Here is a 57082-nt window from a genome sequence, read left to right as displayed (position 1 = left end):
CTCCCCCTGACATCCCCTCTTATCGGACTCTCGACACTGACAATTTGTCGCAGGCCCGGGTTTTTGTTAAAGTTATAAAACTAACCGTTTAGTACATAACTGTTTCGGACGTTTCCCGGTCTGTCGACCTGGCCTGTTCAAGGCCTCGACGACGTGCAGAAACGCCGACACGTCTGCGCCTGCCTTGCAAGCCGCTACAGTTAAACGCTATGCCCTCCTCCCAACCGTTCATGCATCAATAGGGTCATGCACAATGAATAACGCTCAACCTTCGGCAGCCGCAAGCCGTTGGCCCATCTGGGTCGCCGCTTTAGGCGTGCTGGTTTTCGGTTTGCTCTATGTCGCCGGTGGCGGCTACCTTGCCACGCTCGGTGGCAGTCTGTACTTCCTGCTTGCAGGCCTGGGCATGGTCGCTTCGTCCGTGTTGCTGTTCAAGCGACGCCTGGCTGGTGCCTGGCTGTTTGCTGGCGTCATGCTCGCCAGTGTGATCTGGGCCCTGGCGGATGCCGGGCTGGTGTTCTGGCCGCTGGTATCACGTCTGTTTGCCCTGGCTGTGCTCAGCCTTGTCGTGGCGCTGGCTTACCCTTCGCTGCGCAAGGCCAATGGCCTGAGCGGCAACGCCGGTTATGCGCTGGGGGCAGTGCTGGCCGTGGCCATCGCCGCCGGCTTCTGGGGGATGTTCCAACCTCACGCCTCGATCGCACCGACCGGTGACGGCCCGGGCCTGACCAAGGTTGACCCGGCCAAAGCCCAGAAAGACTGGGCACACTACGGCAATGACGAAGGTGGCAGCCGCTTTGCTGCTCTGGATCAGATCAACCGTAGCAACGTGTCCAAGCTGGTACCGGCCTGGACCTACCAGACCGGCGATGTGGCCATCAGTGATGGCAATGGCGCAGAAGACCAGATGACCCCGCTGCAAGTTGGCGACAAAGTGTTTATCTGTACGCCACACAACAACCTGATCGCGCTGGACGCCGATACCGGTAAAGAGTTGTGGAAGAACAACATCAATGCCAAGGCCGCCGTCTGGCAGCGTTGCCGTGGCCTGGCGTACTTTGATGCCAGCGCCCCAGTCGCAGCACCCACCGATGGCAGCACCCCGGCCGCAGCCGTCACCGTTGCCCCGGGCGCGGCGTGCCAGCGTCGCCTGCTGACCAACACCATCGATGCCCGCTTGATTGCCGTCGATGCGGACACCGGCAAGTTCTGCCAGGACTTCGGCAGTAATGGCCAGGTCGATCTCAAGGCCGGCCTGGGCAATGTGCCCGATTCCTACTACCAGTTGTCGTCGGCACCGTTGATGGCAGGTACCACGGTGGTGGTTGGCGGTCGCGTGGCTGACAACGTCCAGACCGATATGCCAGGTGGCGTGATCCGTGGTTTCGACGTAGTGACCGGCGTCATGCGCTGGGCCTTCGACCCGGGCAACCCGCAGGACAAGCAAGCACCGGCAGAAGGCAAGACCTACGTTCGCAGCACGCCGAACAGTTGGGCACCGATGTCCTATGACCCGCTGATGAACACCGTATTCTTGCCGATGGGCAGCTCGTCCACCGACATCTATGGTGTCGAACGTACCGAGCTGAACCACAAGTACGGTGCATCGGTACTGGCACTGAACGCCACCACTGGTGAAGAAAAATGGGTGTATCAGACCGTCCACAATGACTTGTGGGACTTCGATCTGCCGATGCAGCCAAGCCTGATCGACTTCGCCAAAGCGGACGGCAGCAAGGTCCCGGCGGTAGTGATCGGCACCAAGGCCGGGCAGATTTTTGTCCTCGATCGCCACACCGGCCAGCCGCTGACCAAGGTTGAAGAAGTACCGGTCAAGGCCTCGAACATTCCGGACGAGCCCTACTCGCTGACCCAGCCAAAATCCGTGGGCATGCCACAGATTGGTGCGCAGACCCTGACTGAATCGGACATGTGGGGTGCAACCCCGTTTGATCAGATGCTGTGCCGTATTTCCTTCAAGAAGATGCGTTACGAAGGTCTGTACACCGCGCCGGGCACTGATGTGTCGTTGAGCTTCCCAGGTTCGCTGGGTGGCATGAACTGGGGCAGCCTGTCGACTGACCCGGTTCACGGCTTTATTTTCGTCAACGACATGCGCCTGGGCTTGTGGGTGCAGATGGTTCCGCAGCAAAAAGACGCCAAGGCCTCTTCTGGCGGTGAAGCGCTGAACACCGGCATGGGTGCCGTACCGCTCAAGGGCACGCCTTATGCGGTGAACAAAAACCGCTTCCTGTCGGTAGCCGGTATTCCGTGCCAGGCCCCGCCTTTCGGTACGCTGACCGCCATTGACATGAAGACTCAGAAGGTCGCCTGGCAAGTACCGGTCGGTACCGTGCAGGACACCGGCCCGATGGGGATCAAGATGGGTCTGCAACTGCCGATCGGCATGCCGACATTGGGCGGTACCCTGTCGACACAAGGTGGCCTGGTGTTCATCGCTGGCACTCAAGACTTCTACCTGCGCGCTTTTAACTCGGCCAACGGTGAAGAAGCCTGGAAAGCCCGTTTGCCTGTTGGCAGCCAGGGCGGTCCGATGACCTTTGTTTCGCCTAAAACCGGCAAGCAATACATCGTGATCACCGCTGGTGGTGCCCGTCAGTCGCCGGATCGCGGTGACTACGTGATCGCTTACGCACTGCCTGACAGCAACTAAGCACTGCCCTCCCCTGTGGGATCGGGCTTGCTCGCGATAGCAGCGCCTCGATCCTTCAGACAGACCGGGTTGCCTGCATCGCGGGCAAGCCCGACTCCCACACTGACCGCGCAAACCTTTTACTGTGGGAGCGGACTTGCTCGCGATGGCAGCGCCTATGTCCTTCAGACAGACCGGTTTACCTGCATCGCGGGCAAGCCCGGCTCCCACACTGACCGCGCTAACCTTTTACTATGGGAGCGGGCTTGCTCGCGATAGCAGCGCCTATGTCCTTCAGACAAACCGGGTTGCCTGCATCGCGGGCAAGCCCGACTCCCACACTGACCGCGCAAACCTTTTACTGTGGGAGCGGGCTTGCTCGCGATGGCAGCGCCTCGATCCTTCAGACAGACCGGGTTGTCTGCATCGCGGGCAAGCCCGACTCCCACACTGACCGCGCTAACTTTTTACTGTGGGAGCGGACTTGCTCGCGATGGCAGCGCCTATGTCCTTCAGACAGACCGGGTCGGCTGCATCGCGGGCAAGCCCGGCTCCCACACTGACCGCGCTAACTTTTTACTATGGGAGCGGGCTTGCTCGCGATAGCAGCGCCTCGACCCTTCAGACAGACCGGGTTGCCTGCATCGCGGGCAAGCCCGGCTCCCACAATGACCGCGCTAACCTTTTACTGTGGGAGCGGGCTTGCTCGCGATAGCAGCGCCTATGTCCTTCAGACAAACCGGGTTGCCTGCATCGCGGGCAAGCCCGACTCCCACACTGACCGCGCTAACTTTTTACTGTGGGAGCGGACTTGCTCGCGATAGCAGCGCCTCGGTTCTTCAGACAAACCGGGTTGCCTGCATCGCGGGCAAGCCCGGCTCCCACACTGACCGCGCTAACTTTTTACTGTGGGAGCGAGCTTGCTCGCGATAGCAGCGCCTCGGTCCTTCAGACAGACCGGGTTGCTTGCATCGCGGGCAAGCCCGGCTCCCACAATGACCGCGCTAACTTTTTACTGTGGGAGCGGATTTGCTCAGCAACACCCGCGTCACCCTCCGCTCTTCTACCTCGACTACGGTCAAGGTCCAGCCTTCCCACGTCAGCTTGTCGCCAATCATCGGCAGACGATCCAGTAAACTCATGACCATACCTGCAAGTGTCTGATAGTCATCCGTGGCCTTGGCTGCAAAGCCGATGTGCTGGCGAATCTGGCTCAGGTTCAAGGCGCCGCTGACCAGATAACCCTCCTCCTGGGCAACGATATTGGGCCCCTCTATCTCGCTGGCATCCGGCAGTTCACCAGCGATCGACTCGAGAATGTCAGTCATGGTCAGCAGGCCGATGAAGTCACCGAACTCGTTGATGACAAACGCAATGTGCGTCGACTCTTTACGCATCTGTTCCAGAGCGTTGAGAATCGTGAAGCTGTCCAGCAGATTGATGGCCTTGCGCGCCATCGCCTCCAGATCCGGTTCATGCCCCGCCAGCAGCTCCTTGAGCAGCTCCTTTTTATGCACAAAGCCCAAGGGTTCATCTACCCGGCCATCCCGGATCAGGGGCAGCCGGGAGTACGATGAATGCATCAGCTTTGTACGGATGGTCTCTGCCGAATCAGCCAGATCGATATGATCGATCTCGGCACGGGGCGTCATCACCGTGCGAATCGACCGTTCCGCCAGTTGCAATACGCCACTGATCATCACGCGCTCGCGTCGATGGAAGACGTTCTGCTGACTGCCACCGTCAAGCATGTCGGCAATCTCTTCGCCCACTTCATCAGCACTCAGGGTGCGTCCGCCAAGCAAGCGCATCACCGCATGGGCGGTGCGCTCGCGCATGGGCCGCAGGCCCTGCACGCTTTTCTTGCGGCGCGCACGGGCAATCTGGTTGAGTACTTCGATCAGGATCGAGAAGCCGATGGCGGCGTACAGATAACCTTTCGGGATATGAAAGCCCAGGCCCTCGGCAGTCAGGCTGAAGCCGATCATCATCAAGAAGCCCAGGCACAGCATGATCACCGTAGGGTGACTGTTGACGAAGTGGGTCAACGGTTTGCTGGCGATGATCATCAGGCCGATCGAGAACACCACGGCGATCATCATCACCGACAGATGTTCAACCATGCCTACCGCGGTAATCACTGCGTCCAGGGAAAACACCGCGTCGAGCACGACAATCTGCGCCACAATCGGCCAGAACATGGCATAGCCCAGCGCCGATGAGCGCTCGGCCACATGCCCTTCCAGGCGCTCATGCAACTCCATCGTGGCCTTGAACAACAGGAACAAGCCGCCGAACAGCATGATCAGGTCGCGCCCCGAGAACGCTTTGTCGAAGACTTCGAACAAAGGCTGCGTCAGCGTGACCATCCACGAGATGCTGGCCAGCAGGCCCAGGCGCATGACCAGGGCCAGCGTCAGGCCGATGACCCGGGCACGGTCGCGCTGCTCCGGCGGCAGTTTGTCGGCGAGGATGGCGATAAACACCAGGTTATCAATACCCAGTACCAGTTCCAGCACAATCAGGGTCAACAGGCCGAGCCAGGCCGTGGGATCTGCAATCCATTCCATAGGTATCAGTCAATCTCACGAAGGTGCTGGGTTAACGGCGAGCGCACACAGACAAGCGCAGCAGCAGAGGTGCTGGCGCTAAACAGAGGGCGGGGAATGGGTAACGCGTGCTCGATTGCGAGGATCAAGCCTGGGGCAAGCGCAGATTCAAAGCTGCGACTGGGTGGTTCCTGAAGGGTGTTCATACAAGCCTTTAGTGAATTGGGGATGCAATCCTACAGCGATTAAACTCATTTCCTGCTAGCGGACTTATTACAAAATTTAACAAGTTTTCCCTCCTCCGCCTTGCTCGACCTGACTGGCGAACCATTGCAGCACCGCCGGACACGCCGGATGCAAGTCTGCAGCAGGTTGCAGGCACAACGAATAGTTACCACCGGTTTTCAACGGCTCACCAAACGGAATCACCAGTGCCCCGCGTTGAATGGACTCCGCCGCAAGGGTCATGTCCGTGACCGCCACCCCCAAGCCACGCGCGGCAGCATCGAGGGCCAGCTCATCGAGATTGAACGGGATATGCCGATAGCTGTGCAGCGGCTTGCCGTCATTGGCAGCTAGCCAGTCGTGCCAGGCTTGCTGGTCGGCCGAGCGATGCAACAGCGCAAAGCGCAGCAGATCTTCCATCGACGCCAGCGGCCCCAGGCTGGGTGCACACACTGGCACCAGAGCCTCATCGAATAAAGCCATGCAAGCCGGGTCAGTGGAGGGTCGGGGCAAGTACAGGATGTAGGCATCGCTGTCGCTGGCCGGTTCGACAACCTCGGTGGCGACCGTTTCAATCGACAAGGCTATGTCCGGGTGCTGCAAGTAAAAGTCACTGAGTTTGGGCAGTAACCAGCGCACGGCCAGCGATACATGCATGCGGATACGGAACGGTCGCTTTTGCGGCGACAAACGATCTTCCAGCAGCTTTAACTGTTCAAGAATGCCGTGGGCACTGGCCAGCACCTGCTCACCTTCGACCGTCATACGCACGCTGCGACTGGTTCTGACAAACAGTGACACGCCAAAGTGAGCTTCCAGTTGCTGGATTTTCCGGCTGATAGCGCTTTGGGTCAGACACAGCGTTTGCGCCGCCTGTGTGAAGCTGCCCGATTCAGCCACCTCTACCAGTGCCTGCAAACCCTGCAATGAGGGTACGTGACGAACCTTATCCATGTGTTTTTTGCATCAATCAATGAATTAATAGCGTTGGTTATATCACTTGGTACCGCCTAAATTCCATCCATAACCAGCGCCAGCAACGGCCAGCCATGCAATTAGCGCATGTATTCAAAGGCCGGGCAGCCCCCTGACCGGCAAATGAGGTGAAACGTGAAGAATGAATGTGGCTGGATTGCCCTGGCAGGAAGCTCCCCCCTCCGTGATCACCTCAAAGGCGTCGAGAAAGCCGACTGGTTGATTATCGGTGCGGGCATTACCGGCCTCAGTGCGGCCCATTCCCTGGCGCAATTGCACCCGCAAGCTCGCATCCTGATTGTCGACAGGCAACGTGCAGCCCAAGGGGCATCGGCACGCAACTCCGGTTACGCGGTGGCCCATGAAAACCCGGCTGATGACGAGCTGATCGGCAAGAGCGGATTTGCCGGCTATGCCGTGGACTCGACAATCGGCCAGGCGGCCGGTGATGAAGTGCGCATGCGCATTGCGCGCCACGGCATCGACTGCGAGTACCGGGATTCGGGTTACTACTTCGCCGTCAACGACCCGGGCAAATTGACCCAGGTTGAGGCCAAGCTCAAGACCCTGCATGCAGTCGGCGCATCTGCACACTTTCTGGAAGGCGCGCAACTGGCGCAGACACTCGGCACCCGCCATTACCAGGCGGCCATCTGGTGCGGCAATGGCAATGCGTTGTTGCAGCCGGCGAAATACGTCAAGGGTCTGCTGGATGCCTTGCCGGCCAATGTCAGCCTTTTTGAAAACACCGACATCATCGGGCTTGAACGCCTGAGTGGCGGACGCATTCGGGCCAAGGGTATCCAGGGCAGCATTGAAGCCGCACAGGTACTGGTATGCCTGAATGCCTTTATCCCCCGCGCCGGGATCGACAACAGCGCAACCTTCCCGATGGAGCTCAGCGCCAGCCTCACCCGCCCCCTGACCGACAAGGAGTATCAGGCCATCGGCAGTGTCGAGCCCTGGGGCGTGCTGTCGACGAGGCCGCTGGGCGCCACGGTGCGACTGACTCCGGATCGGCGGGTAATGATCCGCAATACCGCGGAATACCGTACGCGCGATTTGTCCGGCAGTGACTTGTCACTGCGTCGAAAACACCATGCACTGGGCCTGCAACGTCGCTTCCCCGGGCTCGGTGAGCAAGACATCCGCTACACCTGGACCGGCCATCTGAGCGCTACCCGCAGTGGCCAGCCGTACTTTGCCAAGGTCGAGGAAGGCATCTATGCCGTGGCGGGCTGCAATGGCTCCGGGGTTGCCCGCGGCACGCTGTGGGGCCGTCTGCTCGCAGAGCTGGCCTGTGGCGCCAGCTCGCCCCTGCTGCAGTCGGTCATGGACAGAGCGCAGCCGGGCTGGTTGCCGCCACGGCCATTTTTTGACGTCGGTGCAGCGCTGCGCATGCGCATGGAAGCCCTCAGAGCCAAAACAGAAATCTGAACACCCTCACACCACAAAAGAATAAAAGCTCCTTGAAAAGGTGATTGAACATGAACATCAGCCCGGTTTCCCTTGCGGTCATGCTCGCCGCGTTTTCGGCCGTCAGCCACGCCGACGAGAGCGTGAATATTTCCAACTGGAACGGCTATATTGCCGACGACACCCTGACCACCTTCACCAAGGAAACAGGGATCAAGGCGACCTACGATATTCACGACAGCAACGAAGTGCTAGAATCCAAGTTGATGACCGGTAATACCGGCTATGACGTGGTCAGCCCTTCGAACCACTTTATGTCCCGCCTGATCAAGGCCGGTGCCATCCAGAAACTGGACAGGAGCCAGTTGCCAAACTGGAAGAACCTGGATCCGGTGTTAATGAACAAACTGGAAGCCAACGATCCCGGCAATCAGTACGGCTACCCCTACATGTGGGGCACGGCGGGGATCGGCTACAACGTCGAGAAGATCAAGGCGATTTTTGGTACCACGGATGTCACCCGCTCCTGGAGCCTGTTTTTCGATGAAAACAACATCAAAAAACTGAGCCAGTGCGGTGTGGCGATTATCGACAATCCGACGCAAGTGTTGCCGATCACTCTCAACTACCTGGGCTTGCCGCACCATAGTCATGAGCCTGAGGACTACAAGAAAGCCGAAGCGGCGCTGCTGAAAATACGACCTTATGTTCAGTATTTTCATGCATCCAAATACATCAGTGATCTGGCCAACGGCAATATCTGTGCGGTGATCGGCTTCAACGGTGATGTGGTACAGGCTGCGGCAAGTGCGCGGGAAGCCGGGAACGGGATCGACATTGCGTATTCGATCCCAAAGGAAGGTTCGACGTTATGGCTGGACATGGTGGTCATACCCAAGAGCGCGCCCCATGAAAAAAATGCCTACACCTACATGAACTACCTGCTGACCCCGCAAGTGATTGCCACTATCAGCAACCATATCCACTACGCCAACCCCAACCAGGCGGCAGACCCGTACCTGGCGCCGGACGTGAAACAGGACCCGGCGATCTACCCGTCCAGTGAAGTGATCGACACCCTGTTCACCGTGGAAGACCTGCCGGCCAAAATCGCCCGTCTGAGCACCCGTTTGTGGACCAAGCTCAAGACCAATACATGATATTCAATGGTGTGTGCTCGGCTGCCTTGGCCCGGCAACCAGCCACGCCAGCGTGCCCAGCAACGGCGCGAAGATGATAATGGCAATCCACATCAGCCGGCTGCTTGACCGTGCCCCGCTTTTCATCACCCCGCGGATTGCCCAGAGCTCCAGCAGCACCAGAATAATTGCCAGTACCACCCATATGGTTTCGATTTGCATGCGCGACCTCCTGTGGTTGTTAAACGTTAGGCGGGGAGATGGCGCGAGGGTTCATTAATTCTTAAAACCGCCAACCCTTGCGCTTACAACAGGAAGCGGTCGGTCACATTGCGCCGCTCGTTGTCATCGCGCACGTCATAGCTGACGGTGGTGGCAATGTTGGCGTGGTGCGCCAGCTTCTGTGCGATCGACACGTCGTACTCTTCAATCACCCGGGTAATGAACGAGCGACGAAAATCATGGGGCATGATGTCGACCCCTACCTGCCTGCCCCGCTGCTTGGCGATGTAATAGATCGCATGTTTGGTCAGGCGATCACGAGTGATGTGGTTGCCGCGGCGGATGCGATTGAACAAAAAGGTGTCATCACTGACCCCGTCCGGCAGGTTCGCCCGGCGGAATGCCAGCCACTCTTCCAGTTTTTCGAAAGCCCAGGCCGGTGCAAACTTGATCAGTTCCTTGTTGCCCTTGCCCAGCACCTGCAAGCTGCGCTGTTCTACATCGACCTGCCACAGGTCCATATTCACCGACTCGGACTTGCGCATCCCCGAGCCATACAGAATTGCGATGATCGCCGCGTCCCTGAGCCCTTGCGGACGGGGGTCTGCGGCACAGACGTCCATCAGCTCGCGAATCAGATTGCGCCGCAGGTTACGCCCCTTGACCAGCCGCGAACCGCCTCCCGCCTTGACTGCGCGTATCTTGAGCAAATGATCCTGAGTGATCAGGTTTTGTTGCCAGGCCTGATTCATCACGCCGCGAATGGCGTTGACATAGAGCGATGAGGTATTTGGCGCGTAACCGTCTTCACGCAACGCCGCCACCAGTGCGGTGATATGCCCCGGTTGCAGTTGATGCCAGGGGAATTCATCAATCGCCACGTCTTCAGCGCCCAGGCGGTCTGCCGCTTCCTGCAAGACATAACGCATGGTCTGGCGGCTGGACGGCGCCAGCCGCTGAAGATAAAGCGCCACAGGCGTTTGCACCGGGTTTAACACCAAGGAAGAAAGCGGCGGTAGCGGGGAGTCAATCGTAGACAAAACCAATCTCATTACAGGCAGAAACAGTTCGCAATATACCCCATGCGGCGGGGATTTCCGCGTTTAGCGCATTAACGCCAACCTACTCGCGAATTGCATGACCTGGGCGCGGCATACATGCATTCTGCACGAATAGAAACGTCAGCTTTAAAACTTAACTAATTGATTTTTATTAATTTTATATCGTCCGTTCAAGTTGGTACAGCTAATGCAATATTCACCCCTGAGGGTCGCATGCATAAAGGCCCATCCCTATCCGTGAAAGAGACAGGTGAGTGAATATGAATGCCATCGATTTGCTGTTGGAAGACCACAAACGAGTCAAGGCCATCTTGAGCCAGCTCAGCGACTCCACCGAGCGCGCCGTGAAAAAACGCACTGAACTGCTCAACAAACTGGAAATGGAAATTACTATCCACACCCGCCTTGAAGAGGAAATCCTCTACCCGGTCTTCAAGAAAGCCGGTGGTAAAGAGCAAGCCGTCATGTACCACGAAGCGAAGGAAGAACACCGCACTGTGGACTCCCTGGTATTGCCTGACCTTAAGAAAACTGCCCCCGATTCTCTGGAATTCTCCGGTCGTGCAAAGGTGGTCAAGGAACTCCTCGAGCACCATATCGAAGAAGAAGAAACCGAGATGTTTCACCAGGCCCGCAAGTTGCTCGGTAAAGCGGTGCTCGATGAGCTGGGAAAACAGATGGAAGCGATGAAAGCCGAATACAAAAAGTCCCTGAACAGCAAGCCCCTTGCGGCGTGATGGCACCAGCGCCCGGCAGGTTCAGCCCTGGGTAAAACCTCGCGCCAGCATCACTGCAACCCCTAGCAACATGCAGGCTGTAGCCCGTTGCAACAACACTTGTCGCGACGGGCTTTGCAGCACCCGGCGAATACGTTGACCGAAGTAACAATACAGGCAACCACTGGCAAACTGCAGCAGCAAAAAAGCCAGCCCCAGTACCGCCAGATCCAGCATTCGGGAATCACTGCCCTGCCCGGCGAACTGCGGGAATACGGCGCTGAACATGACGATGGTTTTCGGGTTGGAGAAACCGGTGAGCAGGCCCTTGCCAAAGCGCCCTGTAAAATCGTTGTGCAGTGTGTCGGGACTGTCCAGTTTCAACCCGGTGCTGGTCCACTGCCGGTACGCCAGGTACAGCAAGTACGTAACCCCCACATACTGGATCCCGCGACTGATTAACGGGTTGCCCTTGATCAGTTCGGCGAAGCCTACGGCAAATACAAGAATCGACACCAGATACGCTGCGCTGGCTCCCAGTTGTACCGGCATGGAACGCTTGAGCCCCTGCTGCATGCCGAACCCCATCAAGAGGAGGGTCATGGGCCCGGGGCTGAAGGTCATGGTGGCGCAAAACATCAGAAAATACAGAAATGAAGCGAGTGTCAGTTGCGTGGCCATGACGGTGGTTGAATCCAGAAATTACGGTCGCGCAGTCTAGGCAGGCCCTGCTGGCTATTGGCAGAGCAAGCACTGACAAACTTTACCGACCTTTACTGGTAGCATGACCGGTAAAGTACGAGGCCCTGCATGCACTTACCTACCGTTGCGTTTCAACCCGGCCTGTCCAAGGTCCAGCAGATTGTTGATGCCTTGAGCCAGGCCATTGATCAGGGTCTGCTCAACCCCGGCAGCAAACTGCCTTCGGCACGCGAGATGACTGCTCACTGGGGCGTCAGCAAATTCACCCTGATCGAAGCCCTGGATCGCTTGCGCGGGCAGGACAGAATCACATCCAGTCAGGGCCTGGGCTACTTTGTTGCGACGAAAACGCTGCAGAGCGGACGCGCCACTGCCCTTGACCTGCTGCCGCAAGACTTGCACAGCGTCTTGCGCCGCTCCCTGACCGGTGCCAGCGGTGCCCTGCGCCCCGGCAGCGGGCATTTACCGGAAAGCTGGCTGGAAGCCAGCGCCCTGCGTGGCAACATGCGCCAGCTCAGTCGCTCGCCAGCCCTGCGACTGACCGGTTATGGTGACCCGGCGGGCTATTTGCCGCTGCGTCAGGCCTTGCAGCAGAAACTGTTGAGCCAGGGGCTGAATGTGGGGGTCGAGCAGATCATCACCACGGCCAATACCGTGCTGGGGCTCGACATGCTGCTGCGCTTGCGCGTGCGCCCCGGCGATACCGTGCTGTTGGACATGCCCTGTTATTTCAATTTTCACGCCAACCTGGCCTTGCATGGCGTGCGCGTGATCACTGTGGAGCGCACTGCCCAAGGGCTGGACCTGCAAGCGCTGCAAACCCTGTTCAGCCAGCACCGGCCAACGCTTTACCTCACCACCGGGCTGCTGCATAACCCCACCGGGCACTCCTTCACACCCGGGCAGGCCTACGGACTGCTCGAGCTGGCCAAGCGTTATGAGTGCGCCATTATCGAAGATGATCTTTATGGCGACCTGCACCCAGAACCGCCCCCCCGACTGGTGGCGCTGGCAGGCGTGGAGCAAGTGACCTACCTGAGCGGTTTTTCGAAAACCCTCAGTGCCAACCTGCGGGTGAGCTTTGTCGTGGCCTCTGCGCAGATGGCCGCCGAGCTGACCCAGATGAAACTGATGTGCGGCGGGATTACTTCGGAAATGCTTGAGCAACTGGTGTGCTCGATGCTCAATGACGGCACTTATCACAAACACCGCAAGCGCGTGGTGCAAGGCCTGCAGGCCAGTGGTGCAAGGGTTTCGGGCTGGTTGCAGGGCCTGGGCTTCAGGTTGAGCGCGCCCTACGCCGGCGGCATGTTTATCTGGGCCACATTGCCTGCCGGGCTGGATGGCGAAACCCTCGCCCAGCAGGCGCTTGCCCGTGGCCTGGTGCTCGCGCCCGGGATCCTGTTCGGTTTTGATCCGCAACTGCGCCGCTGCATGCGCTTCAACGTCGCCCACACCGACACGCCTGCCGTCATGGCTGGCGTCGAGGCATTACTGGCTAACCCAACCTGAGCGGATCAACCAGCCCGGCAGCAATGGCCATGCCCACCAGATCGGGCAAATGCCGGGCCTGCATGCGCTTCATCACCCGGGAGCGATACAGGTCGATAGTCTTGGCACTCACCCCCAGCAGCGCGGCAATTTCACGGGTGGTGCAGCCCTTGACCAAAGGCATGAATACATCTTGCTCACGCGGTGTCAGGCTTTGCAGACGGGCCTCAAGTTCGGTCTGTTCCTGGCTGGCGCTTTGCTGCGCGGTATCGCCACTCAGGGCCTGCTGTACGCTGTCGAGCAACAACTGCTGGTTATAGGGCTTCTCGATAAAATCATGGGCACCGGCCTTGAAAGCCCGTACCACAATGGGCACATCGGCATGCCCGCTGACAAAGATCACCGGCATCCTGATCCCTCGTTCACGCAATGCCTGCTGAACATTCAGGCCGCCCATGGCCGGCATGCGGATATCCAGTACCACACAGGCACACAGGGTCGGGTCGCAAGCGTCAAGAAAGGCCTGCCCGCTTGTAAACGCCAGCGCATTGAGGCCCACGGACTCGAGCAACCAGACCGTCGAGTCGAGCATGCCCTGATCGTCATCCACCACATACACCACAGGCCGGGTTTGGGTTGTCATCGTTACTCTCTTGTCGTGTTGAGTGAAGCCATCAATGGCAGGCAGCAGCACATCAGCAAGCCGCTGGTTTGTGGTCGGGCATTGAGTTCACCGCCAAAGCCTTCGACGATGCTGCGGCTCATCGACAAACCCAGCCCGAGACCTTCTGCCTTGCTGGTGTAAAACGGTGTGAACAACTGCTCAAGCTCCCCGGCGCTTACCCCCGGCCCCTGATCCTGCACGCTGATTTGCAGGGTGGCGCCATCAAGGGTTTGAGCCTGCAGGATGATCCGCGAAAGCTGACCCGGTAGTTGCTCGTTGTTGGCATCTATGGCATTGCGCAACAGGTTGAGCAGCACCTGCTCCAGCAACACCCGGTCGGCGTATACCCATGGCAGGGACTCCGGCAACTGCAGCTCGATAGTGACATTTCGTTCCCCGGCCTCCCAGGCACACAGGCTGACGGCCTGGCGCGCCACCTCACTGATATCCAGCGCTTGCAGGTTACGCCGCCCCTTGCGCAAAAAACCGCGCAGGCGCTTGATCACTTGCGCGGCGTGATTGGCATGCAGGTTGATCCGCTCCAGTCCCTGGGCCACACGCTCGACTGCGGCAGGATTACTGTCCAGGCTTTGCAGGTAACGTTGGCTGGCATTGGCGTAATTGACCACTGCCGCCAGCGGTTGATTGATTTCGTGGGCAATCCCCGATGCCAGTTCGCCCAGTGTGACCAGGCGCGCGGTATGGGCCATTTCATCCTGATGATGGCGCTGCTGGGCTTCGCGCAGTTCACGCTCGCGCATATCCCGTGCCACCAGCGAGAAAAACCGCTCTCCGGCAGTCGAGCGATGAGCCAGCAGCAGTAACGACACCGGCACCGAAGGCTCGCCATTCAAGGGTAACAAAAGGGTCTCGTGACTCCACAAACCCTGCGCCTCTGCACTGTGCCAGCCGTTGCTCTCCAGGGTAGCCAAGACTTGCGCGGTCAAAAAATCAGCCAATGCGGGCATGCCTTCTGCGGGCAGCAGACCCAGCAGACGCCGTGCTGCCGGGTTGAGATACGACACCCCGCCAGCCGGGTCGATAAACAGCACCGGATCAGGGTTGGCTTCCACCACTTCAGCCAGACGCCGCTTGTTCTCTTCAGCCTGGACGCGGGCCGTGATATCCCGCGACACACTGACCACTTCGACGACCGCCCCGGTGTAGGTTTCACGAATTGCCCGGCTGGCTGTTTCAAACCAAAGGTAATGCCCTGCCTGATGGCGAATGCGGTAGGTCATGGTGTGATAGCCGTCGAGTTGCAGGGCATCACGGGCCTGACGCAGCGCCAGCTTCAGGTCGCGAGCATGAAACAGGCGCTGGGCCAGGGTCCCGCGCAGCGTTTCCGGCCAGTAGCCAAGCAGGGTCCAGGACGCCGGCGAGGCATCCAGAAAACGCCCGTCAGGCGTATGGCGCGAGATAAGGTCCGTGGTGTTTTCGGTAATCAGCCGGTACAGGCGTCGGGCTTTGGCCGCCTCTCGCCCGGCCAGCAGTTCTGTACTCGCTTCACGCCCGCGCGCCACAACGCATTGGCTGTCGGGATCGGGGATCAGGGTCCAGAGCCACACCTGCTGTGCACATTGCGCCTCTACCTGCTCGATAGCTCTGCTCTGCCTGAGGCAGGCGCGGACCAGCTCCGGCAGATTGCCCGGCAATAGAGCACTCGCATGACTCAACCCCTGGCCCGCCAGCAGGCGAATCAATGCGTCGTTGGCTGCAAGCGGCAAGCCATCTCTATCGAGCACTACAGAGGGTTGAGGGTCATGGGGCAGCAGCGCGGTCGGCATTTGGCATCCAGGGGTTGTACGGGTTTTTCTTTATATAGTACAACTACTATATTGCTTAGGTATTACTTCCATATCAAACCCGGAGTGAGCTATAAGTCAGACCGGACATAAAACTGACCCGCTCGCCATCGGCAGAGCAGGCAGCCATAGAGCTAACAATCAGCCACCGGAATGACCTTCATGTCGATTTTTGAGCACGGCCTTGAGCCGACTGCCGTAAACCATATTGCCCTGTCTCCGCTGAGTTTTATCGAACGTACAGCCAGCGTCTACCCCGATTACCCTGCCGTGATTCACGGCGCCATCCGCCGCACCTGGGCGCAGACCTACAGTCGTTGCCGCCGCCTGGCTTGTGCCCTGGCCGGGCGCGGGATTGGCCAGGGCGATACGGTAGCGGTAATGCTGCCCAATATCCCGGCGATGCTTGAAGCGCACTTTGCCGTGCCCATGATCGGCGCGGTGCTCAATGCCCTCAATGTTCGCCTCGATGCTGAAGCCATCGCCTTTATGCTCGCCCACGGCGAAGCCAAGGTGCTGATTGCCGATCGCGAGTTCCATGACGTAGTGCATGCGGCCGTGGCCATGCTCGATCACCCCCCGCTGATCATCGATGTGGATGACCCCGAATACGGTGAAGGCCAGCCGGTCAGCCAGTTGGACTATGAAGCGCTGCTGGCCGAAGGCGATCCCGAGTTTGATTGGCAATGGCCCGCAGATGAATGGCAGGCCATTGCCCTCAATTACACCTCCGGCACCACCGGCAACCCCAAGGGCGTGGTGTATCACCATCGCGGTGCTTACCTCAATTCCCTGGGCAACCAGATGGTCTGGGCCATCGGCAATCACCCGGTGTATTTGTGGACCTTGCCGATGTTCCACTGTAACGGCTGGTGCTACCCATGGATCATCACCGCGCTGGCTGGCGTGCATGTGTTCCTGCGCCGGGTTGACCCGCAAAAGATCCTCACGTTGATTCGCGAGCATCAGGTCACCCATCTGTGTGGTGCACCGATTGTGCTCAACGCCCTGGTCAATATGCCCGAGTCCGCCAAGGCTGCCATCGACCACCCGGTGCATGCGATGGTCGCAGGCGCTGCGCCACCGGCCAAGGTGATTGGTGCCGTGGAAGAAATGGGCATCAAGGTCACCCACGTCTATGGCCTGACCGAGGTGTATGGTCCGGTGACGATTTGTGCCTGGCATGAAAAGTGGGATGCGCAGCCTCTGGCCGAACGCGCACAGATCAAGTCCCGCCAGGGCGTGCGCTACCCGACGCTGGAAGGCGTGATGGTGGCCGACCCGAAAACCCTGGTACCGACGCCCCGTGACGGCGAGACCATGGGCGAGATTTTCATGCGCGGCAATACGGTAATGAAGGGCTATCTGAAGAACCCCAGCGCCACGGCCGAAGCCTTCGAAGGCGGCTGGTTCCACACCGGTGACCTTGCCGTGTGCCACCCGGACGGCTACGTCGAAATTCGCGACCGGCTCAAGGACATTATCATTTCCGGTGGCGAGAACATTTCCACCATCGAGGTCGAGGGTGTGCTCTACCGACACCCGGGCGTCATGGAGGCGGCCGTGGTGGCGCGGCCCTGTGAAAAGTGGGGTGAAACGCCTTGCGCCTTTATCACTCTCAAGGCCGATCATCAGCAGGTGCGCGAGGCCGAGATCATTGCCTTTTGCCGCGATCACCTGGCCGGGTTCAAAGTGCCCCGTACGGTGGTGTTCACCCTGCTGCCCAAGACCTCCACGGGCAAGATCCAGAAGTTCGTGCTGCGTGATATGGCCAAAGCACTGTAACTGCCCCCTATAGACCCACTGTGGGAGCGAGCTTGCTCGCGAAGGTGTCGCTTCGGTTACCCAGACAGGCCGCGGCGCCCAAATCGCGAGCAAGCCCGCTCCCACAGAATGCCTTCAGCTGCAAAAAACGAGGTTTTTCATGCCTGAATTCAACGCCCCCCTGCGCGATATGCGCTTTGTCCTGCACGAAGTCTTCGAAGCCCCCGCACTCTGGGCCAGGCTGCCAGCCCTGGCCGACCACGTCGACGCCGATACCGCCGACGCCATACTTGAGGAAGCCGCCAAGGTCACCGGCCAACTGATCGCCCCGCTCAACCGCAGTGGCGACGAAGAAGGCGCACACTGGCTGGCGGGCCAGGTCACCACACCTGAAGGCTTCAAGTCAGCCTACAACACCTACATCGAAGGCGGCTGGATAGGCCTGTCGGGCAATCCTGAATTTGGCGGCCTGGGCATGCCGAAAATGCTCGCCGTGCAATTTGAAGAAATGCTCTACGGCGCAAACTCCAGTTTTGCCCTTTATTCGGCGCTCACCAGCGGTGCTTGCCTTGCCATCGATGCCCACGCCAGCGAACCCCTCAAAAGCCGTTACCTGCCACCGATGTACGAAGGCCGCTGGGCCGGTTCCATGTGCCTGACCGAGGCCCATTCCGGCACCGATCTGGGGATTATCCGCACCCGCGCCGAACCGCAGTCTGACGGCAGTTTCAGCCTCAGCGGCAGCAAGATATTCATCACCGGCGGCGATCAGGACCTGACCGCAAACATCATCCATCTGGTGCTGGCCAAGCTGCCGGATGCGCCAGCGGGGCCCAGGGGCATTTCGTTGTTTCTGGTTCCCAAGGTGCTGGTAAATGACGATGGTTCACTCGGACAAGGCAATGCGGTGAGCTGCGGCTCCATCGAGCACAAGATGGGGATCAAGGCTTCGGCAACCTGCGTGATCAACTTTGACGGCGCACAGGGCTGGTTGATCGGTGAAGCCAATAAGGGCCTGGCCGCGATGTTTACCATGATGAACTACGAACGTCTGTCGATCGGCATCCAGGGCATTGGCTGCGCCGAGGCCTCCTACCAGAATGCCCGCAGCTATGCCCGCGAGCGCCTGCAAAGTCGTGCCCCGACCGGAGCCGTGGCACCGGAGAAGATTGCCGACCCGATTATCGTCCACCCCGATGTGCGACGCATGTTGCTGAGCATGAAGGCCATGACCGAAGGTGGACGGGCATTTGCCAGCTATGTGGGCCAGCAACTGGATCTGGCCAAGTTCTCTACCGAGCCGCAGGAGCATCAGCAAGCCACTGCGCTGGTAGCCTTGCTGACCCCAGTGGCCAAGGCCTTCTTTACCGATACCGGTTTCGACAGTTGCGTGCTGGGCCAGCAAGTCTTTGGTGGTCATGGCTATATCCGCGAATGGGGCCAGGAACAGCTGGTTCGCGATGTGCGCATTGCGCAGATTTATGAAGGCACCAACGGCATCCAGGCGCTGGATTTGCTGGGCCGAAAAGTGATCGCCAATGGCGGTGCAAGCCTGCGCCTGTTTACCGCACACATCCGTGACTTCGCGACCCGGCCCGGCAAGCCTTATGCCAGCGAACTGCTGGACGCAGTGCAGCGTCTTGAGGATGTCAGTGACTGGCTGCAGGCACGGGCCAGGGCCAACCCCAATGAAACAGGCGCCGCCTGCGTCGAATATCTGCACCTGTTCGGTTATGTGGCGTATGCCTGGCTATGGGCACGCATGGCCGATGTGGCGCAGCGCTCGCGGAGTACCGACCCCGGGTTTTATGACACCAAGCTGGCGACCGCACAGTTCTATTTCTCCCGCTTGTTGCCTCGCACACTGAGCCTGGAGCAAGGAATACGGGCTGGCAGCGAATCACTGCTCGAGATCGATGCCGCACATTTTTAAACGTCCGCCAATAAAAACGGCGGCCTGTTCAGGGCCGCCGCAGGCTGTTGCGCACTTGAACCGGGCCTAAACGCTCAGTTCGTCAAGCAACAACACTTCGCGATGCGCCAATAGATCGCCCACGGCATGGGCCATCGCCTGGTAGTGCGGGGTGGTTTTATGATGCTCGATCGCCTCCATGTCCGCCCAACCTTCAATAAAGACAAAACGCTCGGGGTCGGTACGATCCACGTGCAAGTCATAGAAACGGCAGCCCGGTTCGGCCCGTGAGCCTTCGACACAGGCGCGCAGTGCCTGCTCGACAGTTTTGCCATGACCAGGCTTGGCACGCAATGTGGCAACAATTTTGATGATTCGGGACATATCTACTTCCTGCAGCTTGCGGTGACTTAAGCGCTGAGGATCTGCGCGATTTTATCCTTGATCTGCAAGCGCTGCTCCTTGAGCGTGCGCAGTACATCATCAGGGACGCCTATGGCGTCGTTGGCTTCAGCTTCAACGACCTCGGCATCTTTTTCGCCGTACTGTACAAACAGCTGATTCAGATGCGGGTTTTCGCTGCGAAACTTGCTGACGGCCTCTTTAGTGAGCCCCAAGTCCTGTAACAAGTCGTGCTTGACTGGCATATCTGCACCTCATGGCTATTTCAGTGGCAGGTTCAGGTTCTGAGGGCGAACCTGATCACAATGGCTCTGTTCACAATGAACCCGCGTAAGCAATAGCACGCAATGGGACTCTCAGAAAGCCGGGCGCGTACTTTCCTCTCCCTTTAGCCGGTTTTCTCGCGAGCTTCACAGGTAAACACCCAGAGCTACAGCGCGAAGCCCTTGAATACAAGCGCCTCCAGCCATAGCGCCAATTTAATGACTAAAATCAATAGTGCGTTATTTTTTTGACATTTATTCGCTACAAGTCATGTATTTGGTAATTTTCCAGTGATAAGCTGCGCACTTTCTTACACGCATTCGAGTGTAGTACTACGCTTGTCCTAGACTGTGCAGACCGCACAGAACAAGAATAAATCAACAAGACGTCACGGGTTAGATGTTGACAGTCATTCTATTGGCGCCATAAAAGATCAAACCTGAAGGTAACAGGTGATGGCTGTTTTTGGATGGCAGTACCCGAACGCCTTAATACCTGTTTATCCCTGGGGGGGACGTTACGCTTGGTTCATATCAGTTTGGCCATAGGCGGATTGCCGGATCAACACATTGTGTTGCGCGCAGGCGGCTTGTATTGGGTCACGGTCGATCACTCCGCTGACGCAAAACTGCTTGCTCGGCAATTTCTTGAAAACATACCCGAAAGCGTGCCGGCAACCTTGATTGCCAGCACCGGCTACGCACAAGGCCTGGTCAACGACATGGCGCCCGATCGCGGGCCGGAAAAACTCAAGCTGTTCGAGATCGCACCAAGAGTCATCGTGGCTGGGCTGGCCACGTTGAACCGCGACCTTGCGCGCGCCGGTACCGCCCCTTCAAGCCAGATCCTGCTGGTGCTGCCTGCCAACAGTTGGGCTGAGACCACCACAGCGGTCCAATTGCAACGTTGGTTCGAGCGCATGCGTTCCTGGCTGCTGGAGCGCAACGCCACATTGCTGGTGATTACCCATGGCGAGTCAGCGCTGCTGCATGCGCAGTTGCTGCAACTCAATCAAACCCTCTCCGGTTTAAGTCGCTTGTACCGCTACAACGGCGACCTGCGCTATCAGTTGCACTTTTGGCACAGCGATCTGGGCGTTAGCGCCGGGCAGGAGTTCAAGTTGTCGGACCAGGACGCGACCTTGCGCCTGATCCCGCAAACCGAGGTCGATACCCAGCCCCGGGTAGCGGACGATCAGCACGTTTATCTTGCCGAGCGCTCCGTGCTGGAGGGTGCGCCGTCAATGTCCAAGCACTGGTACCTGTTCGAAAACCGTGATGCATTGCTCGAAGCAGCCCAGTCAGCCAGCGCCGCGACCGTAATTGTCGGCATCGACAACAGCTACCAGTTACTTGAGCTTGCACAGCAGTTGCACGACTTGCGCGAACATTGCGGGCCGCAGTTGAAGATCGTTGTGCGCGAAATGGAACCGTCGGTGCGCTACCGCGATGAACGTCTGTTGCTGGCCTGCGGGGCCAACCTGATCGTTCCCGACGGCACCCTGCTCTCACGTTTTCTGAGCATGATTGAGAGCATTCAGGGGCAGCGCTGGCAGTACACGCAGAGCATTGATTTCAAGACCCTTCTGGAACGTCAGCGCCCGCCGCAAATTCGCGGGCTGGTGAGCCCCCGTGATTTTTTCGAAGCCGTTGCGCAGATCTACCAGGACAGTTCGGGTGAGGTAACCCACCAGTTGATGAAGTTCGAACCGGTGCCCGGCATTGGTGAGGAACTGTTCCTCAATCAGATGTGCCTGCGTCGATTCGGCGACTTTGCCTGCCTGCTGGATGGCGAGCTTTACCTCTTTCTGTTTGCCTGCCGCGCTGACGGACTGGAACCGGCACTGGGCAATGTTTGCCGCCTGCCCTGGCGCGACATGTTCAGCCAGCGCCGCATGCTCAGCGGGTTGTCCGATCTGCCGGCTGACGCCTTTATGAAAGCTGGCGCCGTGCCTGCACACTTGCATATCCCCGTCGAGACCCATGCGACGCAAGCGGTATCTGCTACGGGTGAACGTGCGCCGTTAAATCCGCAAAGATTCACCCTGCCTATCAGTGAGCCACAGTCATGACGTTCCTTGAGCTAATCGATGTCATTGCATTGACCTGTGTGGTGACCGTACTGCTGACGCTGTTCTGGCAGCGCATGCGGATGTACTTGAAAAGTCATTTCGAGCAGTACCTCTCTCCCCGCTATTTGAAATCGTGCGGCGTTCGCCGTCGCATGCCAGCCAGCCCTGCTCAGAGAACGCCTGATGAGTCTGTTTAAGTCTGACGCACCGGCGCACAAAATTGCCGGATCCTGGAGCGGCCTGGGCGCCTGGAACCTGTATTTCCTGGCCAAGTTCCTGCTGGCCTGGACGGGGCATCTGAACATCCAGATTTTGCCCAACCTGATATTTGCTGCCGTTTTGCTGATTCCGATCGCCAACCCGGCGCTACGCCGTTTGCGCACCCTGATTGCCATTCCGGTGGCCGTGGCCCTTCTGTACCAGGACACCTGGTTCCCGCCCTTCAGCCGCCTGCTGGCACAACCCGGGGTGTTGAACTTTTCGTTCGACTATATCGTCGAGCTGCTGGGGCGTTTTATCGACTGGCAAGTGTGCGCCCTGTTGCTGTTGCTGTTTGTCGGCTACCTGTTCCTGAACCAGTGGCTGCGCCTGACCACCCTCACCCTGCTGGGCTTTGCCTGGTTGGGCATGGGCAATCTGCAGTGGCTGTTGCCACCTTCCGTGCAACCGCAAATGGCCGGCGCACAGACTGCCACGGGCGTGCCGACCGTCAGCGCAGGCGAGCCCGACGACGCGACGCTCAATGGCTACCTGGAGAAGTTCTATCTCAACGAATCCACGCGCAAGGTCGAGTTCAAGGAACCGGCAGTCAAGCCGCCCCCGTTCGATCTGCTGGTGATCAATATTTGTTCCATGGCCTGGGACGACCTGGATGCCGTGGGCTTGCGTGACAACCCGTTGTTCAGCCAGATGGACGTGATATTCGACAACTTCAACTCGGCCACCGCCTACAGCGGCCCCGCAGCCATTCGCTTGCTGCGCGCCAGTTGCGGTCAGACCTCCCATGCGCATCTGTACAAACAACCGGCGGATCAGTGCCTGTTGTTCGATGACTTGCGCAAGCTGGGCTTTTCCAATGAGCTGATGCTTAACCACACCGGTGAATTCGACGGTTTCCTGCAGGAAGTGCGTGAACAGGGCCAGTTGCCTCCTCCGGCTCTGGGTGTTGTACCCGCAGGCCTGCCGCGTACCTATGTCGGTTTTGACGGCTCGCCGATCTGGCGCGACCGTGATGTGCTGAGCAAGTGGTGGCAGCACCGCATGACTGAAGACTCACCCAATATGGCGCTGTTCTACAACACCACCAGCCTGCACGACGGTAACCGCCAGGTGCAGTCCGATGGCGGCACCCAGGCCGCTGACTACCGCAGCCGGGCGCAGATCCTTCTCGACGATCTTAATGCCTTCCTTAAAGAGCTGGAAAAAAGTGGCCGTCGCGTCGTGGTAGCCATCGTCCCTGAGCATGGCGCAGCGCTGCACGGTGACCGCATGCAGATAGCCGGCATGCGCGAAATCCCCAGTGACTCCATCACCCATGTACCGGTGGGTATCAAGCTGATCAATATGGGCGACAACGCGCAAACCCAGCCTATCCACGTCAGTGAACCCAGCAGCTACCTGGCCGTGGCAGAAATCATAGCTCGCCTGTACGCCGATCCGGCGCTGAGCAATGGCCAGACCGTGGACTGGTCCAGGCTGCTCACCGATCTGCCGAAAACCGCGAAAGTATCGGAAAACTCAGGGACCGTAGTACTCGACTACAACGGCAAACCTTATGTGCGAATCAAGGAGAACGGCGGATGGCTGCCTTACCCACAGCGGTTCAAATAAGCGCCGATATCCTTTCGCGCAAAGAACGGGCCGATGATATTGCCCGGCTTAAATCCATGATGGAGCTGCATGCCCTGGAATATGTCGATGTCTCGGCACATATGGAGCTGTTGCAGGCCTTTGAGCGCTGGCCGTTGCTGGCCTATCTAGAGGCGCAGTACAAGCAGCCCCCGTTGCTGGCCAAGGACACGGAGCAAACCCCATGATCAGCATGAGTTTGCGTGGCGTGCGGGGTGGCGTGGGCACCAGCTCAACCCTGGCGGCCCTGGGCCATGCGCTGCATGAGCTGGGGCAGAAAGTGCTGCTGGTGGACATGTGCCCGGAGAACTCCCTGGGCCTGCATTTCAATATGGACCTTGCCCCGCGTGAAGGCTGGGCGCGGGCGACCCTTGACCGGCAACCCTGGCACGAACACGCCTGGGTGGTAGAGCCAGGCCTGTGCGTGCTGCCCTATGGCCAATTGAAGCCGAGCGAGCTTTTTGCCCTCGATGCCCTGCTGATTGAACAGCCAAAGCTCTGGAGCCAGCGCCAGGCTGCGCTGGCGAACGCGTTTGACTGGATACTCTTCGACCTGCCGCAACGCTTGCCTGGGCATATGACCAACCCGCACTGCGCACTCTCGATGATGGTTACCAACGCCGATGCTGCCTGCCATGTGCTGTTGCAACCGCAGCTGACGCAGACCCCGCTGTTTCTGGTCAATCGCTTCGATGCCGCCAGCCAGTTGCAGCGCGATCTGCTGCTGATCTGGCAACAGCGTTATGCCCATGCACTGGTGCCAGTCAACCTGCATGCAGATGAAGCCATGGCCGAGGCCCTGGCCAGAAGCGAGCCTGCCGGGCTCTATGCGCCCTCCAGCCTGATTGCCCTGGACATTATCAGCCTGGCCAGTTGGTGCCTGCTGCGTGGCAGGAGGCTTGAATGATCAGGCGTTGGTTCCCCTATACACGATTGCGGCGGGAGCAGAACTGCACCCGTTTTACCGCCTTCACCCTGGCGCTGATTCAAGCGCTGGGCTGGATCTTCCTGCGCCTTGAATCACCCCGCTGGCAAGCCTTGCGCGAACAGCACCGGCGCCTGTATCCGCACCTGGCGGACAAGCCCTCGACCATCGGTGACCCGCTGCGCTACACGGTGCAAACCCTGTGGCTACTGCTGGTGCGAACGCCCAACCAGGACCAGATCGGCCGGCAACGCTTCCGCCAGCGCACGGCCAGCTTTTTCTCGGCCTTGCTGATGATCGTGCAACGGCCATGGAACCTGCTGTCCAATGCCTTTGCCCGCTTGCCCACCACCCTCAGCCCGCAAGTCACCAAAGGCTCGCACTGGTGGGACAACATTCAATGGCCGCTGCGCAAGGGCCTGTATATCGCCATGGGCGTACTGGCCCTGGCGTTGATTGTGCTGTGCATTACCGAACCGTTCGGTTTCCTTGCGCAACTGGTGTTTGTCATCTTGCTGTGGATGCTGGCCATGCTGGTCCGGCGCATGCCGGGGCGCTTCCCTACATTATTGCTGATCGTGCTCTCGGTCATCGTGTCGTGCCGTTATCTGTGGTGGCGCTATACCTCGACCCTGAACTGGAACGACACCTTCGATCTGGTCTGCGGCCTGACCTTGCTGGTGGCCGAAACCTATACCTGGCTGATCCTGTTGCTGGGTTATGTGCAAACCTCATGGCCGCTCAATCGCAAACCGGCACAGCTGCCGGCAGACACCGATCAGTGGCCGGTAGTGGATCTGCTGATTCCCACCTACAACGAAGAATTGTCGGTTACCCGTGGCACGGTGTATGCGGCGCTGGGTATCGACTGGCCGAAAGACAAGCTGCGCATCCATTTGCTCGATGACGGTAACCGCCCAAGTTTCAAGACCTTCGCCGAGGAAGTGGGTATCAACTACATCGCCCGCACCGACAACCGTCACGCCAAGGCGGGTAACCTCAACCATGCCCTGAAATTGCTCGACGGCGATCTGGTGGCGATTTTCGACTGCGACCACATGCCTGCCCGCTCCTTCCTGCAATTGACGGTTGGCTGGTTTCTGCGCGATCCGAAACTGGCGCTGGTGCAAACCCCGCACCACTTCCTCTCGCCGGATCCGTTCGAGCGCAACCTGGGTACTTTCCGTAACCGCCCCAACGAAGGCGAACTGTTCTACGGCCTGATCCAGGACGGCAACGACATGTGGAACGCCGCGTTCTTCTGCGGCTCCTGCGCCATACTGCGGCGTACCGCAATTGACTCCATCGGCGGTTTTGCTGTCGAAACCGTGACCGAAGATGCCCATACCGCCTTGCGTCTGCACCGCAATGGCTGGACCTCGGCCTATCTGCGTATTCCGCAGGCGGCGGGGCTGGCGACCGAAAGCCTGTCGGCGCATATCGGCCAGCGCATCCGTTGGGCGCGGGGCATGGTGCAGATTTTCCGCACTGACAACCCGCTGTTGGGCAAGGGCCTGACGATCTTCCAGCGCATCTGCTACACCAACGCCATGATGCACTTTCTGGTGGGACTGCCGCGGCTGGTGTTCCTCACTGCGCCCCTGGCATTCCTGTTCTTCCACGCTTACATCATCTACGCCCCGGCGGCGATGATCCTGTTGTACGTGCTGCCGCACATGATCCACGCCAGCCTGACCAACTCGCGGATGCAAGGCGCCTACCGCCAGACATTCTGGGGCGAGGTGTATGAAACCGTGCTGGCCTGGTACATCGCACGGCCGACCACGGTGGCCTTGTTCAGCCCGTCACGGGGCAAATTCAACGTCACGGCCAAGGGCGGCATGATTGAGGAAAACCAGTTCGACTGGCAGACCGCCAAGCCCTATCTGATTTTGTCGGTGTTGAACATCCTCGGCCTGGGCTTTGCCGTCTGGCGCCTGTTCTATGGTCCCAGGGATGAAATCTTCACGGTGATCGTCAGCGTCCTGTGGGTGATCTACAACCTGCTGATCATCGGGGCTGCGGTTGCAGTTGCCGCGGAAGTACGCCAGGTGCGCAACACCCACCGGGTACTCGCGCGCTTGCCGGGGGCGGTGAAACTGGCTGACGGGCACAGCTACCCTTGTGAGCTGGTGGACTACTCCGACGGTGGCGTCGGCCTGCAACTGAGCCAGGCTCTGCAATTGCCCGTCGGCACGCCGGTGTCACTGATTCTGCAACGCGGCAACCGCGAGTTTGTATTCACCGGCACCCTGACCCGTTCCAGCGAACGTTTTATTGGTCTCAGCTTTGCCCGGTTACCGGCCGAAGAAAAAATTGCCTTCGTGCAATGCACCTTTGGCCGCGCCGATGCCTGGCTTGATCACAACAGCGGTTTTGAAGCCGACAAGCCGATCCAGAGTCTCAAGGAGATCCTGGCCCTGGGCATCAAGGGTTATTACCGCCTGTATGAATACCTGCCGGCGTGGGTCCGCGTGTTGGCAAAACCTTTCCTGCACATCTTTCAGTGGCTGGGCAGCTTTTTGCCGCGCATGCCCACCTCCACCCCTCTTATTTCCCGGCCAGTGAGCAGATCATGAGTCGTATAACCAAAAAAACCATTTTCGCCAGCCTAGCGCTGATGACCTTCGCCTCACAGCTGATGTCGGCCCCCCTGCCTTTGCCGGGGAGCTCACCAGTGGCCGAAACGCTGCCAAAACCTGCATTTGCACAAACCGATCAGGTACTGCCAAGCTGGCCGGTGACCTATACCTTTGAGCAACTGGGGCGCCCCGGTGACTCCCTGCTGCTGGGTATCAACAGCGCCGACCAGGTGGAATTCGGCATGCGCCGGGACCGCATTGCCAGCGACGCCAGCCTGCAGCTGGAATACACGCCCTCGCCTTCGCTGATCCCGACGGTTTCCCATATCCGGGTTTACCTCAACGATGTGCTGATGGGCGTGCTGCCGATCGAGAAGGACCAGTTGGGGCGTAAAACCACGCAAAAGATGGCCCTTGATCCGCGACTGATTTCGGACTTCAACCGCGTACGCCTGGAGTTTGTCGGCCATTACACCGAATTCTGCGAAGACCCGGCCAACAGCACCCTGTGGGTCAATATCAGCCGTGGCAGCAGCATTACCCTGCAGGAACAGGCGCTGAGCCTGCAAAACGATCTGGCGTTTTTCCCGCTGCCGTTTTTCGACCCGCGCAACAGCGGCAAACTCGAACTGCCGTTTGTCTTCGCGGCCAACCCGACCCTGGGCGAACAGAAAGCCGCCGCGATTCTGGCTTCCTACTTCGGTAGCCAGTCCAACTGGCGCGGGGCCAATTTCCCGGTCGTGTTCGATACCCTGCCAGGCGTGCAAGACAAGGATGCCGTCCAGCCCACCGTGGTGTTTGCCACCAACGATCACCGCCCTGCATTTATGAGCGATCTGGAGAAATTCCCGGCCGTGACCGCGCCTGTGGTCGAAATGATCAACCACCCTGATGCGCCTTACAGCAAAATCCTGCTGGTCATGGGTCGCAACGAAGAAGACCTGGCTACAGCCGCCAAGGCCCTGGCCCTGGGCGGCAACCTGATGCGCGGTTCCCGTGTGACCATCGACAAGGTCCAGGAACTGCAACCGCGCAAACCCTACGATGCTCCGGCGTGGATGCGTACCGACCGCCCTGTGCGTTTTGCCGAACTGGTCAGTTACCCGCAACAACTGCAAGTCAGCGGGCTGGTGCCTCGCGCCATTACCCTGGACGTCAACCTGCCGCCTGACCTGTTTGTGTGGCGCAACCAGGGTATCCCGCTACGCACCCAGTACCGCTACACCGCGCCGTCGGCCAATGATGATTCGCGCTTGAATATCAGCCTCAATGACCAGTTCCTCACCAGCCTGCCATTGCTGCGCAAAGACACCAGCAACCTCGAAGAACTGCGCCTGTCGGTGCTGTCCAACGACTCAGCCAACGTCAATGACAAACTGATCGTGCCTTCGCTGAAAATTGGCGACCGTAACCGTCTGCGTTTCGACTTCAACTTTGCCAGCACCATGGGCAGTTCACAGAAAGATCGCTGCCAGACCATCCTGCCGGCCAACACCCAGGCAATTATCGATGAGGACTCCACCATCGATATGTCCGGCTACTACCACTACATCAGCATGCCGGACCTCAAGGCCTTTGCCCGCAGTGGTTTCCCGTTCAGCCGCATGGCCGACATGTCCGAATCCATCGTTGTCGTACCCAAAGACACCACACCGACACAAATCAGCACCCTGCTTGAAACCGTGGCCAGCATTTCTGCGCGTTCCGGCTACCCGGCGTTCGGCTTGCGCCTGACCGATGACTGGCAATCCGCCTCCAAGGAAGATGCCGACCTGCTGGTACTGGGACAAATGGCACCAGACCTGCGCGATAACCCGGACTTGAGCGTATTGCTGCAACGCCAGCGTGACATGCTGGTTCAGCCACATGGCACCACCGGTATTGATGCCAACATTCGTCGCACGCCGTCGACCGACGCACGCAACGTGCCAGCCAACAAGGTGGAAGTCACAGCGCAGGCCCCGATTGCAGCTATCCTGGGCATGCAGTCCCCGACCCATAACCAGCGCAGTGTCGTGGCAATGTTGGCCAATGACGATGCAGACTACAACTTGTTGCGCGAAGTCCTCGGTGACAGCGGCAAGCTGGACGCAGTAGCGGGCTCCGCGGCACTGATCCGCAGCAGCGGTGTTTACAGCCAACTGGTGGGTGACCAGTACTTTGTTGGCAACCTGCCATGGTACCTGTTGCTGTGGTACCAGCTCTCCGAGCACCCGGTGCTGCTCACCGTGCTGGCCGTGATCAGCGTTCTGCTCAGCGCCTTCCTGCTGTGGCGTGCCTTGAGCTGGGCGGCCAACCGTCGCCTGAACAAGCATGACTAAAGCCATGAAGCGACTGGCGGCACTTACCCTGAGCTCGACCCTGGGGCTATTGCCTCAGGTGGCGAGTGCGCAATCCTGTGACTGGCCCGCCTGGGACAGTTACAAGAAGGCCATGATGAGCAGCGACGGGCGCATTATCGATGGCTCGTCGGCGCAAATGATCACCACCTCGGAAGGTCAAAGCTACGGGTTGTTTTTTGCCTTGCTGGGCAACGACAAAAAGAGTTTTGCGAGGATTCTCGAGTGGACCCGCAATAACCTCGCCGGTGGCAGCCTTGAGGCTCATTTGCCAGCCTGGCAATGGGGTCTGGCAAAAAACGGTAAGTGGCAGATCCTGGACAGCAACAATGCCAGCGATGCCGATCTGTGGATCGCTTACAGCCTGCTCGAAGCCGGCCGGCTGTGGCAGTGGCCCGAGTATGTCGCGCTTGGGCAGAACATGCTCTGGCGCAGCGCTGCGCAAAGCCTGCGCAAGCTGCCCGGGCTGGGCCTGATGCTGTTGCCCGGGGATGTGGGTTTTGACAGCCCCAAGGGTTGGCGCCTGAACCCCAGCTATTTGCCACCGCAACTGTTGGCCCGTTTTTCGCGTATATCACCGATCTGGGCCGAACTGGCGAGCAACCAGCAACGCATGCTGATAGAGACTTCGCCCAAAGGCTTTGCCCCGGACTGGCTGCAGTGGAAAGCCGGTGGCGGTTGGGCACCGGACAGCAAGGAGGGTTCGCTGGGGGACTACGATGCCATTCGCGTCTACCTGTGGGTTGGCATGCTGGCCCAGGACGCGGCCGGTCGCCAGCCACTGCAACAACATTTTGCGCCCATGGCCAACCTCACCCAAACCCTGAGCTATGTGCCAGAAAGCGTCAATGCCGTTACCGGCAAATACACCGGCACGGGGCCGGTAGGGTTTTCCGCCGCCATGCTGCCGTTACTGTCCAGCCTGGACTCCCCCGCGCTGGCTGTTCAACAGGAACGGATCAAGCAACAGCCGCCTGCGGCCGATGCCTATTACAACCAGTCACTGCTGCTGTTCGGCCAGGGCTGGGATGAACAACGCTATCGCTTTGACAAGGATGGGCAGCTTTTACCTTCGTGGATCAAAACATGCCAAAAATAACAACGTGGGCGTTCCTGCTCGGTGGGTTGTCCACTGCAGCCATTGCACAGCCGAGCACGGTGCAGGAGCAGCAACAATGGCTGCTGGAGCAGGTTCGGATCGGCGAAGCCATGTACCGCGAAGACCTGGTGCGTGACTCTCTGGCACGGCTGCAATTGATCTCACCCAACAACCCGCAAGCGTTGGTAGCGTCGATACGCCAGGCATTGCTGGAGAAAAACCCGGAGCTGGCCAGGCAGCGTCTGGCCCAGTTGCAAAATGTTGCCCCTGATTCGGCGGCACTGCGTCAGGCCCAGAGCCTGATGAAGCTGCAAGACCCACAAAGCCAGAAAGACCTGCAACAGGCGCGCCTGTTTGCTGCGGCCGGTCGTCCTGAAGAAGCCGTGGCGATTTTCGAGCGACTGTTTGGCAATGCCCCGCCGGATTTTGCCACGGCACTGGAATACCTGCGCATCCGCAGCAATATCCAGGGCCAGCGTGCACAGGTCATCGAGCAACTGCGCAGCCTGGACAAACAGTACCCGGGCAACCCCGGCCTGCGTCAGACCCTGGCCGACCTGTTGTTCCGCGAAGACCGTGCACCAGAAGCCCTGATCGTCCTGCAGCAACTGGCCAAAGACCCGGTCGCCAGTAATGCTGCGGCTGAGCGTGAATACACCTACCTCAGCACATTGCCGGTGGATCGCACATCGGCGCAGGCCTGGCAGGGCTTTATTGCGCGCTATCCAAATTCGCCGCTGATTGGCGAGGCCAATAAAAACCTGCAAAAGCAGCAAAGCCTGCTGAATGACCCGGCATGGACCGCCGGCGCCCAGGGCAAGCAAATGATCGACCAGTCGCGCAGCCCGGCAGCCGCCGAAGGCCTGCTGCGCCGCGCTCTCAAACAATACCCCGACGACCCGACCCTTTACGGTGCCCTGGGCATGGCGCAGTTTCGCCAGGGCCGCTATGCCGAAGCCAACAGCAACTTTGCCACCGCTCGCAGCAAAGAACAGGACACATCCAATATCAGCAAGTGGCAAGACCTGATGGACGCCAGCCGCTACCGCATGCTGCTCAGTCAGGGCGACAAGGCCCTTGAACAAAATAACCCGGCAGCGGCGCGCACGGCCTTTACCCAGGCACGCAAGGCCAAGCCCGGCGATGCCGACCCACTCATAGGCCTGGCCAGCGTGGCCCAGGCCGAGCACGACGATATCCAGGCCGAAGCCTTGCTGTTGCAGGCCCGACGCCTTGAGCCCGGCAATGGCAGTGCGGTGCGTGGGCTGATGCGTCTGTACAGCGCGCAAGACCCGCAAAAGGCCAAGGCTTTCCTTGATCGCCTGCCGCCTGCCAGCCAGAAGGAATTTGCCAGCCTGCGCCAGAGCATCGAACTTGACGAACTGAACCGTCAGGCCGATGCCGCTACCGAGCGCAAGGACTGGCCGCAAGTGGTCGCCTTGCTCAGCAAAATCCGTAACCTCAGCCCCGATGAGCCTTGGGTCACTTATCGTCTGGCCAACGCCCAGCGCGAAATCAACCAGCCGGGCGCCGCTGATGACAGCTTCAAACAGCTGATGACTCGTCAGGATCGCAACCCTGAAGCGCTTTATGCCTACGCGTTGTACCTATCAAGTACCGAGCGCGATGCCAGTGCCTTGAGCGTTCTGGAACAACTGCCCAAGGCGCAATGGAGCGACTCCATGCGTGAGCTTGATACGCGGCTGCAACGCAATGTACTGGTGGCCCGGGCTGAAAGTCTGCGCGCCGCCGGGCAAGAGCCGCAAGCGATTGCCCTGTTGATGCAGAACTCGGACAACGACGATCTGATGACCATCGCTGGCTGGGCCCAGGAGCGTGGTGACTATGAACAGGCGCAAAACCTCTACAGCCAGGTGCTGAAAAAAGAACCGGGCAACATTGATGCGCGCCTGGGCCAGATCGAAACCCTGATTGCCAGCAAACAGCTGCCTTCGGCTCGTCAGCAACTGACACAGTTTACCCCTGCCCCCGGCACGCCATTGACCCCTTCACAGCAACGTCGGGTAGCCAATGCCTGGGCCGCCGTGGGTGAGCCTGAAAAGGCCCAGGCCATCTATGCCCAATTGTTGCAATCACCGCAGGCTGACCCGCTGATGTATCGCGACGCGGCGCGGCTGATGTCGGCCAGGGAGCCGCAAAAGGCACTGGACTACTATGCCAAAAGCATGGCCGCCGCAGGGCTGATTACCCCTGAGCAAGGCAACCCCCGGGACAATCGCGCCATGACCATGGCCAGTCGTGAAAAGGACGATGACGAGTGGCTGGCCCGTAGCTTGCGCAGTGATGTGGACGAACTCTACCAGCGGCAAAATCCGACAGTTCATCTGTATACCGACTACGGCTGGCGTTCGGACGATGCTTCCGCCGGCACTTCGGACACCGACACCCGAACCACCATCCTGCAACTGGACCTGCCGGTGGCCGATGGCAGCGGTTTTCTGCGCGCAGAACAGTTGAATATGGATGCAGGAAAATTCGATGCCGACCCGGACGGACTCGTGCGCGAGAACTACGGCACCTGTGCTGTGGAGGTCAATCGCAAGGGTACCAATGGCCCTGACTTCTCTGGCTGCGATGACCGCTCGCAATCGGTCAACGGCACGATGATGGCGGCGGGCTGGAAAAACGAGGTGTGGAACATCGATATCGGTCGTACACCGGATAACTTCAAGGTACCCAACTGGCTGGGCGGCGTGGCCTACAGCAGCAAGATCGGCTCACTGGGCTGGACCCTGACCGGTTCACGTCGCCCCCTGAGCAACTCGATCCTGTCCTATGCCGGGGCTACCGATCCCAACACCGGTGTCACCTGGGGCGGCGTCACGTCCAACGGTGTGACCTTGAGCCTGAGCCACGACGAAGGGGGCGTAGACGGTGTATGGGCCAGTTTCGGCCAGCACTGGTTGCGCGGCAAAAACGTCGAAGACAACCACAAGAGCACGGCCATGGCCGGTTATTACTACCGTCTGGTGGAGCGCGCCGACGAACGTTTGCGCACCGGTCTGACACTGATGTATTGGGGGTATGACAAGGACTCGAGTGAATACACTCTCGGCCAGGGCGGTTACTACAGCCCGCAGAAGTACTATTCGATTGGTGTGCCGCTGAACTACGCCTTCCGTACCGCCAACTGGTCGGTGGCATTGGAAAGCTCGGTGAGCTGGTCGTATGCGAAAACCGATGCCAATGACCTTTACCCGCTGGACGGACTGAACAGCAAACTGCTGCAGCGGCTCGATGATGCTGGCTACCAGCTTGCCGACGGTCTGGGGCAGACCTCGGGCGGCAGCAGCACTGGCATTGGTTACCGCGTACAGGGGCTGGTAGAGCGCAGGCTGTCGGATCATCTGGTACTGGGCGGCGGAGTGCTCTATCAGCACAGCGATGACTATGCCCCGAGCCGGGCGATGCTCTACCTGCGTTATACCTTCGACGTGTGGCAGGGCAACTTGCCGATGCCGGTGCAACCGTTGATTCCGTATGCCGATTTCAGGTAATTGGCAAATCAGTGTGGGAGCGGGCTTGCTCGCGATCGGAGCGACGCGGTTTAACAGATAGACCGCGCCGCCTGCATCGCGAGCAAGACCGCTCCCACAGTGAAAATCAGCGTTTTACCGGCGTGCGCATGGTCACAAACTCTTCAGCAGCCGTCGGGTGTACGCCGATGGTTTCGTCAAAGTGCTGTTTGGTCGCCCCGGCCTTCAAGGCAATCGCCAGTCCCTGCACGATCTCCCCCGCCTCCGGCCCGACCATATGGCAACCGAGCACCTTGTCGGTGTCGGCATCCACCACAAGCTTCATCAACGTACGCTCCTGGCACTCGGTGAGTGTCAGTTTCATCGGGCGAAAGCTGCTTTCGAAAATCTGCACCTTGTGTCCCGCCTCAATGGCCTGTTCTTCGCTCAAACCCACCGTGCCGATGTTAGGCAGGCTGAACACAGCCGTCGGGATCATTTGGTAATCCACCGGCCGATATTGCTGGGGCTTGAACAGGCGGCGCGCCACGGCCATGCCTTCGGCCAGCGCCACGGGCGTCAACTGCACGCGACCGATCACATCGCCAATGGCCAGGATCGATGGCTCGGCACTCTGGTACAGATCATCCACTTCGACAAAACCGCGCTTGTCGAGTTTGACCCCGGTGTTCTCCAGGCCCAGGTTATCGAGCATCGGCCGACGGCCCGTGGCGTAGAACACACAATCGGCGATCAGCTCGCGACCGTCCTTGAGTGTGGCTTTGAGGCTGCCATCGGCCTGCTTGTCGATCCGCTCGATATCGGCATTGAACTGTACGTCCATGCCGCGCTTGATCAGTTCTTCGTGCAAGTGCTTGCGCACTGCACCATCAAAACCGCGCAGGAACATCTCGCCACGATAGAGTAAGGACGTTTTCGCACCCAAACCGTGGAAAATCCCAGCAAACTCGACGGCGATATAGCCACCGCCCACCACCAGCACACGCTTGGGAAGCTCTTTGAGGAAGAATGCCTCGTTGGAACTGATTGCATGTTCATGGCCCGGGATGTCGGGAATCTGCGGCCAGCCGCCGGTGGCGATCAGGATATGTTTGGCGGTATGACGCTGACCGTTGATTTCAACTTCATTGGGGCCGGTTATTTTCGCGTGACCTTCGATCAGGGTCACACCGCTGTTGACCAGCAAGTTGCGATAAATACCGTTGAGACGATTGATCTCGCGGTCTTTGTTGGCGATCAGGGTCGCCCAGTCAAAGTCGGCCTCACCCAGGCTCCAGCCAAACCCCGAGGCTTGCTCGAAGTCTTCAGCAAAGTGCGCGCCGTACACCAGCAGCTTTTTCGGCACGCAGCCAACGTTCACGCAGGTACCGCCCAGATAGCGGCTTTCTGCTACAGCCACTTTTGCGCCAAAACCTGCGGCAAAACGTGCAGCACGCACGCCACCAGAACCCGCACCAATGACAAATAGATCAAATTCGTAGGCCATTTCTCTCTCCTAGGCAGGCCATCAGCATAATCGCTCCTGCGCGATTGACCAGCGCTGGAAGTTGCCGACAGCAAAAAAACGAAAAAGCCACCCGAGGGTGGCTTTCTCTTGAAGCGATCTACAACGGGCCGCTATCAGTAAGCTTTGCCGGTTTTGTAGAAGTTTTCGAAGCAGAAGTTGGTTGCTTCGATGTAGCCTTCGGCGCCACCGCAGTCAAAGCGCTTGCCCTTGAACTTGTAAGCAATCACGCAACCGTTTTGCGCCTGCTTCATCAGCGCGTCGGTGATCTGGATTTCACCGCCTTTGCCCGGTTCGGTCTGTTTGATCAGATCGAAGATATCCGGAGTCAGGATGTAACGGCCGATGATGGCCAGGTTGGAAGGTGCATCTTCCGGAGCTGGTTTTTCAACCATGTTGCGCACGCGGTAGAGGTCGTCACCAATCAGGTCGCCAGCGATCACGCCGTACTTGTTGGTTTCTGCCGGATCAACTTCCTGGATCGCGATGATGGTGCAGCGGTACTGATTGTACAGCTTGACCATTTGTGTCAGGACGCCGTCGCCTTCCAGGTTGACGCACAGGTCGTCTGCCAGAACCACGGCAAAGGGTTCGTCGCCGATCAGCGGGCGGCCAGTCAGAATTGCGTGGCCCAGGCCCTTCATTTCGGTTTGACGGGTGTACGAGAACGAGCATTCGCTCAGCAGGCGGCGGATACCGACCAGGTACTTCTCTTTATCAGTACCCTTGATCTGGTTTTCCAGCTCGTAGCTGATGTCAAAGTGGTCTTCCAGGGCGCGCTTGCCGCGGCCCGTCACGATGGAAATTTCAGTCAAGCCAGCGTCCAGTGCTTCTTCAACCCCGTACTGGATCAGTGGCTTGTTCACCACCGGCAGCATTTCTTTTGGCATGGCCTTGGTCGCTGGCAAAAAGCGAGTGCCGTAACCGGCTGCTGGGAACAAGCATTTCTTGATCATATGAGTCCTTTAAAGGGCTGTACGTTCCAAATTTGGCGCAGTCTAATCAGGCAGCATCGACGTTACAATGCTTCTCGATAGCAAACTGATGCCAACCTAGATAAATATTTAGCCCGTTAGTTCCTTTGCGATTGAATTTGATTGGCGCCCATCGTGTTTACCACTACCCGTGATGCCCTTGCGCTATTATCACGCCATTAATCCAGCCAATCAGGCAGCTTTTCGATGTCAGCAACAATCAGCGTTAACGGTTATGAGATCAAACCCGATGAATCGGGCCAATGGTGCGTGTTTGCTGCCTCGGGTGAAAACGTTGCCGGACCATTCAGCTCGCAACAGGCCGCAGCAGAAGTCGCCTCGGTATTTCAGGACCAACCTGAGCCAGCAGCCCGCCGCAGCAAAAAATAACAGCAACTCCACTTATGTGATGGTTACCCGGATGAAGAAAGTTCTGACACTGCTCGCATTGGTGACTCTGGGTGGGTGCGCGACGGCATCCAGCACTTACCTGGCCGATGGCAAACAAGGGTTGAGCATAGACTGTTCTGGCGAGGCCATGTCCTGGGCCAAGTGCTATGAGAAAGCCGAGGCCTCATGTGCCGGTACTGGCTATACCATCATTGCCACGGATGGTTCGCCTGCGCTTGCGCAAAGCGAGAAAACCCTGGGCGCAGATGTAGGTAATTTTAAAAGTCGCACTGTCGTAGTGGCCTGCAAGTAAGGGATACCGCTAAAGCGCATGACTTTAGCGGTAACTGCAATTACCGGGTGCCCTGGCCGACCAAAACGCCATTCACGGTTTGCCCATAAACGTTGACGCCGTCATTGGCATGGAACTTCAACCGGGTTTTTTCCACTGAACCTTCGACCAGTCGAGGGTCCTGTGGCCGTTCGTGGGTGTTGATGTACGCCGCCACATCCCAGGCCTGCTCGTCACTCAAGCTGTTGGCCTTGCCCAGTGGCATGTTGTGCTTGATAAACGATGCCGCGGTATTGATCCGGTGCATGCCGGCTCCCCAGTTGTAGGAATCTTTGCCCCACAATGGCGGCATCACATAGTCCTCCCCCACCTTTTGCCCCTGCCCGTTGTCACCATGACAGACGGCACATTGGTCCTTGTACAGCGCAGCACCACGGCTCAAGTTGTACCCAGCCTTGGGCTCGGGCACATCGGGATACCCTCGTCCCGGCAACTCAACCCCCGTAGGAGCCTTGGTCGACAACCAATAGGCATAGGTTGAGAGCGCCGTGATCTCGCGGCTATCGGCAGCCGGTGGCGTACCGCCATTCATGCTGAACTGAAAGCAGCCCTGCAGGCGTTCGGCAAAGGTATTGACCTTGTCGTTTTTCTTGCGGTACGCCGGGTACATGGGATACGCCCCCCACAGCGGGGCTGAGTTGGCCAGACGACCCTGATCAAGATGGCAGTTCGTACAGTTAAGGCCATTGCCGACAAACTTCGGGGCCTGGCGTTTGGTGTCAACAAACAGGGCATAGCCGTCCATCACCATTTTGCCGTAGGCGTTGTCGGGCAAATCGCTTTGTTGCGGCGGCTGAAAGTAGGTGATGTTATCGGCAGGTGCAGGCACCTTGATCTGCGACTGGTCTTCCATCGCAATGGGCGCTGCATGGACCGCGCTGCCAAAGAGGAAGGATGCCGCACAGGTTGATATCAGACGTTTCATGGTTTGACCTCCTTGTGCCCTACAGTGCTGAAATAGTCGGCAACCGCCTTGATTTCGTCTTCGCTCATGGCCTTGGCGATATGACCCATCAGGTCATTGGGATCGTTGCGCCGGGTGCCATCGCGCCAGGCATTGAGCTGCGCCGTCAGGTACAGCGCCGGTTGATTGGCCAGGGGCGGGAAGGCACTTCCCACCCCCACCCCACCCGGACCATGACAGCTGACGCACTCGGGTATCTGACGCTCCCAGGCGCCGCGCAAGGCCAACTTTTCTCCAGGGCCTGAAGGCATGGTGCTGCGGTTGATGGCAGGCACCGCAGGGGCCGGCATGGCGGCAATGCTGGCGGTGACCGCGGCAATTTCCTGGTCGCTCAGGGCCTTGGCCAGGGGTTGCATCACCGGGCTGACCCGTTTGCCACTTTGAAAGTCGTGCAGTTGCTTGCTCAGGTAATCGGCAGAAAGACCGGCTAATCGCGGAAACCCGGCAGGTGCCAGCCCCATGCCATCCGCACCGTGGCACGCCACGCAGGCCGTGGCACCCGGTTGGGCACCGCCCTGCAGGTAGATGTTGGGGGTCGGTTGTGCCTGGGTATTGCTCACGGCGAGCAGCATGAGGCTGCTCAATAGCGTTCGCTTGAGTGGAATCATGACCAGCTCCATTATTGTTATATGCTTAGGCCTATAAAATATAAGCCTGCAGATCCTAGGAGAATTCCTACACGGTCACAACATAGCTTTGGATCCGATCGCCAAATCGGGGGCGAAAAAAAACCTGACGTCGCGCAAGCAAACGTCAGGTGGGGTGTTGCAGCCATTTGACTGAGCTGAGGCGTCAGTCACCGGAAATGCAATGTGTGGCGGCTTTGCGAATATCGCCCGGGCGCACCGGCACATTGGACATGCTTTCGTACACCTTGATGCTGCTGCCGCCGGAGCGCTCTTCAATATCAATGACCGCCGTTGGATTGGAGGTCAGCTTTTGCGGGACGATGATCCGGAAACCGTCTTTATGCGGTTCAATCTGAGGTGCCCTGCGTGTGCTGGACAGTTGTTGCACCACACATTGAGCATAGGCGTCGGGCTTCTTGCCCGAAATCACACTCATGGTGGGCAGCGTCTGCTCAATATCGGTAACGGATGCACAGCCACCCAAGGCCAGCAACGCCGCTAATACGCCCCACTTCATAGACATTCTCCGTTAAAGACACTACGACAATGGATATGCGGAATTTCTCCCGGGCCATAGTGAATAAATACTCAATAGTGGCGGATTATCCACGTTTTACGTCAAACTCACCCGCATCACGGCATAATACTCGGCTTTAGCCCCCTGATAGGGCTGAAGCACATGCTATCGTGCTGATTATTCAGCAGATTCACGTTTTTGGAGACACCATGAAATTTATTCACCAGCGCGAGCACCTCAACGAAGACGACATCGTCGTCATCGAGTGCTCCCAGCCTTGCAACATCCGCCTGATGAGCGATGCGCACTTCCGCAGTTTTAAAAATGGTGGCCGCCACTCCTACCATGGCGGCGCCTTCAAGGACTTCCCGGCCCGCATCACCGCGCCGAGCACCGGTTTCTGGAACATCACCATCGATACCGTGACCAGCCGTGCCATCAGCGTAACCCGCAAGCCAAGCTTCAAGCCGACCATTAAAATCGTGCGTCGCTCAAGCTCCAAACTTCGCTAAACCCAAAGCAGGAATTACCGTGCAAACCACCAAGTACGTGATCAAGTACAAGCTCAACGGCGAGCGTCGTTTCGAGTTTGCCCAGCTCCAGTCGGGATCGGAACAAGAAGCTCGCGCAGCACTTGAAAAGATCCATGGCGATGCTGACGAAGTAATTACCGACATCAAGGCAAGCAAGGCACTTTAAGCCGTGGACTTGTTTGCCGAGCAGGACCTGCAGCAGCCCGCCCGTGTCGAGCGTATCAGCGACCAGGCGTTTGCGCTTCGCGGGTTTGCCTTGCCCAAGGCCAAGGAGCTGCTGGCAGCCCTTGATAGCGTTCTGCTGCAGGCACCCTTGCGCCAGATGCAGACGCCCGGTGGCTACACCATGTCCGCCCGACTGAGCAGTTGCGGTGCTCTGGGCTGGACCACTGACCGCGATGGTTACCATTACAGTCCGCTCGATCCGCTAAGTGCCCGACCCTGGCCAGCCATGCCCGGCGTCTTCCTGGCGCTGGCTGCAGCGGCGGCCAGCAGCGCAGGCTTTAGCGGTTTTGTCCCTGATTCCTGCTTGATCAATGCCTATGCGCCAGGCGCAAAAATGTCGCTGCATCAGGATAAAAACGAGCGCTGCCATACCGCACCGATTGTTTCCATTTCTCTGGGGCTGCCGGCGATTTTTCAGTTTGGCGGTTTCGAACGAAGTGACCCGACTCAACGAATAGCATTGTTTCACGGCGACATCATGGTCTGGGGCGGCGTTGACCGCCTGCGGTATCACGGAGTAATGCCCATCAAGCCCGGGCATCACTCACTGTTGGGCGAACAGCGGATCAATATCACCCTGCGTCAGGCAGGCTGAACCGCAGTTACCTGCTTCACTTCCCCCTTTCCTCGCACGCACGCTGACAAAGCGCTGTAAATATTTCTATATAGCGGATATCTTGCCAACGCCTGACACGGCCTAATAAAAACGGAGTTTTGCCATGAATGTTCGTGCCCGCCCCTTTATCCCTGCCGCGCTGGCTGTTCTGATCGGATGTACCGCATTCACTTCGGTCCAGGCCGATGAAGTGCAGGTTGCCGTGGCAGCCAACTTCACGGCGCCAATCCAGGCCATTGCCAGCGACTTTGAAAAAGACACCGGGCACAAGTTGATAGCGGCCTATGGCGCAACAGGCCAGTTCTATACCCAGATCAAGAACGGTGCACCATTCGAAGTGTTTCTGGCCGCAGATGACACCACCCCCGAGAGACTTGAAAAAGAAGGCGATACCGTTCCCGGTTCACGCTTCACCTACGCCATTGGCACCCTGGCGCTGTGGTCAGCCAAAGAGGGTTATATCGATGGCACCGACAAAGCGCTGCTGGCCAATCAGTACACGCATCTGTCGATCGCCAACCCCAAAGCCGCGCCCTACGGCCTGGCAGCAACGCAAGTGCTGGCCAAACTGGACCTGACTGACAAGGTCAAGAACAAGATCGTTGAAGGCCAGAACATTACCCAGGCCTACCAGTTCGTTTCCACGGGCAATGCCGAGCTGGGCTTTGTCGCCCTGTCGCAGATCTACAAAAACGGCAAAGTCAGCGACGGTTCGGCCTGGATTGTGCCCGAGGCGATGCACGACCCGATCCGGCAAGATGCCGTTATCCTCAAAAAAGGCGAAAACAACCCTGCTGCCAAGGCCCTTGCCGACTACCTTAAAGGTCCTAAGGCCACCGCCATTATCAAATCCTATGGTTACCACCTGTAAATGCCGCTCACGAGTGCTGACTTCGCAGCCATCTGGCTGACTCTGCAACTGGCGTCGCTGACCACCCTCATTTTGTTGCTGGTCGGCACTCCCATCGCCCTGTGGTTAGCGCACACCCGCTCGCGGTTGCGCGGCCCCATCGGGGCGATTGTGGCCCTGCCACTGGTTTTACCGCCCACTGTCATAGGTTTCTATCTGCTGCTGGCGATGGGGCCCAATGGTTATGTTGGCCAGCTCACCCAGTACCTGGGTCTGGGCACACTGACTTTCAGTTTCGCCGGGCTGGTGATCGGTTCGGTGATCTACTCCATGCCCTTTGTCGTGCAGCCTTTGCAGAATGCATTTACGGCCATTGGCCCCAGACCGCTTGAAGTCGCCGCGACTCTGCGGGCCAACCCGTGGGATACCTTCTTCAGCGTCATTGTACCTCTGGCCCGACCCGGCTTTATAACGGCCTCTATTTTAGGGTTTGCCCATACGGTCGGTGAGTTTGGCGTGGTACTGATGATCGGCGGCAATATCCCGGAAAAAACCCGTGTGGTCTCGGTGCAGATCTACGACCATGTCGAGGCACTGGAGTATGCTCAGGCACACTGGCTGGCAGGGGCGATGGTGGTGTTTTCCTTTCTGGTGCTGCTGGCGTTGTATTCAAGCCGCAAATCGCAAACCGGCTGGAGCTGAAGATGACGTCGCAGATCAACCTTCGGTTGCAGCACCGCTACCCCGGTTTTGCTCTCGACCTGGACCTGCAACTGCCGGGCAAGGGGGTCACCGCCCTCTACGGTCACTCCGGCTCGGGCAAGACCACCTGTCTGCGTTGTATCGCCGGTCTCGAACGGGCCAGCCAGGCCTATGTACAGGTCAATGATCACATCTGGCAAGACAGCCAGCGCAATCACTTCGTACCGGTGCACCAGCGGGCGCTGGGCTATATCTTTCAAGAAGCGAGCCTGTTCCCCCACCTGTCGGTGCGGGCCAATCTTGAATTCGGCCTCAAGCGCATTGCCCATCAGGAACGTCGAGTGGATCTTGCCCATGCCACCGAACTACTGGGCATCACCCACCTGTTGACGCGGGCGCCGCACAACTTGTCCGGCGGCGAACGCCAGCGGGTCGGTATCGCCCGGGCCTTGCTCACCAGCCCGCAACTGCTGTTGATGGACGAGCCCCTGGCCGCACTGGACAACCAGCGCAAAGGCGAAATACTGCCCTACCTTGAGCGCCTGCACGCCGAACTGGATATCCCCGTGCTCTACGTCAGTCATTCTCTGGACGAAGTTGCGCGCCTGGCCGATCATATTGTGTTGCTCAGCGAGGGCAAGGTACTGGCCAGCGGCCCTGTCAGTGAAACCCTTGCCAGGCTCGACCTGCCACTGGCGCGCGGGAATGATGCCGCAGTGGTGATTGAGGGCCGGGTCAGCGATTACAACCTAAACTACCAGCTGTTGACTCTGCACCTGCCCGGCAGCGCCCAGCAGCTGAGGGTTGCCCATGCCTCAATGGCCATCGGCCAGCCGTTGCGCGTCAAAGTGCAAGCCCGGGATATCAGCCTGACCCTGGCCCCGTCGGAGCACAGCAGCATCCTTAATAGCTTGCATGCAAGGGTGGTCAGCGAAACGGCCGCCGACAACCAGGCTCATGTGCTGATACGCCTGGATGCCGACGGCACTCCCCTGCTCGCCCGGATAACCCGTTACTCCCGGGACCAATTGGGCCTGCACCCCGGGCAATTACTATGGGCGCAGATCAAATCGGTGGCTGTTCTGGCCTGATGCCTTGCTTGCGCCGCTGGAGCAGGAAGCGCACGGTCGCAATCGTCAGCCCCGCCAACAGGCCCAGAACCAGTGCCAGAGCGACTATCAGGGCCTTTTTCGGCTTGATCGGATCAGTCGGCATCTGTGCCTTGCGATCAATACTGACCAACCCAAGCTGGCTCATATCCGTATTCAGGCGGCCAAGGCGCACGGCTTCGGCACGCAAGGGCTCGATGTCATTGAGGAATACATCCTCATTTGAGCGTTTACCAAGCATTTCGACCTGGCGATTGACCTCAAGCAATTGAATCTTTTTGCGGATCTGCGAGATACGGTTATCGGTAAAATCGTCCGTGGTTCGCTTGAGCAAGGCTGCACGCTCGGCCTCCAAGGCCTGGGACCCCATAAAGTACAAGGGGATACTTTGCGAAGTGATTTCGGTGCGCACCAGCCTGGCCGATGAGCCCTGCGCCGCATCAGCCATCGCCGACGGTGTGGTCGGACGGGTAATACCCAGGGATTTGGCAATGGCGATAGCTTCGTCAAGCTGCTGTATGCGCGCTTCCCGCTCGATTTTCAGCTGCAGGCGCAAGGCCTTCAGCTCATCCTCCAACTGCGCCTTTTGGAGGCTGTCAGTTTCAAGGAATGTGGCAATTTTTTCTTCTTTATCAGATGTATAGCTTGAGCGTGCGGCATTTATCTGGGCGTCCAGCTCTCTGAGCCGGTTACCAATAATAACCTTGAGGTCGGCACTGATTTGCTCGCGCTGCTTGGTGATCGCGTAGTCAACAAAACCATTGAGAATCGCAACCCCATCAAGGGAGGCCGGGTATGTTAGCTCCAGCTTGAGATAAGGATTATCTGAACTGGCCTTATTGGGCGCAGGCTGAACCAGATTGAATGCATCCCGGTTAAACACTTCGAAGCTTTGCTCCAGACTTCTGCCAGGTTGTACCAAAGGTTTGAACAAGTCCTGGTGGTCGCGAAAAAAACTCAACCGGTTTTCATAAGACTCAAGTGCCAGGCCAACTTTAAGCAAGGCATCAGCAGCAGGCAGGGTATAAACCTGGGAGCGGTTAAGGGCATCAAGCTCATTGATAGCTGCAGGGCGCAGCAGGCTGCTGGTTTGATAGACCTGTTGCGCAAACGACACATAGCCAAGTGCCATCAATCCGGCAATGACTACGGTGCCGCCAATCAGTTTTTTTTGTCGCCAAAAAGAATGGATCAAGTCAAAAAAATCGATCTCAGCGTCGACTTTACGTCCTTGTGGGTACTGATGAATAGTCAAATGAATGCACCTTGTAAATAAAGCTTAGTCAAGCTGGCTACTGAGGGCGTATCGATCACATGATGACGCAATGTGTTTGACAGGCAATTCCTAGAAAAATTCGCATCTTTATAAATCAAGCACATAGAACAACAAAAGCAAGTAATTAGAAAATGATATCCAACATCTTTATTAAAAATAGGATGCACCCTAGTTTCTAATGAGAATTGCCTCACAAAAAATAAAGGCAAAATAACAATGTGTCTGTGCCGTTTTCATCGAATCTCCACGCCAGGACGGCACAGCTTCCTGGACTGTGTAATTATTGCCGCCACAAGAAAGCACGCTTACGTGTGGGGTAATAATCAGAATGGATATTTTTCAGGCGATGCGGGTGTTTGTCCGCGTAGTCGAAACCGGCAGCTTTACCGCTGCGGCGCAGGCTCTGGGTTATTCAACGGCGCAAACCTCACGGTTGCTGTCAGAGCTTGAGTCCTCGCTGCAAGCACGGTTGCTGCAGCGCAGCACACGGCGCCTGGCCTTGACCGAGGTGGGTGCGCGTTACCTGGAACGCTGCCGGTTGATACTGAGCGAGATTGAAGATGCAAATGCTGAAGCAGCGGGGGCGCACTTGATCCCCCGTGGCCATTTGCGTGTGCAATCAACTACAGGCCTGGGGATCCAGCTACTGGCACCGCTGGTAGCCCGTTACACGGAGCTGTATCCGCAAGTCCATGTCGATCTCACACTGTCACAACGCCAGCCCGATCTGCTTGAGGAGGGCCATGATCTGGTGATTACCCTGTCGGCCCACCTGCCGGACTCGGAATTGATCGGCCAACCGCTGGGCAGCATTTTCAGTGTCATCAGTGCTGCGCCTTCCTACCTCGAGGGTCGGAACATCCCGAAGGTTCCTGAGGATCTGCACCAACACCGCTGCCTGCATCTGGTTGACCCATTGTTTACCGACAGCTGGACCTTTCGTGATGATGAGGGCGAGCAAGTCATCCGCCCCGGTAACGTATTTCAGGTCAACGTGGCCGAGGCCATGGCGAAGGCCGCCGAGGCCGGGCTTGGAATCTGCCTGCTGCCTGATTATGTGGCGGTGGGTTCTTACCAGCGCGGCTCACTGGTGCGCCTGCTGCCGCATTATCGGCTGCATGAAAAAAACATCTATGCACTCTACCCTTCCCGGCGATTTCTGGATGCCAAGGTCAAGACCTGGGTCGAGTTTTTGAAAGAGGAGATACCCAAAGTGCTTGAAAGACACCAGGCCATCGTCGATGACCCGGCGCACTGGGCTTAGACGACTTGAACCGCCGTACGCAGATGCTCGCGCAAGGCGATGGCGGTGCGATCAAACTCCAGTGGTGTCACTGAAATACCACCCTGGGTGACCACGCGGGTTTCGGTATCCAGCGCTTCCGGGTGCTGGTGGCGAGTGATGCTGAGCCAGTAATACTTGGCTTCGCGAAAGTCGGTACGCTCGATGGCTTCCACCCCGTCCATGCGACCGGCGCCCTGGCGGGTGATCTGGATCGGGCCGGCCTCATCGGCAGGCACGTCAGGGAAGTTGATGTTCAGGCACGCCGACTGCTCCCAGCCCTTGCCCAATAGTTGCCGGATAACACCAGGGGCCAGTGCACGGGCCGTTTCCCAGCGTACCGAGCTGCGGCGGGTAAAGTACTGGCTCAAGGCGATGGATGGAACGCCCATCAACAAGCCCGTCATGGCAGCACCCACGGTTCCTGAAAACAGGGTTTCAACCCCAAGGTTGGCACCTTTGTTGATGCCGGAGAGCAACAGCTGCGGGGGTTTATCCAACAACTGCTGCAAGGCCATCGCGACACAGTCTGCCGGTGTTCCTGAAACCGAAAAACGCCGCTCGCCACGTTTTGTGACGCGCAAGGGGTGGTGAATACTGATTGCCGTGGATATACCGCTCTGGTCATGGTCAGGCGCCACGACCCACACTTCGTCCGCCAACTCACGGGCCACCGCTTCCAGCACTGCAAGGCCTGGAGCGTCGATCCCGTCGTCGTTGGTGATCAAGATTCGTTCGAGTCGAGCGTCTGGCATGAGGGGGCTCCTTGAGTGGGATGAAGCAGCTGCAAGCTATCAGATAAAACTAGCTTGATGCTTGCAGCTTGCAACTATCCCTTAAATTCCCTGCAGGGCCAGATCCATCGCGAAATAAGTCAGGATCATGTCGGCACCGGCACGCTTGATCGACCCAAGGCTCTCGCGAACGACGCGGGCCTCGTCGATGGCCCCGGCCTGGGCGCCAAATTTGATCATCGCGTATTCGCCGCTCACCTGGTAAGCCGCCAATGGCAGATGCGAGGCCTGGCGGATATCGCGAATAATGTCCAGATAGGCACCGGCAGGCTTGACCATCAGCACATCTGCGCCTTCCTGCTCGTCCAGCAATGACTCACGGATTGCTTCACGGCGGTTCATCGGGTTCATCTGATAAGACTTGCGGTCGCCCTTGAGCGCGCTGCCCCCAGCTTCACGGAACGGGCCATAGAGGGCCGAGGCAAACTTGGTGGAGTACGCCATGATCGAGGTGTCGGTAAACCCTGCACCGTCCAGGGCGCTGCGGATGGCCTGCACCTGGCCGTCCATGGCCGCTGATGGCGAGATAAAGTCGGCACCGGCCGCTGCGGCGGCAACTGCCTGCTTGCCCAGGTTGATCAGGGTCGCGTCATTGTCGACGCCGTGGTCATGCATCACGCCGCAATGGCCGTGGGAGGTGTATTCACAAAAGCAGGTGTCGCTCATCACCACCATGTCCGGCGCGGCATCCTTGCTGATACGCACCATGCGCGACACCAGGCCATCTTCACGCATGGCATCGCTGCCGGTTGCGTCCAGATGATGGGAAACACCGAACAGCATCACCGACTTGATACCCGCACGGGCGTAACGCTCGATTTCACCGGCCAGTTTTGACTCGGGAATACGCATTACACCGGGCATGCTGGTGATCGGCACAAAATCGTCGATTTCTTCTTCGACAAAAATCGGCAGCACCAGATCATTCAGGCTGAATTCGGTTTCCTGAAACATGTCGCGAAGGGTCTGGGAGCGGCGCAGGCGGCGCGGACGTACAGCGGGGAACTGGTTAGGCATCATGGTTCCTGATGGGCAGATTCAAAAAACAGACGAGCCTTGGCTCAATGGCGCAACAAATACAGGATTGATCCTGCAATTGCAAAACATCCGCCCGGCCTGCGGCCGGTGGTCGCGGGGTGTTTCTTGAGGGAAATGCCGGGGCTGACAGCTACACCTCATTACCTGTATCGCGAGCAAGCCCGCGCACAGGCCAGGGCAATCGGTCATATGCTTGAACATTTCGTTAAAAAGCGTAACATTGCCGACCATGATACTCGAACAGCTCAAAGCCCTGGGCAATGACACTCGCATGCAAATGATGGAGTGGCTCAAAGACCCGCTCAGCAATTTCCCGCCTCAGGATCACGGTGATCCTGCCATCGGCGTGTGCGTGACCCATCTGCAGCACAAGGCCGGGTTGTCGCCTTCTACTGCTTCGGCGCATTTGGCTATCTTGCAGCGCGCCGGCTTCGTCCTGACCACCCGCATCGGCAAGTGGACCTACTACCGACGCAATGAACAGGCGATCGATGACTTTGCGGCTAGGCTGAAAATCGAGTTGTAATTTTTAATTATACATTTCGTTATTTCGCGCAATGTAAAAATATGAGGAAGCCCCATGAGCACCAAAGCAATTTTCGTCCAACCTGGCGGCGGTTATGACAATGTAGTGGTTGGCAGCAGTGAAGCGCGCGCCCCCGGGAACGGCGAAATCACTGTACGTTTGCACGCCAACTCACTGAACTACCATGATTTTGCTGTCGTAAGCGGCATGTGGGGTCCGAGCGAAAATCGCATCCCCATGGCCGATGGCGCTGGCGAAGTAATTGCCGTTGGCGCCGATGTCAGCGAATTCAAGGTGGGAGATTCGGTGGTCAGCACCTTCTTCCCGGACTGGATCGACGGCACCCCTCTGGTTGAAGGTTTTGTTACCGTACCCGGTGATGGCATCGACGGTTATGCCCGCGAGCAGGTAACCACCAAAGCCACGTCCTTCACCCTGGCACCCACCCGCTGGAGCCATGCCGAAGCGTCAACCCTGACTACAGCCGGCCTGACCGCATGGCGCGCATTGATGGCCGACGATTCGCTCAAGCCGGGCGACACGGTATTGGTGCAAGGCACCGGCGGTGTTTCGATTTTCGCCCTGCAGTTCGCCAAGATGGCCGGTGCAACGGTCATTGCCACCTCCTCCAGCGATGAAAAACTGGAGCGCCTCAAAGCGCTGGGCGCAGACCACGTGATCAACTACCGCAAGGACACCCACTGGGGTGAAACCGCCCTGGCCCTCACCGGCGGGCGCGGTGTTGACCACATTATTGAAGTCGGCGGCCCTGCGACACTTGAACAGTCGATGATTGCCATCCGTGTGGCCGGGCATATCTCGATCATCGGCATCCTCAGCGGCGTTAGCGGCGCAATGAACTTTGTCCCGATGCTGGTCAAGCAAGCCCGCCTGCAAGGCGTGCTGGTCGGTAGCCGCAGCCAGCAGCAAGACATGATTCGCGCCATCAATGCCAACGGCATGCGCCCTGTAATAGATCGCCACTTCCCCCTGACGGACATTGTCGAGGCTTTCAAGTACCAGGAAACCAACCAGCATTTCGGCAAGATCATTCTGGACATCTAACCGCGACATCGCCGATGGCGCATTGACAGTGCGTCATCGGCTTCTCTAGATTCAGGCTTTTGCCCAGAGAGCCGAGTCTGATGAGCCTTGAATCCGTACGCGCATTTTTTCACGCCAACGCCCCTGACCTGCACATTATCGAATTGGCCACCAGCACCGCGACGGTCGCTCTGGCGGCCGAGGCCCATGGGGTGGAACCTGGTCAAATCGCCAAAACCCTGGCCTTTCGCGTCGGCGAACGCAACGTTCTGCTGGTGGCCCGCGGCGATGCACGTATCGATAACAAAAAAATCAAGGATGCCCTGGGCAGCAAAGCCAAAATGCTCGATGCCGAAACCGTCGTTGCCTTGACCAGCCATCCGGTGGGGGGTGTTTGCCCATTCGGCTTGGCCACCGATCTTGCCGTGTACTGCGATATTTCCCTGCAAAGCTTTAGCGAAGTCATGCCTGCAGCCGGGGCCACGCATACGGCGGTGAAAATTTGCCCGACACGCATGGCGGATCTGGTTAACGCGCAATGGGTCGATGTGTGTCAGCCCCTACCTGCCGCCTGAATTCCAGGAAAAGGCTCTGGAACGGGCATCTGCGCGAGGTTGATTGTCTGACAATGTAGAAAATACAGTTGCGATCGATTATCATCCGCTGTTCGCGCAGCATCCTGCAACCGTCTATCAACATAACTAAAACGTCGCAGGGTGCTGTTTCAAGGGAACGACCTGAGGCGCTCATGCACCGCTTTACTTTCAGCAAATCATTGATTTGCGCAACACTGGGGATCGTCAGCCTGCCGTCTTACGCGGCATTGCAACCGGCGTCAGAGGCTGCTCTGGCTGGCGAAACAGCAAAAAACTGCCATTTCAACAAAGACACCAGCACCGACTGCACTACCACGTACCGCTATACCATCCTGACCAACAATGGCCGCGAGATGCTGTCGCGCATCGACTTCAGCTTCCCCGAAACGGATCGGCTGGAGATCATTGACGCCCAGTCGACACAACCCGGTGGCAAACCGGTCGCGCTGGCCCCCTCGCAAATCGATACGCGCATGGCCCCCAACCCCGACCAGGGTTTTCAGCGAGCGCGGCAAACATCGATCGCTTTCCCCAACCTGCGCATCGGCACCCGTATCATGTACACCGTGCGTGAGCATACGGTGGCGAAACCGCTGATGGAGCACTTCCACTACCCGATGATGTTCGGCCCTGCCCCCGTGCGCTCGGATGCCTTCAAAAGCACGTTCACCGCTGAGCAGCCGATGGTCTGGCGCAGTGAGTTGATGGAGGACTTTACCTTCAACCCCTCTTCCGACAACAAGACCCTGGTGATCGAGCAGCAAAAACCGCGCTTCGTGAACTACATCAACGAAGCCGGCAACGCCTATATCCGCCAGATGCCACGGGTTGAAATCGCCAGTTCCAGCCAAGTGCAGGATCACTTCGGCAACCTCGCCGCGCGGTATCAGCAAATCCTCGGCGCCAGCCTGCCTGCGGGCGCCGCCAAGGTTGTTTCGGGCCTCAAGGGTTTGCCTGCCGCCGGGCGAGTGTCAGGCGTGATGCAGTACATCCACGAGCAATACCGTTATATGGGTGACTGGCGCGCCACAGATCGTGGCTATGTACCCTTTACCTTGAGCGAGATCGAAGAGCGCGGTTACGGCGATTGCAAAGACCTGTCCGTATTGCTGACTGCGATGTTGAAGGCCAGCGACATAAACGCGCAAACCGCCTGGGTCAGCCGTGGCAGCAACCCGCTTGGCCTGTTGCTGCCTGGCACAGGCGCAGCCAATCACGCCATCGTCAAGGCTCAAGTCAACGGCCAGGTCTGGTGGCTGGACCCTACCAACCCGGTGTTTATGCCGGGGCGCAGCATGCCCGATATCCAGAATCGCTGGGCACTGGTCATCGATGCCGAAGGCAGGGTGTACCAGGATCATATTCCGGAAGAACAGCCGAGCCTGAGCATGGGCGTGAAGAAGTTCGAACACTTCAATCGTGATGGCCAGGCCCGCACCACGGCTGAAGTACAGATGGGGCAAATGACGCTGATGCAGCTCAGCTACGCCGACACAGACTCCGGGGTTAGTGCCACCGACCTGAACCTGTGCAACCATTTCGGCAAGGAAATCGGCGACTGCAAGATCAGTCGCGAGAAAACCGGCTTTGTCGTACCCGAGCGTTACAAGGTGCAGGCCACGCTGACCAACCTTCGGCCACTGGAAAACCTCTCCGGGCAGCAGGTATACAAACCCGCCTTTGCGAGCGAGCGCTGGGACAGCCTGATGAACTATCGCCGCACCGGTCAGCTGGCGGATTTGTACATGGCCGATCCGGAGACAGTCACCTACGACATCACCCTGTCAGGGGCCGAGGTTGGCAAGGAGATCAAGACCTGCAAGGTGAACTCGCCGTGGTTTGATATGGAGCTGAGCAGCAAGCGCAGCAAAGAGGAGTACCGTTACCTGTACTCCATGACGCAAAAGCACAGCTGGTTGAGCCATGACGAAATCATGAGCGCGCCATTCGAAGCAATGCTCCAGCAAGCCCGTGCCTGCAACGAAAACATGCAGCAAGTGGTGCAACTGGTCACCCGCAGCTGAGTGCTTTGCGCTGAGCCACAAAAAAGCCCGACCCCATTGCGGGGTCGGGCTTTTTATTGGCTTAGGCGATGGCGGTATCGACCAGTACCTGCGCTTCCTCAACCAGACGGCTGAGGTGCTCGTCGCCGATAAAGCTCTCGGCGTAGATCTTGTAGATATCTTCAGTGCCCGAAGGGCGTGCAGCAAACCAGCCGTTTTCAGTCATGACCTTGAGCCCGCCGATGGCCTGATTGTTGCCCGGTGCATGGCTGAGGATTTGAGTGATCGGCTCACCTGCCAGCGTGGTCGACTTGACCTGCCCGGGCGACAGCTTGCCCAACAGCGCTTTTTGCTGCGGGGTGGCCTTGGCATCGACACGGGTGGAGAATGGCTGGCCCAGCTCTTCGGTCATTTCCTGGTACAGCTGGGAAGGGTCGCGACCGGTACGCGCCGTCATTTCAGCAGCCAGCAACGACGGAATCAGGCCGTCCTTGTCGGTCGACCAGACGCTGCCGTCCAGACGCAAGAACGAGGCGCCGGCACTTTCTTCGCCGCCAAACCCCAGCGAGCCTTCAAACAGACCATCGGCAAACCACTTGAAGCCTACCGGCACTTCATACAGGCGACGATCCAGACGCGCGGCTACCCGGTCAATCAGGCCGCTGCTAACCACGGTTTTGCCCACGGCGGCATCGGCGCGCCATTGCGGCCGGTTGCGGAACAGGTAGTCGATGGACACAGCCAGGTAGTTGTTCGGGGCCAAAAGACCACCCGATGGCGTAACAATGCCGTGACGGTCGTGATCCGGGTCACAGGCAAACGCCACGTCAAAGCGTTCTTTCAGGCCGATCAGGCCCTGCATGGCGTAGCTGGAAGACGGGTCCATGCGGATCCGGCCATCCCAGTCCACGCACATAAAGCGGAACGTCGGGTCGACCGAGGTGTTCACCACGTCCAGATCAAGGCCGTAGTGTTCGCCGATCGCCGACCAGTAGCGCACACCTGCGCCACCCAGCGGATCTACGCCCAGGCGCAGATTGGCGCCGCGCAGGGTGTCCATGTCGATCACGTTTTTCAGATCGGCAACATAGGTATTCAAGTAATCATGACGATGGGTAGTGCTGGCTTTAAGGGCCTGCTCGTAGCTGATGCGCTTGACCCCGGCCAGCCGGGCCGCGAGCAGTTCATTGGCCTTGGCTTCAATCCACTTGGTGACATCGGTATCAGCCGGGCCGCCATTGGGCGGGTTGTACTTGAAACCGCCGCTTTCTGGCGGGTTGTGTGAAGGCGTAATCACCACGCCATCAGCCAGCCCGCTGGTGCGGCAACGGTTGTAGCAAATGATTGCGTGGGAAATCGCTGGCGTCGGGGTGTATTCGTCGTCAGCGGCTATCATGGTTTCGACGCCATTGGCGGCAAATACTTCCAGAGCACTGGCGCCGGCAGGGGTAGACAGCGCATGGGTGTCGATACCGACAAACAGCGGCCCGTTGATTCCCTTCATTTGACGATACAGGCAAATGGCCTGGCTGATAGCAAGTACATGCCACTCATTGAAGCTCAGTTCAAATGAACTGCCGCGGTGCCCTGAAGTACCAAAGGCGACACGCTGGGTCGTGATGGCTGCATCGGGTTGACCGGTGTAATAAGCGGTCACCAGTCGCGGAATATCGACCAGCAACTGAGCCGGGGCCGGCTTGCCCGCAAGAGGACTGAGTGTCATGCAAAACCTCGGTAAATTAATGATTCGCAGGAAAAAAAGCAGTTTACTGGCTGTTCGACCCTGGTGCGAAGTAATCTATCCGTACCCGGTGGCCGAACGGGCACTTTAATCGACTGTTAGTTGTCTGAAGTTGATCCCGGGCAGGTTGTTTAATTCAACTGTAGGTATATTTTTAGCTCTGAAATAAGGAAAGCACCATGAAATCACTGGTGATCAGCGCAGCCGTATTACTGTCTTTGAGTACGCTGTGCAGCGTGGCCAACGCCGCCAAACTGGAAGATGTCGCTCCCTATCCAAAAGCCGAAGCAGGCTTTAGCCGTCAGGTCATTCATTTGCCCAAGCAAAAGAATGAAGACGACTACAAGGTACAGATCATCGCGGGCAAGACCCTGCAGGTTGACTGCAACCAGCAGCGTCTTGGCGGTAAGCTGGAAGAAAAAACTCTCAAGGGTTGGGGCTACCCGATGTATCGCCTGAACAAGGTCAGCGGGCCCATGAGCACAATGATGGCTTGCCCTGAAGGCAAGGCGCACCCCGAGTTTGTGCCGGTGGTCGGTGAAGGCTTTATGCTGCGTTACAACAGCAAACTGCCGATCGTGGTGTATGTGCCCAAGGATATTGAAGTGCGCTACCGTATCTGGTCGGCCTCCAAGCAGATCAAGCAGGCTGTGAGCGAGTAAGCGCTTTTATTTTTCATTGTGAGAGCTGGCTTGCCTGCGATGCAGACGACGCGGCTGAACGGTCAGACCGCGTTGATGCCATCGCGGGCAAGCCCGCTCCCACATTGATGAGTGTTATTGCAACCCCACGCGATACAGCACGCCGTCATCCTCATCGGTCAATACATATAAATAGCCATCAGGGCCTTGGCGCACATCGCGGATACGGGCATTGAGATCGCCGAGCATGCGCTCTTCATGCACCACCTTGTCACCGCTCAGTTGCAGGCGTATCAGATCCTTGTCTGCCAGGGCGCCAATAAACAGACTGTGCTGCCAGGGTTTGAAGCGATCTGAATCATAAAAAGCCATGCCGCTGATACCCGGGGATTTTTCCCATATGTGGTGCGGAACCACAGTGCCTTCGACGATTTTGCCCTGAGCTTCCGGAATCGGCTTGGAAGAGTAGTCAATCCCGTGGGTTGCCAGCGGCCAACCGTAGTTTTTACCGCGCTCGATCAGGTTGATTTCGTCGCCCCCCTTTGGCCCGTGCTCGTGGGTCCACAGGGTCCCGGTCCAGGGATTCAGCGCCGCGCCTTGCTGATTGCGATGGCCGTATGACCAGATTTCCGGCCTTACCCCCTGCTGCCCTGTGAAAGGGTTGTCCTTGGGCACACGCCCGTCAGGGTAAATGCGCGCAATCTTGCCTTGCAGCTTGTCCAGATCCTGTGAGGTCGGACGCTGGTTGTTTTCCCCAAGGGCGATAAACAAGTAGCCATCGCGATCGAACACCAGCCGTGAGCCGAAGTGGTTACCGGTAGAGAGCTTCGGCTGCTGGCGAAAGATCACTTCAAAGTTGCTCAATCGGGTCAAATCATCCGACAAGCGCCCACGGCCCACCGTGGTACCGGCCTTGCCGTCTGCACCACCTTCGGCGTACGACAGATACACCAACCGGTCTTCACCGAAGCTGGGCGACAACACCACATCGAGCAGGCCACCCTGCCCCTTGGCCCACACTTGCGGCACACCTGAAAGCGGTGCGGACAATTTACCGTCAGGGCTCACAACTCGCAGATTGCCCGCCCGCTCGGTAATCAGCATGCCTTGCCTGTCGGGCAAAAAGGCCAGTGCCCAAGGATGATCGAGCCCTTCGACCACCGGCGTGACGGTAACGGCCCCGGACTCGGAAACAAACGTATTCTGCCCATCGGCATGGGCCGTGAACGCCATACCGAGCAGCGAAGTGGCACACATTGTGGCCAGCAGGGTTTTTCTCAACATCAACTATTCCTTGTTCGTTTAAGGTTTGTCCCGCGGCTGCAATGAGGGTGCGGTCGGCTTGATTGTCGGTGGCACTGGCGGGTTACGCGGGTAACCATTGCCTATTTTGCCGCTATCAATGCCCTGGGGCTGCACCGCAGGCGCAATACCCGGGCCACTTGCCCCCGGCACGGAAGCACCGGTGCCCTGACGGCTGTTGGGGTTGATACGGCGGATGGGGTTGTTAACGGGCGGGGTGTTGGTGATCGGGGTGTTTTGCGCCAGCTGCTGATACTGAGCCGGCAAAGGTTCTGAAAGGGGTTGCGCCTGTAGCTGGGTGGCGAGTACACCCCCCAGCAGCAGGAATGCAAAACTGGTTCTGAACGTGTTCATCACGCCCTCCGTTTTTGATCGACCTTGAACCTTTGAGGGCCCTGCGCGTAACAGGTTCGATTGCAAGGTGTACAAAACGTGTCAGCTATCGGTTTCAGGGCCGATCACAATCACCGTCGAGTCTCTGGCTTGCGCCAGCAATGCCTCGCGGCAAACCTGATAACAATCTTCGATATGGCCATTGCCCACCAGTTTCATCACACCAAAACTGATGGTTGCCGCCACGGCCTGCCCCACAAAAGGGACAAAGCGAACCACGGATTTGGTCGCCACTTTGGTGCCCATCTTGCGGACCAGGGACATGACCAGCGTACGGCTGATGAATTTGCCGATCACTTCACTGCCAATACCACTGACTGCCACCACGATCAGGCGCTTGGAACGTGAGTCCATCTGTTCGATCTGATGTGGGGTAAGGCCGAACTTGCTGTTGATGGCCGGCAGCATTTCAACCAGCAACGCGACATCCGTACCGATATCAAGCCCCGGGATGGGGATCGCAGCCGCACCTGCCGAGACGGCCGAACGCTTGGTGACCATGGAACGGCACTCGTCACGAATACGGTCAAGCTCAGCTAATGACTTGATTAACATAGGGTTCCCCGACAGATAGAGATAAAAAAAGCCTAGTCTACTACGCCCTTTTGACCAGTAAGGCAGGCCTGTCTTTATGTAGAGGGGTTACAGCGCAGGAAATTCACAACGGCGAGGAGGTTATTGGCCGCATACGGGCCAGGATTGCACCGCAGAGGCCTGTACTCGCGTGAAGTACAGGCCGGGTTTGGGTTAAACGTCTTTT

The 57082-nt window shown here is 58.3% G+C and carries 52 protein-coding genes (1 of these 52 only partly in view); 30 read left to right on the top strand and 22 right to left on the bottom strand.

The annotated features are described in order from the left end of the window. Positions 1-253 precede the first annotated feature (253 nt). A complete protein-coding gene (locus tag EQV96_RS01330) occupies positions 254-2674 on the top strand; it encodes a glucose/quinate/shikimate family membrane-bound PQQ-dependent dehydrogenase (RefSeq protein WP_240881097.1) in 2421 nt (806 codons plus the stop codon). A gap of 983 nt (positions 2675-3657) precedes the next feature. Here the strand turns inward: EQV96_RS01330 and EQV96_RS01325 are convergent. After that, positions 3658-5223: a TerC family protein gene (locus EQV96_RS01325; RefSeq protein ID WP_153381108.1), complete on the bottom strand. Its 1566-nt coding sequence runs from the start codon at positions 5221-5223 to the stop codon at positions 3658-3660. A gap of 261 nt (positions 5224-5484) precedes the next feature. Next, positions 5485-6381 (bottom strand): LysR substrate-binding domain-containing protein, encoded by an 897-nt coding sequence (locus EQV96_RS01320; RefSeq protein WP_095026235.1) that lies wholly within the window; start codon positions 6379-6381, stop codon positions 5485-5487. A 156-nt stretch (positions 6382-6537) separates the two neighbouring features. Here EQV96_RS01320 and EQV96_RS01315 point away from each other — a divergent pair, with 156 nt between their 5' ends. Next, positions 6538-7839, top strand: a complete 1302-nt coding sequence (locus tag EQV96_RS01315) for an FAD-binding oxidoreductase (RefSeq protein WP_095038791.1) — start codon at positions 6538-6540, stop codon at positions 7837-7839. A gap of 50 nt (positions 7840-7889) precedes the next feature. Further along, positions 7890-8978 carry a polyamine ABC transporter substrate-binding protein gene (locus tag EQV96_RS01310; protein WP_095038790.1) on the top strand — a complete coding sequence of 363 codons (1089 nt, stop codon included), beginning with the start codon at positions 7890-7892 and terminating at the stop codon, positions 8976-8978. Positions 8979-8981: 3 nt separating this feature from the next. Here the strand turns inward: EQV96_RS01310 and EQV96_RS01305 are convergent, their stop codons facing one another. Beyond that, positions 8982-9179, bottom strand: a complete 198-nt coding sequence (locus EQV96_RS01305; protein WP_240881095.1) for a PLD nuclease N-terminal domain-containing protein — start codon at positions 9177-9179, stop codon at positions 8982-8984. A gap of 83 nt (positions 9180-9262) precedes the next feature. Beyond that, complete coding sequence (locus tag EQV96_RS01300; RefSeq protein ID WP_165446491.1) at positions 9263-10177, bottom strand: tyrosine-type recombinase/integrase; 915 nt, start codon at positions 10175-10177, stop codon at positions 9263-9265. Positions 10178-10500: 323 nt separating this feature from the next. Here EQV96_RS01300 and EQV96_RS01295 point away from each other — a divergent pair, with 323 nt between their 5' ends. Beyond that, positions 10501-10977 carry a hemerythrin domain-containing protein gene (locus tag EQV96_RS01295; RefSeq protein ID WP_240881093.1) on the top strand — a complete coding sequence of 159 codons (477 nt, stop codon included), beginning with the start codon at positions 10501-10503 and terminating at the stop codon, positions 10975-10977. A 21-nt stretch (positions 10978-10998) separates the two neighbouring features. On the opposite strand, the gene EQV96_RS01290 is transcribed toward EQV96_RS01295, so the two are convergent. Then, positions 10999-11637, bottom strand: a complete 639-nt coding sequence (locus EQV96_RS01290) for a LysE family translocator (protein WP_095000204.1) — start codon at positions 11635-11637, stop codon at positions 10999-11001. A 129-nt stretch (positions 11638-11766) separates the two neighbouring features. Between EQV96_RS01290 and EQV96_RS01285 the strand changes: the two genes are divergently transcribed. Then, on the top strand, positions 11767-13170 hold the full coding sequence (locus tag EQV96_RS01285; RefSeq protein WP_095019911.1) for a PLP-dependent aminotransferase family protein: 1404 nt from the start codon (positions 11767-11769) through the stop codon (positions 13168-13170). Here the strand turns inward: EQV96_RS01285 and EQV96_RS01280 are convergent. Together EQV96_RS01280 and EQV96_RS01275 are read right to left on the bottom strand one after the other, a co-directional pair. Then, positions 13157-13792: a response regulator transcription factor gene (locus EQV96_RS01280; RefSeq protein ID WP_095000202.1), complete on the bottom strand. Its 636-nt coding sequence runs from the start codon at positions 13790-13792 to the stop codon at positions 13157-13159. The two genes, EQV96_RS01285 and EQV96_RS01280, sit on opposite strands and share 14 nt — an antisense overlap. Positions 13793-13794: 2 nt before the next feature. Beyond that, positions 13795-15600, bottom strand: a complete 1806-nt coding sequence (locus EQV96_RS01275; RefSeq protein ID WP_240881091.1) for a PAS domain S-box protein — start codon at positions 15598-15600, stop codon at positions 13795-13797. Positions 15601-15780: 180 nt separating this feature from the next. Between EQV96_RS01275 and EQV96_RS01270 the strand changes: the two genes are divergently transcribed. Both EQV96_RS01270 and EQV96_RS01265 read left to right on the top strand, forming a co-directional pair. Continuing rightward, positions 15781-17403 (top strand): acyl-CoA synthetase, encoded by a 1623-nt coding sequence (locus tag EQV96_RS01270; RefSeq protein ID WP_095000200.1) that lies wholly within the window; start codon positions 15781-15783, stop codon positions 17401-17403. A 139-nt stretch (positions 17404-17542) separates the two neighbouring features. Next, positions 17543-19315, top strand: a complete 1773-nt coding sequence (locus EQV96_RS01265; protein ID WP_240881089.1) for an acyl-CoA dehydrogenase C-terminal domain-containing protein — start codon at positions 17543-17545, stop codon at positions 19313-19315. Positions 19316-19381: 66 nt separating this feature from the next. Here the strand turns inward: EQV96_RS01265 and EQV96_RS01260 are convergent, their stop codons facing one another. Then, the gene (locus EQV96_RS01260) at positions 19382-19678 is read right to left on the bottom strand and encodes a putative quinol monooxygenase (protein WP_095038784.1); all 297 of its coding nucleotides are present in this window, start codon (positions 19676-19678) and stop codon (positions 19382-19384) included. Between the two features lie 26 nt (positions 19679-19704). Continuing rightward, on the bottom strand, positions 19705-19941 hold the full coding sequence (locus EQV96_RS01255; protein WP_095000197.1) for a DUF465 domain-containing protein: 237 nt from the start codon (positions 19939-19941) through the stop codon (positions 19705-19707). Positions 19942-20483: 542 nt separating this feature from the next. On the opposite strand from EQV96_RS01255, the gene bcsE reads away from it, so the two are divergent. From bcsE to bcsC, 9 genes are read left to right on the top strand one after another with little or no spacing between them, the layout of a single operon-like run. Next, a complete protein-coding gene (gene bcsE / locus EQV96_RS01250) occupies positions 20484-22031 on the top strand; it encodes a cellulose biosynthesis protein BcsE (protein WP_240881087.1) in 1548 nt (515 codons plus the stop codon). Next, the gene (gene bcsF / locus EQV96_RS01245; RefSeq protein ID WP_095000196.1) at positions 22028-22228 is read left to right on the top strand and encodes a cellulose biosynthesis protein BcsF; all 201 of its coding nucleotides are present in this window, start codon (positions 22028-22030) and stop codon (positions 22226-22228) included. Before bcsE ends, bcsF begins: the two co-directional genes overlap by 4 nt. Next, positions 22215-23861, top strand: a complete 1647-nt coding sequence (gene bcsG / locus EQV96_RS01240) for a cellulose biosynthesis protein BcsG (RefSeq protein WP_240881084.1) — start codon at positions 22215-22217, stop codon at positions 23859-23861. The genes bcsF and bcsG overlap by 14 nt, the downstream gene beginning before the upstream one ends. Continuing rightward, the gene (gene bcsR / locus EQV96_RS01235) at positions 23831-24067 is read left to right on the top strand and encodes a cellulose biosynthesis protein BcsR (RefSeq protein WP_095000194.1); all 237 of its coding nucleotides are present in this window, start codon (positions 23831-23833) and stop codon (positions 24065-24067) included. The genes bcsG and bcsR overlap by 31 nt, the downstream gene beginning before the upstream one ends. Further along, positions 24064-24786, top strand: a complete 723-nt coding sequence (bcsQ, locus tag EQV96_RS01230) for a cellulose biosynthesis protein BcsQ (protein ID WP_240881080.1) — start codon at positions 24064-24066, stop codon at positions 24784-24786. The genes bcsR and bcsQ overlap by 4 nt, the downstream gene beginning before the upstream one ends. Further along, positions 24783-27383: a UDP-forming cellulose synthase catalytic subunit gene (bcsA, locus tag EQV96_RS01225; protein WP_240881077.1), complete on the top strand. Its 2601-nt coding sequence runs from the start codon at positions 24783-24785 to the stop codon at positions 27381-27383. The genes bcsQ and bcsA overlap by 4 nt, the downstream gene beginning before the upstream one ends. Then, on the top strand, positions 27380-29707 hold the full coding sequence (gene bcsB, locus EQV96_RS01220) for a cellulose biosynthesis cyclic di-GMP-binding regulatory protein BcsB (RefSeq protein WP_095000191.1): 2328 nt from the start codon (positions 27380-27382) through the stop codon (positions 29705-29707). The genes bcsA and bcsB overlap by 4 nt, the downstream gene beginning before the upstream one ends. A gap of 4 nt (positions 29708-29711) precedes the next feature. Beyond that, positions 29712-30824 carry a cellulose synthase complex periplasmic endoglucanase BcsZ gene (gene bcsZ, locus EQV96_RS01215; RefSeq protein ID WP_240881583.1) on the top strand — a complete coding sequence of 371 codons (1113 nt, stop codon included), beginning with the start codon at positions 29712-29714 and terminating at the stop codon, positions 30822-30824. Beyond that, on the top strand, positions 30812-34342 hold the full coding sequence (gene bcsC / locus EQV96_RS01210) for a cellulose synthase complex outer membrane protein BcsC (protein WP_240881075.1): 3531 nt from the start codon (positions 30812-30814) through the stop codon (positions 34340-34342). The genes bcsZ and bcsC overlap by 13 nt, the downstream gene beginning before the upstream one ends. 106 nt (positions 34343-34448) lie before the next feature. Here the strand turns inward: bcsC and gorA are convergent, their stop codons facing one another. Both gorA and galU read right to left on the bottom strand, forming a co-directional pair. Next, positions 34449-35807 (bottom strand): glutathione-disulfide reductase, encoded by a 1359-nt coding sequence (gene gorA, locus EQV96_RS01205; RefSeq protein WP_240881073.1) that lies wholly within the window; start codon positions 35805-35807, stop codon positions 34449-34451. A gap of 134 nt (positions 35808-35941) precedes the next feature. Next, the gene (gene galU / locus EQV96_RS01200) at positions 35942-36781 is read right to left on the bottom strand and encodes a UTP--glucose-1-phosphate uridylyltransferase GalU (RefSeq protein WP_016780941.1); all 840 of its coding nucleotides are present in this window, start codon (positions 36779-36781) and stop codon (positions 35942-35944) included. Between the two features lie 225 nt (positions 36782-37006). Between galU and EQV96_RS01195 the strand changes: the two genes are divergently transcribed. Together EQV96_RS01195 and EQV96_RS01190 are read left to right on the top strand one after the other, a co-directional pair. Next, positions 37007-37189: a hypothetical protein gene (locus tag EQV96_RS01195; protein ID WP_095000187.1), complete on the top strand. Its 183-nt coding sequence runs from the start codon at positions 37007-37009 to the stop codon at positions 37187-37189. A 31-nt stretch (positions 37190-37220) separates the two neighbouring features. Further along, positions 37221-37502, top strand: a complete 282-nt coding sequence (locus EQV96_RS01190; RefSeq protein ID WP_095000186.1) for a hypothetical protein — start codon at positions 37221-37223, stop codon at positions 37500-37502. A gap of 40 nt (positions 37503-37542) precedes the next feature. On the opposite strand, the gene EQV96_RS01185 is transcribed toward EQV96_RS01190, so the two are convergent. From EQV96_RS01185 to EQV96_RS01175, 3 genes are all read right to left on the bottom strand, one after another. Continuing rightward, positions 37543-38466 carry a c-type cytochrome gene (locus EQV96_RS01185; RefSeq protein ID WP_095019133.1) on the bottom strand — a complete coding sequence of 308 codons (924 nt, stop codon included), beginning with the start codon at positions 38464-38466 and terminating at the stop codon, positions 37543-37545. Beyond that, positions 38463-39113, bottom strand: coding sequence for a c-type cytochrome (locus EQV96_RS01180; RefSeq protein ID WP_095019908.1), 651 nt, complete (start codon positions 39111-39113; stop codon positions 38463-38465). Before EQV96_RS01180 ends, EQV96_RS01185 begins: the two co-directional genes overlap by 4 nt. Before the next feature lie 184 nt (positions 39114-39297). Continuing rightward, positions 39298-39651 carry a hypothetical protein gene (locus tag EQV96_RS01175; RefSeq protein WP_095000183.1) on the bottom strand — a complete coding sequence of 118 codons (354 nt, stop codon included), beginning with the start codon at positions 39649-39651 and terminating at the stop codon, positions 39298-39300. 209 nt (positions 39652-39860) lie between these two features. Here EQV96_RS01175 and EQV96_RS01170 point away from each other — a divergent pair, with 209 nt between their 5' ends. The 6 genes from EQV96_RS01170 to modC all read left to right on the top strand — a co-directional run bounded on the left by EQV96_RS01170 (position 39861) and on the right by modC (position 43668). Continuing rightward, positions 39861-40163, top strand: a complete 303-nt coding sequence (locus EQV96_RS01170; protein ID WP_048379727.1) for a DUF1883 domain-containing protein — start codon at positions 39861-39863, stop codon at positions 40161-40163. A gap of 19 nt (positions 40164-40182) precedes the next feature. Beyond that, positions 40183-40350 (top strand): hypothetical protein, encoded by a 168-nt coding sequence (locus tag EQV96_RS01165; protein ID WP_095000182.1) that lies wholly within the window; start codon positions 40183-40185, stop codon positions 40348-40350. 3 nt (positions 40351-40353) lie between these two features. Next, positions 40354-41004, top strand: a complete 651-nt coding sequence (gene alkB / locus EQV96_RS01160; protein WP_095018547.1) for a DNA oxidative demethylase AlkB — start codon at positions 40354-40356, stop codon at positions 41002-41004. Between the two features lie 124 nt (positions 41005-41128). After that, complete coding sequence (gene modA / locus EQV96_RS01155) at positions 41129-41896, top strand: molybdate ABC transporter substrate-binding protein (RefSeq protein WP_095019906.1); 768 nt, start codon at positions 41129-41131, stop codon at positions 41894-41896. Continuing rightward, positions 41897-42577, top strand: a complete 681-nt coding sequence (gene modB, locus EQV96_RS01150) for a molybdate ABC transporter permease subunit (RefSeq protein WP_095000179.1) — start codon at positions 41897-41899, stop codon at positions 42575-42577. Positions 42578-42579: 2 nt separating this feature from the next. Then, a complete protein-coding gene (modC, locus tag EQV96_RS01145) occupies positions 42580-43668 on the top strand; it encodes a molybdenum ABC transporter ATP-binding protein (RefSeq protein ID WP_095000178.1) in 1089 nt (362 codons plus the stop codon). Here the strand turns inward: modC and EQV96_RS01140 are convergent. Beyond that, positions 43643-44941, bottom strand: a complete 1299-nt coding sequence (locus EQV96_RS01140; RefSeq protein ID WP_095000177.1) for a Wzz/FepE/Etk N-terminal domain-containing protein — start codon at positions 44939-44941, stop codon at positions 43643-43645. The genes modC and EQV96_RS01140 overlap by 26 nt on opposite strands. Before the next feature lie 349 nt (positions 44942-45290). On the opposite strand from EQV96_RS01140, the gene EQV96_RS01135 reads away from it, so the two are divergent. Next, the gene (locus EQV96_RS01135) at positions 45291-46226 is read left to right on the top strand and encodes a LysR family transcriptional regulator (protein ID WP_095024650.1); all 936 of its coding nucleotides are present in this window, start codon (positions 45291-45293) and stop codon (positions 46224-46226) included. On the opposite strand, the gene surE is transcribed toward EQV96_RS01135, so the two are convergent. Then, a complete protein-coding gene (gene surE, locus EQV96_RS01130; RefSeq protein WP_095000175.1) occupies positions 46223-46999 on the bottom strand; it encodes a 5'/3'-nucleotidase SurE in 777 nt (258 codons plus the stop codon). The two genes, EQV96_RS01135 and surE, sit on opposite strands and share 4 nt — an antisense overlap. An 81-nt stretch (positions 47000-47080) precedes the next feature. Further along, entirely contained in the window at positions 47081-48055 is a 975-nt protein-coding gene (gene hemB / locus EQV96_RS01125) for a porphobilinogen synthase (protein ID WP_095000174.1), read from the bottom strand. 250 nt (positions 48056-48305) lie between these two features. On the opposite strand from hemB, the gene EQV96_RS01120 reads away from it, so the two are divergent. From EQV96_RS01120 to EQV96_RS01105, 4 genes are all read left to right on the top strand, one after another. Further along, positions 48306-48602, top strand: a complete 297-nt coding sequence (locus tag EQV96_RS01120) for a winged helix-turn-helix domain-containing protein (protein WP_019822791.1) — start codon at positions 48306-48308, stop codon at positions 48600-48602. 54 nt (positions 48603-48656) lie between these two features. Then, positions 48657-49667 carry an NAD(P)-dependent alcohol dehydrogenase gene (locus EQV96_RS01115; protein WP_240881071.1) on the top strand — a complete coding sequence of 337 codons (1011 nt, stop codon included), beginning with the start codon at positions 48657-48659 and terminating at the stop codon, positions 49665-49667. Between the two features lie 80 nt (positions 49668-49747). Further along, positions 49748-50221 carry a YbaK/EbsC family protein gene (locus EQV96_RS01110; RefSeq protein ID WP_095000172.1) on the top strand — a complete coding sequence of 158 codons (474 nt, stop codon included), beginning with the start codon at positions 49748-49750 and terminating at the stop codon, positions 50219-50221. 173 nt (positions 50222-50394) lie between these two features. Beyond that, positions 50395-52266 (top strand): DUF3857 domain-containing transglutaminase family protein, encoded by a 1872-nt coding sequence (locus EQV96_RS01105; RefSeq protein ID WP_095019902.1) that lies wholly within the window; start codon positions 50395-50397, stop codon positions 52264-52266. Positions 52267-52327: 61 nt separating this feature from the next. Here EQV96_RS01105 and pgm read toward each other — a convergent pair whose 3' ends face one another. Further along, on the bottom strand, positions 52328-53968 hold the full coding sequence (gene pgm, locus EQV96_RS01100) for a phosphoglucomutase (alpha-D-glucose-1,6-bisphosphate-dependent) (protein WP_240881069.1): 1641 nt from the start codon (positions 53966-53968) through the stop codon (positions 52328-52330). Between the two features lie 197 nt (positions 53969-54165). On the opposite strand from pgm, the gene eco reads away from it, so the two are divergent. Beyond that, the gene (gene eco, locus EQV96_RS01095) at positions 54166-54648 is read left to right on the top strand and encodes a serine protease inhibitor ecotin (RefSeq protein ID WP_095000169.1); all 483 of its coding nucleotides are present in this window, start codon (positions 54166-54168) and stop codon (positions 54646-54648) included. A 114-nt stretch (positions 54649-54762) separates the two neighbouring features. On the opposite strand, the gene EQV96_RS01090 is transcribed toward eco, so the two are convergent. The 4 genes from EQV96_RS01090 to hdeA all read right to left on the bottom strand — a co-directional run. Beyond that, on the bottom strand, positions 54763-55911 hold the full coding sequence (locus EQV96_RS01090) for a PQQ-dependent sugar dehydrogenase (RefSeq protein ID WP_095032130.1): 1149 nt from the start codon (positions 55909-55911) through the stop codon (positions 54763-54765). An 18-nt stretch (positions 55912-55929) separates the two neighbouring features. Beyond that, complete coding sequence (locus tag EQV96_RS01085) at positions 55930-56283, bottom strand: hypothetical protein (RefSeq protein WP_095019900.1); 354 nt, start codon at positions 56281-56283, stop codon at positions 55930-55932. Positions 56284-56364: 81 nt separating this feature from the next. Beyond that, positions 56365-56823 carry a hypothetical protein gene (locus tag EQV96_RS01080; protein WP_232527584.1) on the bottom strand — a complete coding sequence of 153 codons (459 nt, stop codon included), beginning with the start codon at positions 56821-56823 and terminating at the stop codon, positions 56365-56367. A gap of 246 nt (positions 56824-57069) precedes the next feature. Beyond that, positions 57070-57082 carry the end of an acid-activated periplasmic chaperone HdeA gene (gene hdeA / locus EQV96_RS01075; protein ID WP_095000165.1) on the bottom strand. The gene runs 302 nt beyond the window's last position, so the window shows 13 of its 315 coding nt (coding positions 303-315); its start codon lies beyond the right edge, outside the window; its stop codon occupies positions 57070-57072.

The sequence above is a fragment of the Pseudomonas sp. TMW22080 genome (genome assembly GCF_022496745.1).
GTDB classification, from domain to species: Bacteria; Pseudomonadota; Gammaproteobacteria; order Pseudomonadales; family Pseudomonadaceae; genus Aquipseudomonas; species Aquipseudomonas bubulae.
Note: the sequence above shows the minus strand (reverse complement) of the source record. Positions and strands in the feature narration are given on the sequence as shown.

Bases quoted from the DNA above. Each gene is read 5' to 3' on its own strand.
- EQV96_RS01330 (WP_240881097.1), top strand. From the start codon at position 254: ATGAATAACGCTCAACCTTCGGCAGCCGCAAGCCGTTGGCCCATCTGG.
- EQV96_RS01325 (WP_153381108.1), bottom strand. From the start codon at position 5,223: ATGGAATGGATTGCAGATCCCACGGCCTGGCTCGGCCTGTTGACCCTG.
- EQV96_RS01320 (WP_095026235.1), bottom strand. From the start codon at position 6,381: ATGGATAAGGTTCGTCACGTACCCTCATTGCAGGGTTTGCAGGCACTG.
- EQV96_RS01310 (WP_095038790.1), top strand. From the start codon at position 7,890: ATGAACATCAGCCCGGTTTCCCTTGCGGTCATGCTCGCCGCGTTTTCG.
- EQV96_RS01305 (WP_240881095.1), bottom strand. From the start codon at position 9,179: ATGCAAATCGAAACCATATGGGTGGTACTGGCAATTATTCTGGTGCTG.
- EQV96_RS01295 (WP_240881093.1), top strand. From the start codon at position 10,501: ATGAATGCCATCGATTTGCTGTTGGAAGACCACAAACGAGTCAAGGCC.
- EQV96_RS01290 (WP_095000204.1), bottom strand. From the start codon at position 11,637: ATGGCCACGCAACTGACACTCGCTTCATTTCTGTATTTTCTGATGTTT.
- EQV96_RS01285 (WP_095019911.1), top strand. From the start codon at position 11,767: ATGCACTTACCTACCGTTGCGTTTCAACCCGGCCTGTCCAAGGTCCAG.
- EQV96_RS01280 (WP_095000202.1), bottom strand. From the start codon at position 13,792: ATGACAACCCAAACCCGGCCTGTGGTGTATGTGGTGGATGACGATCAG.
- EQV96_RS01275 (WP_240881091.1), bottom strand. From the start codon at position 15,600: ATGCCGACCGCGCTGCTGCCCCATGACCCTCAACCCTCTGTAGTGCTC.
- EQV96_RS01270 (WP_095000200.1), top strand. From the start codon at position 15,781: ATGTCGATTTTTGAGCACGGCCTTGAGCCGACTGCCGTAAACCATATT.
- EQV96_RS01265 (WP_240881089.1), top strand. From the start codon at position 17,543: ATGCCTGAATTCAACGCCCCCCTGCGCGATATGCGCTTTGTCCTGCAC.
- EQV96_RS01260 (WP_095038784.1), bottom strand. From the start codon at position 19,678: ATGTCCCGAATCATCAAAATTGTTGCCACATTGCGTGCCAAGCCTGGT.
- EQV96_RS01255 (WP_095000197.1), bottom strand. From the start codon at position 19,941: ATGCCAGTCAAGCACGACTTGTTACAGGACTTGGGGCTCACTAAAGAG.
- bcsF (WP_095000196.1), top strand. From the start codon at position 22,028: ATGACGTTCCTTGAGCTAATCGATGTCATTGCATTGACCTGTGTGGTG.
- bcsG (WP_240881084.1), top strand. From the start codon at position 22,215: ATGAGTCTGTTTAAGTCTGACGCACCGGCGCACAAAATTGCCGGATCC.
- bcsR (WP_095000194.1), top strand. From the start codon at position 23,831: ATGGCTGCCTTACCCACAGCGGTTCAAATAAGCGCCGATATCCTTTCG.
- bcsQ (WP_240881080.1), top strand. From the start codon at position 24,064: ATGATCAGCATGAGTTTGCGTGGCGTGCGGGGTGGCGTGGGCACCAGC.
- bcsA (WP_240881077.1), top strand. From the start codon at position 24,783: ATGATCAGGCGTTGGTTCCCCTATACACGATTGCGGCGGGAGCAGAAC.
- bcsB (WP_095000191.1), top strand. From the start codon at position 27,380: ATGAGTCGTATAACCAAAAAAACCATTTTCGCCAGCCTAGCGCTGATG.
- bcsZ (WP_240881583.1), top strand. From the start codon at position 29,712: ATGAAGCGACTGGCGGCACTTACCCTGAGCTCGACCCTGGGGCTATTG.
- bcsC (WP_240881075.1), top strand. From the start codon at position 30,812: ATGCCAAAAATAACAACGTGGGCGTTCCTGCTCGGTGGGTTGTCCACT.
- gorA (WP_240881073.1), bottom strand. From the start codon at position 35,807: ATGGCCTACGAATTTGATCTATTTGTCATTGGTGCGGGTTCTGGTGGC.
- galU (WP_016780941.1), bottom strand. From the start codon at position 36,781: ATGATCAAGAAATGCTTGTTCCCAGCAGCCGGTTACGGCACTCGCTTT.
- EQV96_RS01195 (WP_095000187.1), top strand. From the start codon at position 37,007: ATGTCAGCAACAATCAGCGTTAACGGTTATGAGATCAAACCCGATGAA.
- EQV96_RS01190 (WP_095000186.1), top strand. From the start codon at position 37,221: ATGAAGAAAGTTCTGACACTGCTCGCATTGGTGACTCTGGGTGGGTGC.
- EQV96_RS01185 (WP_095019133.1), bottom strand. From the start codon at position 38,466: ATGAAACGTCTGATATCAACCTGTGCGGCATCCTTCCTCTTTGGCAGC.
- EQV96_RS01180 (WP_095019908.1), bottom strand. From the start codon at position 39,113: ATGATTCCACTCAAGCGAACGCTATTGAGCAGCCTCATGCTGCTCGCC.
- EQV96_RS01175 (WP_095000183.1), bottom strand. From the start codon at position 39,651: ATGAAGTGGGGCGTATTAGCGGCGTTGCTGGCCTTGGGTGGCTGTGCA.
- EQV96_RS01170 (WP_048379727.1), top strand. From the start codon at position 39,861: ATGAAATTTATTCACCAGCGCGAGCACCTCAACGAAGACGACATCGTC.
- modA (WP_095019906.1), top strand. From the start codon at position 41,129: ATGAATGTTCGTGCCCGCCCCTTTATCCCTGCCGCGCTGGCTGTTCTG.
- modB (WP_095000179.1), top strand. From the start codon at position 41,897: ATGCCGCTCACGAGTGCTGACTTCGCAGCCATCTGGCTGACTCTGCAA.
- modC (WP_095000178.1), top strand. From the start codon at position 42,580: ATGACGTCGCAGATCAACCTTCGGTTGCAGCACCGCTACCCCGGTTTT.
- EQV96_RS01135 (WP_095024650.1), top strand. From the start codon at position 45,291: ATGGATATTTTTCAGGCGATGCGGGTGTTTGTCCGCGTAGTCGAAACC.
- surE (WP_095000175.1), bottom strand. From the start codon at position 46,999: ATGCCAGACGCTCGACTCGAACGAATCTTGATCACCAACGACGACGGG.
- hemB (WP_095000174.1), bottom strand. From the start codon at position 48,055: ATGCCTAACCAGTTCCCCGCTGTACGTCCGCGCCGCCTGCGCCGCTCC.
- EQV96_RS01120 (WP_019822791.1), top strand. From the start codon at position 48,306: ATGATACTCGAACAGCTCAAAGCCCTGGGCAATGACACTCGCATGCAA.
- EQV96_RS01115 (WP_240881071.1), top strand. From the start codon at position 48,657: ATGAGCACCAAAGCAATTTTCGTCCAACCTGGCGGCGGTTATGACAAT.
- EQV96_RS01110 (WP_095000172.1), top strand. From the start codon at position 49,748: ATGAGCCTTGAATCCGTACGCGCATTTTTTCACGCCAACGCCCCTGAC.
- EQV96_RS01105 (WP_095019902.1), top strand. From the start codon at position 50,395: ATGCACCGCTTTACTTTCAGCAAATCATTGATTTGCGCAACACTGGGG.
- pgm (WP_240881069.1), bottom strand. From the start codon at position 53,968: ATGACACTCAGTCCTCTTGCGGGCAAGCCGGCCCCGGCTCAGTTGCTG.
- eco (WP_095000169.1), top strand. From the start codon at position 54,166: ATGAAATCACTGGTGATCAGCGCAGCCGTATTACTGTCTTTGAGTACG.
- EQV96_RS01090 (WP_095032130.1), bottom strand. From the start codon at position 55,911: ATGTTGAGAAAAACCCTGCTGGCCACAATGTGTGCCACTTCGCTGCTC.
- EQV96_RS01085 (WP_095019900.1), bottom strand. From the start codon at position 56,283: ATGAACACGTTCAGAACCAGTTTTGCATTCCTGCTGCTGGGGGGTGTA.
- EQV96_RS01080 (WP_232527584.1), bottom strand. From the start codon at position 56,823: ATGGTCACCAAGCGTTCGGCCGTCTCGGCAGGTGCGGCTGCGATCCCC.